Below are 57671 nucleotides of genomic sequence, written 5' to 3' on the forward strand. Positions count from 1 at the left end.
CCGGCCGCCGACTTCCCGGGCCAAGACCCACCCTTTTCGACGGAGCGCTTCAACGTCGCCTTCGGCGTCGCGGCCCAGACCGTCAGAGAGCTCGGGGGACCGCGGGTGCGAAGGGCCGCTCGTCCGCCGACACCTGGAAGTGTGGGAGGAAGAACAGGTTGAAGAGCGACGCAGGCAGGCCGCGCGGCGCCGTGCCGTGGAGAAGGCATTGGACGGGTTCGATGATGACTACGGCTTTCCCGGAGCGCCGTTTCCTGCCCTGGCGGTGAGCGCATGAGCGTCGAACTGTGCGGCCACTGCGGCCGCCCCGAGGAGGTCATCTGGGTTCTGCGGGCGAGCGGTGCCGACTACCGCCGAGTCTCCTGCCCCAACTGCGTCCCGCACGCCGATGATGAACCGTCCCCCGAGAACGCCCAGGACCCGCTAGTGCTGTGACCGCAAAGGTTCGCCGGGTTGGTGGTCGTGGCGGTTGGATGGGCGGTGACGTCCGTTCCGACCGCTGGAGGTGTGGTGGCTGAGCCTGTGCGGGTGCGCAGACTGACCGGCCAGGAGGGGCAGAAGCTGCAGCAGATCGTGCGCCGGGGTGTGGGGCGTCAACCGCCGCCGCAAAGGCACCGCCAACACTCTTGCCGCGCTGACGTCGATCCGCGCCGCCCGGCCCGGCGGCGCCCCGGTCTACGTGATCCTGGACAACCTGTCGGCCCACAAAGGCGCCGACATCCGTCGCTGGGCGAAGAAGAGTAGGTCGAGCTGTGCTTCACCCCGACCTACGCCTCGTGGGCGAACTCGATCGAGGCGCACTTCGGACCGCTGAGGCAGTTCATCCTGGCCAACTCCAACCACCGCAGTCACCCCATGCAGACCCGGGCCCTGCACGCCTACCTACGCTGGCGCAACGCCAACGCCCGCCACCCTGACGTGCTCGCCGCCCAGCGCTGGGAACGCGCCCGCATCCGCAGCGAGAAGGGTATCTGCTGGGGCGGACGCCCCCTCACCTCCGCCGCCTGAATCGCCCCGGCGCTGCGGTCACAGCGGCAGGCAGCCGGGCCGTCGATCACTTGACATGTGCGGCGATGGTCCGTGCACACTCCATCGCCTCCGCATGTGTGGTGTCCACCTCCAGGTCATAGGTCACGCCCTGATGAACCGCTTCCGCCTGGGACGCGGCCATCCCGATGGTCCGATCACCTCGTGCGACCTCACGGCCTGCGGCCACCGCCGTGTCACACCTGACGCCGACCCACAGCACCCGCAGTTCACCCAGGACTTTCTGCCATCGCTGCTGTGAGGACGCTCCGCCGAGGAAGACTTCATCGACGATGACCCGGGCGCCCGCACGGGCCATCGCGGCGACCCCCTCGATCCATGCCGCTTCCAGCGTTCGGAATTCAGGACCGACGATCACCTCTCCGTCCGGAGCGACCTCGATCCCGCCATCCGACTCCTGCATGGACGCCGGCATCGCCTCGACCAGTGTGTCTATCCCGAGGGCCAGCCATGGATCCGGCAGGACTGCCTGCAGACACCGAACGATCCCGGATTTCCCCGAGCTGGAACCACCGTTGACAACGATCACCTGAGTCATCACCGCGCCACAGTAGAGGCACCAGGGCAAAGCTCGAAACGAATTTCCGTGAACCCTGCACCGCCTGTCACAACCCGGCGAACGTTCCCGGTCAGAGCACTAGACCTCCGCTGATCCAAGCTCAATGAGCCCCGCCCGGTGCGCACCGAGCGGGGCTTCGTCTGTCCGCGGGCATCGGCCCGTCCGGGTGGGCGGTCATCTCTCAGGACCTTGCTGGCGGACAGCTGGTCTCCTTGCCCGGCATGACTTTCCGTCGCCTGTACAGCTCAGTGCTGGGGTTGCTGGCCTGCGGCTGTCGCCGTGGGAGTGTGCTGCGTAGGGTGGCCGGGTGTCAGATGATCGGGAACTGCGGCCCCGGCCGATAGCCGAGTGGCAGGACGCCTTCGAGTTCGTGGAACAGGTGCGGTTGCGGCCCGGGGTGTAGGTTCGTGGCGGCTCCTTGGAGGAGCTGAGCACGATGCTGTTCGGCTACTTCGTCGCCCTTCAGGTCCATGGAGTGGACGAGGAGTTCGCTTTTCATCCCTCCGACGGGCCGTTCGCGTCGTGGCTGCGCCGGACGTATCACTTGCCGATGGCTCTGGGCTGGGCCAGTGCGATCGAGCGGTACCTTCCTGACGATCCGCCGCTGGACACGTTCTTCCGCCTGCTCGACGAGTTCCGCCAGGCCGGCCCAGCAGCCGGAGCCGAACTGCCGTCCTGAGTGCGGGGGCGCCGTTCATGGCAAGGCCGGCGGGACGACATCCTGTGATCTCCGCTTCCAGGAGAATCTTGATGACCTCGGTGGGGTCACCCGAGCGGCCAAGCGTCGGCTCAAGCAGATCCAGTACCGTCCGTACGTGATCGATGGTTGCCTCGCCGGGACCAGTTTGGCCCTCGGGGTAATCATCAGAAGGTGCCGAAGAAGCGATGCCACCAACTGGGCCGCTGGACGTGTGCGGGCAGCTGGCTGGGCCCGTCGTAGTCGCCCTCCAGCAGCTCTTCAGGAAGCACCGCATACCCGAGGTCGACCAAGGCCCGACGGGCCCTGGCGAGGTCGGCGACATCCAACTCGCCCTCAGCCTGGGCGTCCTCTGTGCCGAGGAAGGCTCCGGGATTCTCTGCGCAGACCAGGGCGAGGGACCCGAATTTGCTCACGCAGATCACGATCCGAGTCCCGCACACGGTTGCTTCCGCGGGCACGACGACACGTCCGTACTCGCTGGAGTCCTGGGTGTCCCACTCGGCGACGCAGTGAGCTGTGAAGTCGCGGTCGAGCCGTGCCACCAGGCCGTCGAACAGGGCGGTCGTCTGGCTGCGGTTGTAGTCCCGCGGCCACTCCAGCCACTCCGGGTCATCAAGGTCACGCAGCAACGCCAGCAGACCCGCTTCACTCCTCGTCACTCGTACATCTTGATGCGAGAGCCGCACCTGGATCTACACGGGGTGCGACATGCATACCCGCCTGACCCCATGCCGTCGACAACACCCACTCCAGTTCAGTGGCTTTCGTTCAGCTGGGACGCGGCATAGTGCAGCCCCCATGTGGGCCAGGCTCCCAGCGGCGTAGACAGCTCGATCACATCCGGCGTCCCGTGCCCATCGCCGAGCATGCATGTGGCGGCAGCGAGCCTGATGCGCTGGTTGTTCCTTTTGTGTCGGGTCCGCAACCAGCAAGGAACACGGCTCAATGCTGTCGTTGAGCAGTGCAAGGAAGGAAGGGTTCTGAGAACTTTTCCAATAGTTCTTAGAACTTCTGAAACTGGACCCGTGGGGATGCCCACATCCGTAAGCTAAATACTACAGCTCGCGTCGCGCGGGCTCCGGGAGCAAGGTGCGCGAAGGGCGGTTCTCGCGATCAGCTTTTGCCCGAACGCGAAGAGCCGCTGTTGGGCAACCCAAGGGCTGGCTGGCCCCGGTGTGTCTGAGAATCACACCGGGGCCAGCCTTACCTCCCCAGCCAGGCCGCTGCCAGACTGGCGGCCGAGATGAGCAGGGTCAGGGCCCGGTGGCGGCGCTCGATCCCGTCGAGGGCGCGGCGCAACCACTCCTTCGCGCGTCGATTCATGGCATCACCTTCCAGGGAGACTTGCACTTCACCCCCGGCGTAACCGAACCCGGGGAATCGGCGACTGGAAGGCTGCATGCCTGAAGTGACGCTCGTCAGAGCGTAGCGCCCCCTGATGTCGGCCGTAGAAGCTTTGTCTGCATTGGTCGTTCCGGGGAGCCGCTTGTTCGACGGTGCGACTGTAGGTTTCACGCCAGAGGCGTAGCAGAGGAGTCGCTGGTCCTCGCGCTTCCTCAACGAGGGCGGAAAGACCGAGGGTTGGGTGCCTACCCCTGGCCTGCTTCGCCTATTCGAGGGCGCATCGACGCGAACGCAGATCACTCATGGCCGGATCCGGTCGGAAGTCCAAAAATCCCTTAGAGGGACCTGCGGGAGGCGTGCGAGGCTGACGCGGTCCACACGGACAGGAGTGCCAACCTCGTTGAAAGGTAGGCAAGTTGAAGGTCAACAGCATTGTTGCTGCCGGGGCTTCTGCCCTGGCACTTACCGCGTCGGTGCTCGCCGGCACCGCGCAGGCCAAGTCCTCGGAAGCGACCATCAGCGTCACCCAGGTTCAGGCCCCGCTGCGTGCCGGCGGAGCGGCGCTGACGGCCGGCTGTAACTGGTACAGCCGCACCGACCTGTGCCAGGAGATGAACATCACCGTCACCCTCCTGGTGAACAAGAAGCCGGTCGGTACCGCCAAGTTCACCGCCAAGCACGAGATGCAGCTCCAGGTCAAGAACCGCAAGTGGAAGGAGACCATCGGCATCAGCAAGGCGCAGTTGACGCCCCAGGCCCGCGGCATCCGCATGGGTCTGAACGTCTCCTGCGGCGGCTCCTGCTCCGCCGACAACCACCTCAAGAGCCACACCCTCGGCTCCGCGAAGACCGGCAGCGTCGACTACACCGACAACGTGAAGGCATTCAAGATCCACAACACGGCGAATCGTTTCACCTACACCTTCACCAAGCCTGGCTTCACCCCCGCCACCGTCACCTACACCACGCTCGCCTACCGGTGCGACGACATGTTCGCCAAGAAGCCCGGAAAGACCAAACCTCGCCAGGCCCCCGGCTGCGTCATACCCAAGTTCACCCCTACCCTGACCGATATGGCCAGCCTGCCGAACATCTCCCAGGGCATCCGCACCATCCAGGCCCGCGGCGGCCACTACGGCAAGCCCGGCTCCGGCCACCCGCTCCACATGCTCGACGACAAGAAGAAGGAAGACGCCAACCGCAAGGCCGTGTGCGGCGGCAAGTCCGCTCCGCCCGGATCCGCCGGCCCTTCCTGCGACGAGTACCCCTTCGCCTCCACCCGCGAAGGTGGCACCGCACTGCCCGCCGCCAGCCGCGGTATCACCTGGGTCCCCCTCAGCGAGAATCGCAAGCAGGGCGGCATGCTCAACAGCTTCGAGCTCAAGCAGCGCGTCCTTGACGGCGACGCCTACTGGGTAAGCGTCTGACCGTGCCCACCACGCTGCGCGTCCATGCTTCCTACCACCAGTACAACCTCTTCGAGACCGATGCCGACGACACACCCGACGACGGCACACCCGGAAACGGTCTCGTCCAGGTCAACGCCGACGGCGACTACGTCACAGTGAACACCGGCATTCAGGACGGTTATCTGGACCTCGGCTACGAGGTCTTCGACCAGGAGCCGCCCCTGGACACCACCGGGTGGGACGAGGTCGTGGACATCAGCGCCCGTTTCGCACCCCCGGGCGCGGGCATCACCTCGCCCGACGGCGACGGAGACTACGAGAAGTACCTCCCCGATGGCGAGACCTACGGCATCACCCTCCCCGGCCCGGACGCCGAACCCCACTGGTGGCGGATCCGCATCCACGCTCGGGGACGGGACAACGGCCTCCACAAAGCATTCGTCGACCCGGAGGCCGGCGACGACGTGACCGAGCAGCACCTGCTCCATATCTGGACCGCGCCGCCGGCCGCGGAGGAACGGCACAAGCTGACCGACCAAGTGGGGGAGAAGTTCCGCACAGGCCGGTAGACCGTCGAGGTCGGCCTCGACGCGCATTCCTGACGCCGGGGTCGACCTCGATGCTGGTTGGCCACGTGACCAACGCGTGACCAACAGCGGTCAGGATCACTCCGAAACACCCAGGTCAGGGCAGGTGCGATGAGAGCGCAGGCGGTCCGGTCAGACTGACGTTTACGCAGGTCAGTCCCCCTGATCCCTTCGGGTGCGCCTTGCCGGCGTGAAAACATGGCTGCGGCGCCTGCCCGCCGATGCCGGTAGCTCGTTGGGACGTTGAGCCCGTAGGTCAGTCTGGTGCCGGGGCCGCAGAGGGGCCACGCACTGTTGCCATCGAGCACGCCGGTCAGATTCTCGCTCCCCCCGCGGCCCCCTGGGCAGGCGTCGGCCCGTACGGATCGATACCGGGGAGTGGCGCATGGCGGACACCGACGACAGCGGTGGCGTCGAGGAGATCGAGCAGGCCGAGGAGCTCGTGGCCCGTGTCGCGGCGATCGATATCGCCAAGGCGTCGGGCATGGTCTGTGTGCGGGTGCCGCATGAGGACAAGCCCGGCAAGCGCGTGCAGCGGGTCTTCAACACCGTCGCGACCAGCGGCGCGATCCTGGACCTGGCCGACCACCTGATCTGCCAGGGCGTCACCCGGGTGGTGATGGAGGCGACGTCGACCTATTGGAAGCCGTACTTCTTCCTGCTGGAGTCGCGTGGTCTGGAGTGCTGGCTGGTCAACGCCCGTGACGTCAAGAACGTCCCGGGCCGGCCCAAGACCGACCGCCTGGACGCGGTCTGGCTGGCCAAGCTCACCGAACGCGGCATGCTCCGGCCCTCGTTCGTGCCCCCGAAGCCGGTCCGTGAACTGCGCGATCTGACCCGGGCCCGGGCGGTCATGACGCACGAGCGCACCCGCCACAAGCAGCGCACCGAGAAACTCCTCGAGGACGCCCAGATCAAGCTGTCCACCGTGATCGCCGACATCTTCGGCGTCTCCGGACGCGCGATGCTGGAGGCACTGATCGCGGGCGAGCGCAGCCCCAAGGCCCTGGCGGACCTGGCCCACGGCACGATCAAGGCCAGCCACAGCACCCTGGCCGAGGCCCTGACCGGCCGGTTCGAAGAGCACCACGCATTCATGTGCCGGATGCTGCTGGACACCGTCGACCACCTCACCGTGCAGATCGACAAGCTCACCGCCCGGATCACCCTGCGTCTGACCGAACTGTCCACCACCGAGGACGACGAAGGCCCCGGACAGGGCACCCTGATGCCGATCACCGACACCGAGCGCCTCGACGAGATCCCCGGCGTCGGCCCCGGCACCGCGCAGGTCATCCTCGCCGAGATCGGCCTGGACATGTCGGTCTTCCCCACCGCCGGCCATCTCGTGTCCTGGGCGAAACTCTCCCCACGCACCCTGCAGTCCGGAAACAGGAACACCTCCGGCCCCACCGGCAGGGGCAACCCCTGGCTCCGCGGCGCCCTCGGCGAAGCAGCGATCTCCGCCGCACGGACCGACACTTTCCTCGGCGCCCGCTACCGCAGGATCACCAAACACCGTGGCCACATGAAAGCCCTGGTCGCCGTCGCCCGCTCCATCCTGGTGTCCGTCTGGCACCTCATGAACGACCCGACCGCCCGTTACCGAGACCTCGGCGCCGACTTCCACACCCGCAACCTCGACCCGGGCCGCAAAAGCCGAGACCTCGTCCGCCAGCTCAAGGCCCTCGGCCACGACGTCACCCTCACCCCGGCAGCCGCCTGACAACACTCGACGCTCTCAGCACACGCCACCGGGGGCTACTTCGCCATGCCCACCTGACCGCTGAGTTTTCCGGTCAGGACGCTAGAAGGCTGGTGCCCGAGTGGAGAGTTCAAGTCCCCCCTCGGACACCGCGGAAGAGCCCCGGCTCAGCTGGGGCTCTTCGCTTTTCCCCATCCCTTGCCCGTCAGCCACCGTGCGGCCCGTCCTGCCCTTCCGTGCAGACCGCGTGGAGGGTGAGGTTCGCCGGTGCGGACTGGCCGAGTACGCCGCGCCAGTGTTCCTTGCGGACGGCGACGATCCAGCCGGTGCCGTTCTCGTTGGGGTGGCTCTCCAGGACGTCCGTGGCCTGCGGGCCGAACTGTCTGCCGGCGCCGGGGCTGACGGTGAACCCGCCGCCGTAGGCCCACTCCGCGGACGGGCAACGCAGCAGATGCGGCTTGCCGTCGGCGCCGCCCTCGATGACGGGGCCGGTGATGGTGTGCGGCGGCCGGCCGGTGTGGAGGGGTGCTGCCGAGCCGCCGCCGCTCGTGGCGGCGATGAGGGCGATCCCGGCGACGACGGACATCACGAGTCCGGTCCTGCTGAACATGCGGTTCTCCTGTCGGTCGGGCGAAAGGCCCGGTCATTCCAGCACCGGCGGCCGAGCCCCTTCAGGAGCGACACGCAGCGTAACGACGTATCGACAAATAATCATGCTATTACCGGCATGCCTACCCGTATATGACTACGGTAAGTGCTCTACTCGGTGACTCACCGCTGTCGTTCCTCCGTCCCTGTCCGGCCCCTCAGCGGCCCCGACGGACCACTTCCGAGGAGTCAGTCCCATGACGCGCAAAAGACCCAGGTCGACATTGGCCGTCGGCGCCGCCGGGGTGATCGCTTTGTCGACCCTTACCCTTCTGACCGCACCTCCCGCGGCCACATCCGCCCCGATGGCCCAACGTCCGGGGCTGCACATCACCGAGGCGCGGGTGAGGGCCGCGGTGCTGCCCGCCGAGGTGGCGGCCTTCGGCCGGGCCGGCGCCGAGGCCCTGGCCGGACGGCGGCTCGCGGCGGCCGCCCTCGCCGACGACGACTATCCGCAGTCCACCCGGACCACCAGCTACGAGGCCCTCAAGAGCTCGCAGGCCGACGAGAACGCGCAGTACCAGGCCGCACAGTCGGGGAAGTTCACCGAGTACTTCCCCTCCCCCGACTTCGGCGACCATGTCGCACTCCTGCCCACCGGCGAAGTGCTCCTGTTCTCCTTCGAGATGTTCGAGAGCAACCCGACGAAGGAGCCCGCGCCCACCCAGCAGATCGGCGCGAAGAACACCGGCCGCGCCTACGTCTGGAACCCGGCCCTGGGGTACGGCGCCGACGCCTTCACGGCCGTCCCGACACCCGCCGTCGACATGGACGACGGCACGGGCATCAAACGGGCCGCGCCCATCTTCTGCGCCGGTCACGCCTACCTCCCCAACGGCATGGTCGCCGTCTTCGGCGGCAACCTCGGCCGCGGGGTCAACGGGGCCGGTGCCAAGTTCGCCTTCGTCTTCGACCCGTGGAAGAAGGAGTGGCACCGGCAGCGGGACATGACGACCGGCCGCTGGTACCCGTCCGTGGTCACCGGGGCGGACGGCCGTCAGCTCATCATGTCCGGCCAGGACGAACGCGGTTGGAACGATCCGGCCAAGGCGACCAGCATCGAGCGCTTCCCCGCCCGGGACGCCACGGTGAGCTACGACAAGTCCCAGGCGCCCGACCAGGCAGCGCTGGACAAGTGGAAGTTCGTGCAGGCACCGTACAAACGGGACTACCCGCATCTGTTCTCGATGCGGGACGGCAAGGTGTACGGTCTCGGCCGGAACGCCGAGCAGCAGTGGAAGTTCGACCCGGAGACCGAGTCCCGCACCACCCTCGCGGACCGGCCCGACGGGGGCCTGCGCAACTACGGTTCCGCGGTCCCCCTCCCCAACGGCGCCAACGGCCCGGACACGGCGCTCATCCTCGGCGGCGACCCGCACAGCGGAAAGACCTACAAGTTCTCCAGCACGACCGGCCAGTGGACCGACGGCCCGGCCAGGAGCCGCGGCCGCACCCAGGACGACACCGTCATCCTGCCCAACGGCAATCTGCTCACCGTCAACGGCGCCATGGACATCCGGGACTACGGCGGCGGCGACCACAACCCCAACGTGCCCGACGAGTGGCTGCCGCTGCGCCACACGGAGACGCTGGACGCGAGCGGCAAGTGGACCGTCGGCCCGGCCCAGCGGCTGCCGCGCGGCTACCACTCCAATGCCGTCCTCCTGCCCGACGGCCGGATCATGGTCACCGGTGACGAGCTCCAGCAGATGGCCAACAACCCGGCCATCCGCTCGGGGATGAACGGGAGCATCGAGATCTACGAGCCCCCGTACCTGAACCAGGGCGCCCGGCCGAGTCTGAGCAGCGCGCCCAACTCCCCGGTCGCCTACGGCTCGTCCTTCAAGGTCACCACCGACACCCCGACCCAGGCGAAGCGGGCCGTCCTCATGGCCCCCATCTCCTCCACGCACTCCGTGGACACCACCCAGCGGCGCCTGGAGCTGCCGATCGTCCAGAACGTGGCGGGCCAGCTCACGCTCCGGACCCCGGCCTCCGCCAACGAGGCCCCTCCCGGCTACTACATGCTCTTCCTGCTCAACGACGCGGGCGTGCCCAGCATCGCCAAGTGGGTCCAGCTGAGGCCGAACGCCTGAGCCCCCGAGCGCTCTTCGACCGCCCCGGGCACGCGACCGCGCCGGACGACGACCGCACGGTCCCGTGGCCCGGGGCTTCCCCCTTCACCGTCGTCCCCGACGGCTTCACCGCCATCCCCGACAGCGAACGAACGGATCCCCCATGGCCACCGACCTCTCCCTGCGCCAGGACCCCGAGATCCAGGGCGACATCATCGCCGGCTTCAAGAAGGACCATGTCCGGCTCCTGCTCCTCCAGTTCGGCGGCGTCGACGGCGCCCGGGCCTGGGTGGGCGGACTCGCCCCGCAGATCGCCACGACCCGGCGGGTCGCCGAGTTCAACGCGAAGTACAGCGCCGCGCTCAACAGCACCGGCGACAATCCCCGGTCGCTCAAGGCCACCTGGCTCGGGCTCAGCTTCACCTACGAGGGACTCCAGTTCCTCACCACCGACGAGAAACTGCTGACCGAGGAGGCCCGGACCGGCGACACCCTGGACGCGTTCATCCAGGGGCCGGACGGCCGGCTGGTCCCCGACGGCCCGAGCCGGGCGACCGCGCTCGGCGACACCGACGACAGCGCCCCCCAGCACTGGGAGTTCGGCGGCGGTTTCAACCCCGGCGTCCACGCCGTCCTCACCGTCGCCGCCGACGACGTGGCCGACCTGGACGCCGAGGTCGCGCGGCAGTTGGGCGAGGCCAAGCAGAACGACCTGACCCACCTCTACACCCAGGAGGGCGAACACCTCCACGGCGACGCCGAGGGCAAGGAGCACTTCGGCTTCGTCGACGGCACCAGCCAGCCCGCCGTCGAGGGCTTCGACGAACCCGAGCCCGGCACTCCCTTCGCCAAGGGCAAACCCGGCACCCGTATGATCCCCGCCGGCGAATTCGTCATCGGACTCCCGGGCGCCCCGAAGCACGACCCGGAGACCGCGGCCACCGCCAGGATGCCGGCCTGGATGGGCAAGGGCTCCTTCCAGGTGATCCGCCGCCTCGAACAGGACGTCCCCGGCTGGTGGTCCCAGATCGACACCCAGCTCCGGCGGCTCAAGGACCTCAAGGCCGTCGACAAGGACATGACCCGGCACGGGCTCGCCGCCCGCGTCGTCGGCCGCTGGCGCGACGGCACCCCCGTCGCCCTGAGCAACGCCGTGGACCGGCCCCAAGCGGGAGTGGGCGCGCGCAACGACTTCGGCTTCAAGGACGACCCCGACGGGCTGAAGACGCCGCTCTTCTCCCACCTCCGCAAGACCAACCCCCGCGACGGACTCATCGACCACGACGAGAAGACCGGCAGACCCGAGCTCGTCGGCGAGGAGTTCATGGACATCCGCCGGATCATGCGGCGCGGCATCCCCTACGGGCTGCCCTTCGACCCGATGAGCGCCAACCCCGACTGCGGGCCCGACGGCAAACGCGGTCTCACCTTCGTCTGCTACCAGGCGGACCTGGTCGGCCAGTTCGAGTTCATCCAGGTCCGCTGGATCAACGACTCCAACTTCCCGAAGGGGCGCGATCCCCACGAGCCCGGCCCCGACCCCATGGTCAGCGGCGAGCTCAAGGAGGTGAGCGACGGCAGGGTCAGCTACGAGTGCACCGCGCCGTCCGGCGAACGCCAGACCGTCCCCCTCGACTTCAAGCCCTTCGTCCACACCCGCGGCGCCCTCTACACCTTCGTCCCCGCCATCAGCACTCTCAAGCGCCTCGCGCTGGGCGACCCCAACGCCAAGCTCCCCGAGGAGATCCAGCAGGGGCAGAAGATCCCCGAACCCCTCCCGGGACAGAGCCTGCCGGTGGACGCCGTCCTTCCGGTTCCCGGGACGACGGACCGCTTCTGGACGTTCCAGCAGGGCGTCATCCGCCTCATCAAGATCGGCAAGGGCGAGCGGGCCCAGCTCTCCAGCGGTGACGTCGACGACGACACCGGGCTGGTCACGCAGACCGTGGGGAAGTACTCGGCCTGGCCCGCCCTGCAGGGCGTCGTCCAACTGGACACCATCCTCCCCGTCCCCGACGAACAGCCGGCCGGTGACGGCACGTACGGCTACTGGGTCTTCCACACCAACAACGGAAAGCAGGTCTTCCGGCGGATCGCCCTCGCGGGCGCCGAGCCGTGGACCAGCCGGGCGGTCGGCGACGACCAGGAGATGAGCCGGTGGCGCTCGATCGACCCGGGCGCCCATGTGGACGCCTTCCTGCCCGTCCCCGACATGCAGCCCGCCGGTGACGGCCGGTACGGCTACTGGGTCTTCTTCACCACCCAGGTCGGCCAGCGCTACCGGCTGATCTCCCTCAAGCGCAGCGGGCAGTACCTGCCCGACAAGGCGGAGCGGTACTGGGACCCCAGCCTGATCGGCAACTGGGGCCGGGCGCTGGAGGGCGTCACCCGGGTCGACGCCTTCCTCGCCGTGCCCACCAAGGAGAACTCCGCGGGCAAGCAGTGGTTCTGGGCCTTCCACGACGCGGAGAAGTACCGGGTCATGACCGTCAAGCGCGACGGCAACCACGACGGCGACCGCATCACGGACGACGCACCGACCGCCGTCTGGTCCCGCAAGCAGTAGGCGCCCGAGCAGTAAGCACCCGCTCCCCCGCACAACGAACGGATCACCATGGCCAACGACCTCGCCCTGCGCGAGAACACCGAGATCCAGGGCGACATCATCGCCGGCTTCAAGAAGGACCACGTCCAGCTCCTGCTCCTCCAGTTCGGCAGCGTCTCCGGCGCCCGGACCTGGGTGGAGAAGATGGCCCCGCAGATCGCGACCACGCAGCAGGTCGCCAGGTTCAACGCGCAGTACAGCGCGGCGAAGAACGCCTCCGGCGGTGACAATCCGCAATCGCTCAAGGCCACCTGGCTCGGCCTCGGCTTCACCTACGAAGGACTGCAGTTCCTCACCACCGACGAGAAGCTGCTGACCAAGGAGGCCAAACCGGCCGACACCATCAGCGCGTTCATCGAGGGGCCGGACGGCCAGTCGTCGGACGGCGGGAGCAGGGCGGTCAAACTGGGCGACACCGACGACAGCGCCCCCCATCACTGGGACTTCGGCGGCAGGTTCAACCCCGGCGTCCACGCCGTCCTCACCGTCGCCGCCGACGACCCCGACGACCTCAAGGCCACCGTCGAGAGACAGACGCGCGACGCCCGGCAGAACGACCTGACCCTCCTCTACACCCAGGAGGGCGAACACCTGCAGGGCGACGCCGAGGGCAAGGAGCACTTCGGCTTCGTCGACGGCACCAGCCAGCCCGCCGTCGCCGGCTTCGACGAACCCGAACCCGGCAACCCGCACTACGCCAAGGGCAAACCCGGCACCCGCCTCATCCCCGCCGGCGAATTCGTCGTCGGGAGGGAACTCACCGACTTCCACAGGAAGGTGGTGAAGAGCGCGGCCGAGGACTACATCCCGGCGTGGATGCACGAGGGCTCCTTCCAGGTCATCCGCCGCCTCGAACAGGATGTCCCCGGCTGGTGGTCCCAGGTCCGCACCCAGCTCAGACGTCTCAAAGACCTCAAGGCCGTCGACAAGGACCGGGGTCAGGACTGGTTCGCCGCCCGCCTCGTGGGCCGCTGGCGCGACGGCACCCCCGTCGCCCTCAGCGAGAACATGCCCTGCACCAAGAAGGGCGTGGCACCCAGCAACGACTTCGGCTTCAAGGACGACCCCGACGGGCTGAGGACCCCGCTCTTCTCCCATCTCCGCAATACCAACCCCCGCGACGGGCTCATCGAGGACCACCTGGTCGAAGCGGGGCTCGCCAAGTGCAGTCCGCTGGAGGAGGAGATCGTCGACGCCGCCCGGATCATCCGGCGGGGCATCCCCTACGGGCTGCCCTTCGACCCGATGAGCGCCGACGACCGCAAGGGCCCCGACGGCCTCCGCGGGCTGGTCTTCGTCTGCTACCAGTCCGACCTGGCCGGCCAGTTCGAGTTCATGCAGCGGGACTGGATCAACAAGTCGGACTTCCCGCCCGACCGCCCCCACTGGCCCGGCCCGGACACCATGGTCAGCGGCCAGCTCACCGGCCTGGGCGACGGGAAGCACGATGTGGACGGCCGGCACGAGGGCGACGGCAGGATCAGCTACGAGTGCACCGCGCCGTCCGGCGACCGCCAGACGGTCTCGCTCGACTTCAAGCCCTTCGTCCGCACCCGCGGCGCCCTCTACACCTTCGTTCCCTCCATCACCACCCTCAGACGCCTCGCGCTGGGCGACCCCACCATCAAGCTCCCCGGCGAACAGCAAACGCCGGCGGACCAGCAGACCCAACTGCCGCCGAAGCCGCTCCCGATGGACGCGATCGTGCCGGTGCCGGGCACGAAGGACCGCTTCTGGACCTTCCAGCAGGGCGTCATCCGCCTGGTGAAGATCGGCGCCGCCGAACGCAGCGCGCTGACCGTCGACGACGACGCGGACACCGGGATCGTCCTGGAGACCGTCGGCCCGCTGTCCACCTGGCCGGCCCTGAAGGGCATCGCCCAGCTCGACACGGTCCTGCCGGTCCCCGACGAGCAGCGCACCGGGGGGAAGAGCGCGTACTGGGTCTTCCACACCCTCAACGGCACGCAGTACTACCGCTTCGTCACCATCGCCGACAGCCCCCCGTACACCAGCGCCATGACGGGCGCCGACCAGATGATGATGCTCAAGTGGGCGGGCTCGCTCAGCGTCGTCAACCGCGTGGACGCCTTCATGCCCGTCCCCGACCAACAGCCCGGTCCCGACGGCAAGTACCGCTACTGGGCGTTCGTCACCACCCCGGGGGTGAACGGACAGCGTTACCGCAAGATCACCATCGCGCCCGTCGGCCAGGACCACGCCGACGGCCAGGAGGGCGACGGCAACAGGCTGCTCACCGACTGGGGATCCCTCCCGGGCGTCACCGGGGTCGATGCCGTCCAGGCCGTTCCCGGCAAGGAGAACGTCGCGGGCAACCAGTGGTTCTGGGTCTTCCACGAGGACCAGTACCGGACCATCGCCGTCAAGCGCGCCGCCACCTACAACAGCGTGCAGATCGAGGACGACCGGCCGACCGGCCCCTGGTCCCGGAACGCCTAGGGGGTGCTCGCCGCCGTGGTGGCGGATTCCGGCCCTGCCGTCCGGCGTCCCGGACGCCTAGGGTCGCTCCGCCACCACCGGGCGGGACGAGGAGCAGCCATGGCCGGGGAGTTGCCGATCGGCGTCGTCGAGGGCCCCGGCGTCGATCCGTACCAGGCGAAGGTGGAGTCCACCTACGCCGATCCGCCGGAGGCGTGGCGGACCGTCCTCGGGGACAGCCTGCTGTTCCAGTTCGGGCTGTACGACGACCGGCCGGGGGCCGGCAACTCCCTTCAGGACGTGGGCGTACGGTACTTCGAGCGGCAGCTGGAGCTGGCCGGGCCGTGCTCCCCGGGGCGGATACTGGACCTCGGCTGCGGGTGGGGGTACGAGACCCGGCTGCTGGCCGAGCGCTTCCCCGGCTGCCCGCGCATCGACGCGATCAACGTCAGCGACGCCCAACTCGCCCACTGCGCCGCATATCTGGCCCGCCGCGGCCTGGCCGCGCGCGTCCGTCTCCACCGGTGCAACGCGCGGGACATCGGGCTGCTGCCCGAGCCCGGCGTACCGTACGATCTGGTGCTCGTGCGCGGCGTGATCACCCACTTCCCGCACGGCCTCTACGAGGCGTCGATGCGCGCCCTGGCCCAGCGGGTCGCCGACGGCGGGACTCTCGTCATCTCCGACACCCTGTACGCGACGGCCGCCTACCGGCCGGACATCCCGGACGCGGTGGACCGGATCGCGTGCGGCCATCGCAAGACGCCCGAGTACTTCACCGGCGTGCTGGAGGACAGCGGCTTCGCCGTCGAGGATGTGCGGGTGCTGCCGTCCAACGCCGAGGTGACCCGCTGGTTCCTGGACGTGCGGGCCAATATCGGGAGGGCCTTCCCGGGCGGGGCGACCGGACCTCTGGAGGAGCTGCGGGTGGCGGCCGAGAACCTCCCGCGCTCCCTGGCCCGCAACGACGTATCGGTGTACAGCATCATCGCCCGACGACGCGTACCGTGAGGTGGTCCCATGGCGATCCTGCACGTGCCCGCGCCGGCCGGAGGGACACCCCCGGCCATCCACCCGGACTGGCGGCGGCTGGAGGGGAGCGTCCTGGCCTTTCTGGACCGGTGGGAGCTGTATCCCGACGCCGTCCAGCGCGAGCGCCTGGTCCATATCGGTCTCGGCCGGCTGGCGGCCCTGCTGTTCCCGGCCGGTTCCTACGAACTCCTGCGGATCGGCGCCGACTTCGACGCCTGGGCCTTCGCCTTCGACGACGAGTACTGCGACGAGGGGCCGTTGAGCGCCCGGCCGGACGCGTTCATCGGAACCGTGGCCCGTATGCAGCGGGCGCTGGAGTCCCCCGAGGCGCCCTTCGCCCGGGAGGACCGCTACACCTGCGCACTGGTCGATCTGCGCGCCAGGCTCGCGGCCTTGGCACCGCCCTCGCACGTCGGGCGCTTCGTGGACGGGGTGCGGACCTACCTCATGGCCGAGATATGGAAGGCGGTGGACCTGCGGCCCTCGCTGGAGGACGCGGTCGCCATGCGGCTCTTCGGCGGAGGAGGCTGGGCGATCCCCGTCCTGGCCCATGTCGTCGCCGGGACGCCCCTGGACCAGGACGCGTTCGAGGACCGGCGGTTGCGCGCGCTGGCGGAGATGGCGGCGGGCCTGGCGACCTGGGACTGCGAGATCCCGTCGTTCGGCAAGGAGCGGGAGCGCTCCCCCGCCCGGGAGCACAACCTCGTCGAGGTGATCGCCCGCGAGCGGCGGTGTTCCCCCCAGGAGGCCGCCTCGCGGCTCGTCGGGATGCGCAACCGGACGCTGGGCCTGTTCCTCCGGCTGCGGGCGGCGGTCCTGGCCGATGCCCCGCCCGCCGTCGCCGCCTACGTCGAGGGGCTCGCCCACTACTGCCGGGGTGCCCTGGAGTGGGGGCTCCACAACGACCGGTACGCCTTCGCGGACGGCCTCGGCGGAGAAGCCCTGTTCACCGCCGACCCCGTCGACGACGGGATCCCGGAGGAGTCGCCCGTCCCCCTGGACATCCCCTCCATCGCCTGGTGGTGGCGCTACGACCCCGCCCGCTGACGCCCCTCCTCCGCCGCCTTGTCCAGCTGGAACGCCTCGTTGCCGAGGCCGATCCGGGCATGCACCCCGGGCCGTACGGACTTGAGCACCAGGCCCAGGACGAGTCCGGCCACCAGCGCCAGCAGGACGATGCCGGGCAGCGCCCAGCGCAACGGCGAATCCGGGCCGGAGCCGACGAGCGCGTCGAAGTCCCGGACCGTGATCACGGCGATCACCGTCAGGGCCAGCCCGGCGACGGCGGAGGCGGCCAGCCGCCACGCCTGGGCGCGGGCGGCGCCGCGGCGGACGAAGAAGACGACGACGCCGGCGGAGGCGGCGATCATCAGGACGGTGACGCCCAACGCGCAGACGTTTCCGAGCCAGTTGGAGAGCCGCAGGACGGGGGCGGTGGGGTCGCCGTTCGGCTTGTCGTCGGTGGCGGCGAAGACGGTGACGACGGCCAGGGCGACGCCGCTCTGCAGCAGCGAACCATGGGCAGGGGCGCCGCTGGTGCGGGAGGTGCGGCCGACGGCGGCGGGCAGCAGGCCCTCGCGGCCCATGGCGAAGGCGTAGCGGGCCACCACGTTGTGGAAGCTGAGCAGGGCGGCGAACATGCCGGTCACGTAGAAGAGGTGCATCACGTCGGTGAATCCGGCGCCGAGCCGGTCCTCGGTGAGGCCGAAGAGGAGGTTCGGCCCTTCCTGGAGGGAGAGTTCGTGGATGCGCGAGGGGCCGGCGGCCACGGTCAGGGCCCAGGCGCTGATCGCGAAGAAGACGGCGATGAAGCCGACGGCGAGGTAGGTGACGCGGGCGACGACGACGCCGGGGCGGCTGGTCTCCTCGGAGTAGACGGCGGCCTGTTCGAAGCCGACGAAGGAGGCGATGGTGCCGCAGAAGGCGGTGCCGAGTCCGGGGCCGGAGAGGGTGTCGGGGTGGAAGGCGCGCGGGGAGAGGCCCTCGGCGCCGGGCGAGCCGAGCCCGGCGACGTCGAAGACGAGGACCATGACGACCTCGACGAGCAGCAGGACGCCCAGCACCTTGACGTTGAGGTCGATCTTCAGCCAGCCGAGCACGCCGACGGCCACGACGGCGGCGAGGGCGGGGATCCACCAGGCGACGGTCAGGTGCAGGTGCCGTTGCAGCAGCCCGGAGAGCTCGAAGCCGAACAGGCCGTAGATGCAGCACTGCATGGCGCTGTAGGAGACCAGGGCGACGACGGACGAGGCGGCGCCGGCCGTGCCGCCGAGGCCGCGGGCGATGTACGCGGTGAAGGCGCCGGCGTTGTGGACGTGGCGGCTCATCTCGGCGTAGCCGAAGCTGAACAGCAGCAGGACCAGGCCGAGGGTCACATACAGCAGGGGCGCGCCGACGACGCCGAGGACGCCGAAGGTGACGGGCATGCCGCCGGTGGTCACCATCAGCGGGGCGCTGGCGGCGACGACGGACATCAGGAGCCCGGGTAGGCCGATGCGGTCGGCGCGCAGGCGTCGTTCCTGTCCCTTGAAGGTGTGTATCTCGGCGGGTGTCGTACGGCCCGTTGGCATGGGTGGTTCGTCCTTCGTCGTGTGGGGGGGTGTGGGGTCAGCGCGAGCCGAGGGCCGTGCGGCGGGCGGCGCGGAGGGCCTTCCCCGGGTCGCGGTCGGGATAGGACCAGGGGGCCCGGGTGACGTGCGGGCCGATCCTGATGAGCAGGGCGGCGGCCTCGGCCAGCCGGCCCTCGTTCAGCTTGGCGTGGGCGAGGTAGTTGAGGTCGACCTTGTGCCGGGGGTGGGCACCGGAGGTGTCGTCGATGTCCCATTCCAGCCACCAGTCGAAGGCGGCCCTGAGCACCTGGCGGGCCCGGCGGCCGGCCCAGTGGCCGGAGGCGGCGGGGTCGCGGGGCAGGACCCCGGCGCGGGCCAGGGCGCGGTAGCGCTCGGCGTGCGCGACGACGGGCAGGAGGGCCAGCGGGGAGTCGGCGGGGGCCTGTTCGGCGGCCCAGGCGGCGAAGTCGTAGACCTCGTGCAGGGGGTCGTCGTGGTCGGCCTTGTGCCGGGCGAGGCTGGCGGCCATCAGGTGGTGGGCGTGGTGGTGCTCGGCGTGGCGGGCGCGGATCTGGCCGAAGTGGCGGGCGGGTTCGTCGTCGGTGGCGCCGGAGTGGGCGAGGAGCAGCAGGGCCAGCCAGGGGGTGGGGTCGAGGGGGGCCATGCGGGCGGCGGCCGCGCACAGGGCGCGGGCCCGTTCGGGGTCCTCCCGGCGGCGGGCGGCCTGCTGGGCGGTGGCACAGGCCAGCAGGGCGGCGGCGTCGGCACTGTCGGGTTCGGCGAGCTGCCACTCGCGGCTCCAGGCGATCCCCGCGGTGACCTGGCCGAGGACGAGGAGGCGGTGGCCGCGGCGGTCCCAGTCGTCGCCGGTGTCGGCGAGGAGTCTGCGGGCCTCGGCCCAGCGGCCGCGGGCCAGCTCGTCGCGCACGGTGACCAGCTCGGCGTCGTCCAGCGCGGGGTCGAAGGCCGGTCCGCCCCCGAGCCGGGAGCGGCCCAGGGGACGTGGAGGGGTCATGGGCGGGCGTCCTCCACGGTCCTCCACGGCACAGATGTTGATCTGTTGATCACGGACAGCAAAGCGTTAGTCACAGGTTTACGTCAAGGGTGGTGGCGGGAACACGCAGGGCCGCCCGGGCAGGTCTGGATGAACGTCCGAAAGGGGGGTACTCGTTCCGCACAACGCCCATGAGGCGGCTATCGTTCTCGGGTCAAGTCCCCGACCTCCGGCCGGTCTTGAGGTGCGCGACGTTATGGTCTTCGCCTTCGCTCTGAGCGCGGCCCTCTGTCTGGGCTTCGGGTTCGTCCTCCAGCAGAACGCGGCGCAGCGGGCGCCCATGAGCGACTTCCTCTCCTTCCGGCTGCTGCTCGACCTGGTGCGGATGCCGCGCTGGCTGGCGGGACTGGGCCTGATGGTGTGCGGCATGGCACTGGGCGCGGTGGCGCTGGGCGGCGGCGAGATCTCGCTGGTGGAGCCGCTGCTCGCGACGAACCTGCTGTTCGCGATGGCCCTCTCCCGCTGGCAGACCAAGCAGCCGCTGGGCCTGTCGGGCTGGGGCGGGCTGTGGCTGCTGGCCGGCGGCGTGACCGCCTTCATCGTCGCGGGGCGCCCGCAGGGCGGGCACTCGGTGACCGACCCGCTGCGGCACTGGCTGATCGTCGGCCTGATGATCGGCGGCGCGCTGGTGCTGGCGGCGGTCTCCAAACGGCTGCGGATGAGCGCGGAGGCGGCGACGCTGGCCGTGGCGGCGGGGCTGCTGTACGGCGTCCAGGATGCCCTGACCCGGGTCAGCGGGGAGCGTTACACGCACGGCGGGCTGGCCACGCTGGTCGTCAGCTGGCAGCCGTACGCGGTGCTGGCGCTGGGCGTCACCGGGCTGGTGCTGGTGCAGAGCGCCTTCGAGACGGCGCCGCTGCGGATGTCCCTGCCCGCGCTGACCGCGGCCCAGCCGCTGGCGGGGATCGTCTGCGGGGTGGGATTCCTCGGCGACCGGCTGCGGACCTCGCCCGGTGCGCTGGCCTGGCAGGCGGCGGGGCTGGCGGCGATCGTGGTCGGGATCGTGCTGATCGGGCGGCATCCGGCGATGCCGTCCGGGATGACGGAGGCGCAGGTGCGGGATCTGCAGCCGCGGTGATGTGCTGGCCCCATGACCACTGATGCGCAGGGCCTTTCGGCCGAGGAGATCCTCGACGTCGTCGACGAGCACGACCGCGTGGTGGGGCAGGCGCCCCGGGGCGAGATCTACGCCCGGCGGCTGCCGCACCGCTGCACGTTCGTGCAGGTGCGGGACGCGGAGGGGCGGATCTTCGTCCACCGGCGGACGGCCCGGAAGCTGATCTTCCCGTCGCGGTACGACATGTTTGTGGGCGGGGTGCTCGGGGCGGGCGAGACGTACGACGCGGCGGCGCTGCGGGAGGCGGAGGAGGAGCTGGGGGTGCGGGGGCTTCCGGCGCCCGTGCCGTTGTTCCGGTTCCTCTTCGAGTCGGAGGAGTACGGGGCGTGGTGGTCGGGGGTGTACGAGGTGCGGTGTTCTCTGCCGGTGCGGCCGCAGGCAGAGGAAGTCGCGTGGTACGACTTCCTCTCCGAGGAGGAGCTGGAGGCACGGCTTCCGGGGTGGGAGTGGGTGCCGGACGGGTTGGAGGCGTGGCGGAGGTTGCGGGCTTGGCGCCGTGACGGGTGATTTTGCCCCTGGCCCGCCCTTTCACCGTTTCTCGCCGCGCTCCGCGCGGGGCAACGCGGCTGCGCCGCGTTCGTCCTCAAGCGCCGGACGGGCTGTTCAGCCCGTCCGGCGCTTGAGGACACCCACGCGGAGCGCAAAGAAACGGTGAAAGGGCGGGCCAGGGGCAAAATCACCCCGCCGTACCCCTACGGCACAAGCACCAACTTCCCCCGCGTATGCCCCTCCGCACTACGCCGCTGCGCATCCGCCGCCCGCTCCAGCGGGAACACCTCCGCCACCTCCACGCTCAGCCGCCCCCGCTCCGCCAGGTGGGTCAGCGCCGCCAGGTCGGCCGCGTCCGGGCGGACCCACAGGAGGCGGCCGCCCAGTTCCGTCACCGACGGGTCCGCGATCGAGACCAGGCGGGCGTCCGGCACCGTGATGTGCGAGGACGTCTGGATCACGCCGCCGCCGACCAGGTCGAGCACCACGCTCGCGCCCTCGGGGGCGAGGGCCCGGAAGCGGTCGACGAGCCCGTCCCCGTACACGAGGGGTTCGGCACCCAGCGCCCGCAGGTACGCGTGGTTGCGCTCGCTCGCCGTCCCGATCACCCGCGCACCGGCGTTGCGCGCGAGCTGCACCGCCATCGACCCGACCCCGCCCGCCGCGCCGTGCACGAGCACCGTGTCCCGGTGGGAGACCCGGGCCGCCCGGAGCGCCTGGTAGGCGGTGAGGCCGGCCAGCGGAAGGCCCGCGGCCTGCTCGAAGGTCAGATTGCCGGGCTTGCGGGCCAGCGTGCGCACGGGCGCGGCCACGAACTCGGCGTACGTCCCCCGGGAGAGGAAGTCCTCCCGGACGTAGCCGATGACCTCGTCGCCGACCGCGAACTCGGGCGTGTCCGCGCCGAGCCGCTCGACGGTCCCGGCGACGTCCCAGCCGGGGACGACCGGGAAGACCGGGGCGATCGCCCCGTCCAGATAGCCCGCCTGGGCCTTCCAGTCCACCGGGTTGACTGCCGCCGCCCGGACCCTGACCAGCACGGAGTCCGGACCGACCGGGGGCTCGGGGACCTCTCCGTACTCCAGGGCCTCGGGCCCGCCGTAGGCGCGGTAGCTGACAGCCTTCATAGTCGTGCTCCTCGGTCTCGTGTTCAGCGCGTTGCGCCTGCGGTTTCAGCGTCCGACGCCGGGGCGGAGCCCGCCACCGCAGCGGGGTGCGGGGCGTGCGTTCCGCGCAGTCCCCGCCAGGCGACCAGCGAGACCAGCAGGAACGCGGTGCCGGCGATCACAAAGGTCAGGGTGAACTGGCTCTCGGCGGGCAGCGCGGGCGCGCCCGGCGGCAGGTGCTCGACGGTCTTGGAGGCGAGCACGGTGGTGATCATCGCGCTGCCGATGGCACTGCCGGTGGAGCGGGAGATGGAGTTGATGCCGTTGGCGATGCCCGTCTGCTGCGGCGGCACGCTGGTGACGATCACTGCGGGCATGGCCGCGTAGCCGAAGCTGATGCCGGCGCCGACGAACATCCCGGCGGCGATCACGGAGAACGCGTGCTCGTGGTCGAGGGCGATCCAGACGAAGCCGGCGGTGCCGATCAGCGAGGCGAGCAGCAGCACCGGGCGCGGGCCGTGGTGGCGCACCAGCTTGCCGCCGACGGGCGCGGCCAGCAGCGAGACGATCGTGCTGGGCAGCAGGAACTCCACGGAGGCGCGCAGCACGGTCGCGTCGAAGCCGTAGCCCGCGACCTTCGACGGCATCTGCACCAGGTAGGAGACGCCGATGAAGAGGGCGAACGAGCCGAAGCCGACGAGCAGTCCGGCGAGGTTGGCGAAGAGCACCGGCCGGTGGACGAACATCCGCATGTCGACGAGCGGTTCGCGCACCCGGCGCTCGACCAGGACCCAGACGACGGCCATCAGCACGGCGCCGGCGAAGCAGCCGGTCGTCCGGGCGGAGGCCCAGCCCCACTCGTGGCCCTGGGTGATCGGCAGCAGGAGCAGCACCAGGGTCGCGGCCAGGCTCAGCGCGCCGAGGACGTCGGTGCGGCCGCCGGTGGTCTCGCGGGTGGCGGGGACGAGGGCGGCGACGGCCACCAGGGCGAGCGCGGCCAGGCCGGTGGCCAGCCAGAAGGCGCTGCGGTAGTCGGGGTCGTCGCCCGAGGTGAGCAGGCCGGTGGCGACCAGCGCCAGGCCGCTGCCGAAGGCGAGGGTGCCGCTGACCATGGCCATGGCGCCGGGCAGCCGGGCCGGGCGGATCTCCTCGCGGAGGACGGAGAGCGCCAGCGGGAAGATCGCGGTGGCGGCGCCCTGGAGCACCCGGCCGACGATCAGCCAGAGCAGGGAGTGGGTCACGGCGGCCAGGACGGATCCGGCGACCATGACGACGAGGACGGCGACGAGGGTCTTCTTCTTGCCGTGCTGGTCGCCGAAGCGGCCGAGCAGCGGGGTGAAGACGGCGGCGGAGAGCAGGGTCGCGGTGGTGACCCAGCTGACGTTCGCCGAGGAGGTCTCCAGGTCGTTCTGGATGAGGCCGAGGATCGGCACGACCAGGGTCTGCATCATCGAGACGACCATCGCCGCGAGGCTCAGGGCGAAGACGATCAGGGTCTCGTTTCTCGGCGGGGCCGAGGAGCTCATGGGGGGTTCCTTCGATTGCTTCACGACATTGATGCTTGAAGTCATCAAGCAACCGGGCAAACCTAGACCCGATACTTGAGGTAGTCAAGCTAATGATTGAGAGCCTCAACCGCCTGCGTAGACTGGGCCGCATGACCGCCCCGACCTCCCCGACCAAGGCCCAGCTCCTGGAGCTGGTGGCGGCCCTCGGCACCGCCCAGTGGCAGGACTTCTCCGCCTCGGCGGCCCGGCACGGCCTCACCGGCGTCCAGGCCAAGCTGCTCGCCCACCTCAAGGGCCCGATGCCGATGCGCGGCCTCGCCACGATGCTGGTGTGCGACGCCTCCAACGTCACCGGCATCGTGGACCGGCTGGAGGCCCGGGGCCTAGTGCGCCGCGAGCCCGACCCGTCCGACCGCCGGGTGAAGAACGTGGTCGCCACGGACGAGGGGCACGAGACCATCCGCCGGGTCAGGGCCGAGATGCAGGCCACGCACACCGCCCTGGACGCGCTCGACGCGGAGGAGCGGACCGCGCTCTACGGGCTGCTGGAGCGGCTGCGGGACGGGCTGCGCCCGGGCGCCTGAGCCGCCGGGCGCCCCGCCCTCCCCCGTATTCTGACGACTCGTCCGAATCGAGGAGAGGCGCAGATGGCGAGCAGCACCCGTACGTCCCCGACCGCAGAGGCCGCGTCCGACGCGCCCGGCGCGTCCGGTCCCTCGGCGGTCCCCGAGCCCTACACCGTGCCGCTCGCACCCGGGGTGAACGCCTACGTCCAGCCGGACGGCGGCTGGTGCCTGAACAACGCCGGGTTCGTCACCGACGGGGACCGCACCCTGCTGATCGACACCGCGCCGACCGTGCGGCGCGCGGAGCTGCTGCGCGACGCGGTCGCGGCGAGCGGGGCGCCGGTGCCGTCCCTCGTCGTCAACACGCACCACCACGGTGACCACACATACGGCAACGGCGTCTTCGCCGCCGACGGTGCGACCATCATCGGCCACGCCGGCTGCCGCGAGCAGACACTGGCCGTCGGCCACCAACTCCACGCGATCTGGCCGTGGGTGGAGTACGGGGACGTGCACATCACCCCCGCGACACTCACCTACACCGACTCCCTCACGCTGCACATCGGCGACACCGAGGTACGGCTCTTCCACCCCGGGCCCGCGCACACGGTGGGCGACACGGTGGTGTGGCTGCCGGAGCAGCGCATCGTCTTCACCGGGGACCTGATCTTCAACGGGGGCACCCCGTTCATCCCGTTCGGCTCCCTGGACGGGTCGCTGCGGGCGCTGGAGCTGCTGCGGGAGCTGGACGCGGAGGTGGTGGTGCCGGGGCACGGGCAGGTCACGGACCCCGGGGTCTTCGACACGGTCGAGCGCTACCTGCGCTTCGTGGAGGGACTGGCGGCGGCCGGGCGCGCGGCGGGGCGCTCCCCGCTGGAGGTGGCGCGGGAGGCGGACCTCGGCGGGTTCGCGGAACTGAAGGAGAGCGAGCGGCTGGTGGGGAATCTGCATCGGGCGTATGCGGATGCGGAGGGTGTGCCGCTGGATCTGCCGGCGGTGCTGCGGGACATGGCGGAGATGAACGGGGGCAGGCCGCTGGCCTGCCACGCGTAGGTGTTTTGCCCCCGGCCCGCCCTTTCACCGTTTCTTTGCGCTCCGCGCGGGTGTCCTCAAGCGCCGGACGGGCTGGTTTCCGCGCCCGGGCGCGAAATTCAGCCCGTCCGGCGTTTGAGGACGAACGCGGCGCAGCCGCGTTGCCCCGCGCGGCAGCGCGCAAGAAACGGTGAAATGGGGGTGCCCCCTCTGGGGGAGGGACCGGGGCAAACCCCCTACGGCCGCAACGCCCGCAGCAGCAAATCCGCCAGATGATCCGCCACTTGACGCGACGTCAAAGCCCCCTCCGGCCGGTACCAACTACTCAAGTGGTGCAACGAACCGAAGTGGTAGTCCACCACCAGATCCGCCGGAGTCGCCCCGCTGAACACCCCTTCCCGCTGCCCCTCCTCGATCAGCGCGCGGAACCGTTCGTGATAGCGCCGCCGTTCGGCCCGCACCTGGCGGTACTTCTCCGGTCCGAGCTGGTGCATGGACCGGAAGAAGATCTTCGTGTCGTCGAGGTTGTCGATCGTCGTCACCGCGACGTCCACCGCCGCGGCGCGCAGCCGTTCCTCCACCGGCGCGGAGGACGCCGCGACCGCGTCGAGCCGTTCCTGCTGCACCCGCAGCACCCGCGCGTAGATCTCATGCAACAGGTCGTCCTTCGACCCGAAGTAGTGGTAGAGCGCCCCCTTCGTGACCCCGGCCGCCTCGACGATCTCCTGGACGGAGGTCCGGTCGTACCCCTGGTCCGCGAAGAGCCGGGTCGCCGCGGCCAGCAACCGCTGCGGCACCGGCCGGTCGCCGGGACAGGGCCTCGCTCTCCTCGTCGGCTCCACTGAAGCCCACCCCTCCTCAACTGCGGTGCCGCGCAGGGCACGCGGCCTCCCCCGGGGGATCTTGCCACCCGGGCGTCCGGACCGGCCCGGCGGTATCCGCACGCCTGCCCGTCGCACGGAATCCCACCCCGCGGTCCCCTGGACAGACCCTCTTGACAGCAGGACCATGCGCTGCACACCGGAGGGGTAGGGGACGCCATGGCGGGCATGAGTGTGCGGCCGTACTGGGAACTGACCTTCGACAAGAACGGGCGCGCCGACCGGCGCGAACTGGACGCCCTGCTCCGGGGCGCCGCCGACGAACACCTCACCGACCTCGTCGTCTTCGCACACGGCTGGAACAACACCCGCTCGACGGCGACCGGCCTCTACAACGCCTTCTTCGCCACCTTCCCGCCCCAACAGGGCCTCGGATACTGCGGGATCATCTGGCCGTCCATGCGGTTCACGGACGAGGACGTGCCCGACTGGCTCCCGCTGGCGCCCGAGCCGGACCGCCCTGGGCTGCCGCCCGGCACCCGGGAGGCCCTGGCGCTCGCCTTCCCCGGCCGGGACGCCGTCCTCGGCCGGCTCGCGGAACTGGCCGAACGGCAGCCGGCGGACCGGGCCCGGCTGGAGGAGTTCACCGGCCTGGTGCGCACCCTGGTCAGCCCCCGCCCCCGGGAGGCCGACCGCACGGGGGCGGAGGACGGGGCCTGGGTCCGGGACACCGACTCGGAGCCCACGGTCCCGGTGATGTTCACCCAGAGCGCCGTGGAGGTCTGCGACGCGTTCGCCACCGCGCTGGAGTCCCTGGCCCCGCCGGCCCCCGGCCTGTTCGGCGGCGTGCTCAAGCGGGTGTGGCGCGGCGCGCTGGAGCTGCTGCGCCAGGGCACGTACTGGGAGATGAAGCGCCGGGCCGGCGTCGTGGGCCGCGCGGGCCTGGGCCCGGCCCTGGGCGAACTGGCCGCCGGAACAAGCAACTTGAGGGTGCACCTCGCGGGGCACAGCTTCGGCGCCCGGCTGGTCTCCTTCGCGCCCGGCGGACTCCCCGACGGCGTCCGCGTCCAGTCGCTCACCCTGCTCCAAGGCGCCTTCTCGCACTACGCGTTCACCCCCGGCCTCCCGTTCGCCCCCGGCCGCTCCGGCGTGCTGCACGACGCGCCGGGGCGAGTGGCCGGCACCGTGGCCTGCTGCTGGTCCCGGCACGACATGGCCCTCGGCACGCTCTACCCGCTCGCCTCCCGGCTGTCGGGGGACTCGGAATCCCTGCTGGGGCTGGACGAGTCCCGCTGGGGCGCCATGGGCCACGACGGCATGCGGGCCGTTCCCGACTGCACCGCGCTCACCCTGGCCGACGCCCTGGCGGGCGCCCTCCCGGCGTCCGGCTGCGCGAACGTCGACGCGAGCGAGGTCGTCCGGCGCGGCGGTCCGCCCGCGGGCGCCCACAGCGACATCTGCCACGCGGAGCTCGCACGTGTCGTACTGATGGCCGGACGGGGCATGCGTTAGGGGGTGTCTGACGGATCAGTGCGGGCCCTGCGGCGTCTGGTGCGGTGCATCGCAAGGCGGAGCATCACCCGCGTACCGGGCGTACTCGGGTGATGCGACAACGCGGCGAGGTGCCGTGCCAGGCGTCGCAGGGCCTGTGCTGATCCGTCAGACACCCCCTAGCCCCGGAGGGATCCGATTCGCCCCGCGATACGTCCCTTCCGTGTTTGGCCGTCGTTTCGTCGTCCGAGTCCGCACCGCCGGAGGTGGGATGCAGTGGCAGGTTTCAGAGCTCTCGCACGAGAGGCACGCAATCCGGGAAACACCATCGCTCTGCGACGGACGTCCCTGCGCAAGTGCCTCGAACGCTTCGCCCCGTACGGACACCGGGCCACCTGGCACCATCTGTGCGCCCAGGCCGGCTTCGCCCCCGACGACCGCTCCCCCGACCCGGCACGGCTGGTCCGGGCCCTGGCGGAGCTGGAGGAGGCCCGCGAGGTCTGGCTCGCCTACGAGGCCGAGTTCGCCGGCCGGCGCCGGCGGGAGAAGCACGACGGGATCCGCCAGCCCGGCGCGGTGGACGAGTGGCACCGCAACACCTGGGGCGGCTGTGACATCGTGCCCTGTGCGACTCCCTCCCTCGCGCCGCGGGCCCGGCTCGCGGACGTGCTGCGCCGGGTGATCACGGCCATGGAGTCGGCGCCCGGGGACCACTGCCCCGTCTGCGCCCAGGACCGCATCGAATGGCACACCGACCTGGAGCGCTACCCGCTGGAAGGACCGGTCTGCGCCGATTGCGGCATCGTCGTGCCGGTCGCCGTCCTGACCCCGGCCGCGCTGTCCGCGGCCCGGCGGTACGCGTTCGAGCCGCGCTACGCGGCGGTGTGAGAGGGCGGTCCCGCGGCGGCCGCGCGCCGCGGGACCGCCATCAGCTGCGGTGCCCCACCATCCGCAGCGCCAGCCCCGCGTACAGGTCGCCGACCTCCTCCGGGCCGCGCTTGCCGTCCTCGCGGAACCAGCGGGCGACGTCCACGCACAGCGAGAGCAGCGCGAGGCAGGTGCCCGGCACGTCGGGGACGTCGAACTCGCCCGCGGCGACGCCGTCCTCGACGATGGCGCGCACCGCCGCGTCCGTCTCCCGCCGCATGCCGACGATCTCCGCGTGGTGCTCCTCGGCCAGCGCCCCCAGTTCGTACTGCACGACGCGGGCGGTGGTGTGGTGCTCCGCGTGCCAGCGCACGAAGGCGCGCACCGCGTCGGCGAGGCGCTCGGCCGCGCTGCCGCCGCCGTCGCGGGACCGGGCGAGGATGTCGAGGGCGAGCCGGTGGCCCACGCCGCTGATGCGGTAGAGGAGTTCTTCCTTGGTGCGGTAGTGGATGTAGAGGGCGGCGGGGCTCATCCCGGCCCGGCCGGCGATGTCCCGTGTGGTGGTGGCGTGATAGCCGCGCTCGGCGAACGCCTGGACGGCGGCCGTCAGCAGCCTCCGGGCCGCGTCGGGGGTGACGTCCGCCCACTCCTCGGCATCCGCGTCCATCCGTGCCCTCCCCTTCCGGCCCCGGCGGGCCCCGTCGGCAGGACGCACACCTTACCCGCTGTCTGAGCAAGCGCTTAGGGGGTGTCCGCGCCGCCGCACGCGGGCATGCTCGCCCCATGGTCAGGGGACGGATGCGGGAGCTGGGCGGGCTGCCCGTGGCGGCGACGGCGCTGACGGCCACGGTGGCGGTGTACATCCTGCTGGTCGTCTTCGGCAACGTGACGGACTTCGACACCAACCGGGACTTCGTCCGCCATGTCCTCGCGATGGACACGACGTTCAAGGACGACGGCCTGATGTGGCGGGCCGTGACCTCCCGGCCCCTCCAGGACACGGCCTACGTCCTCATCATCGCCTGGGAGGCGGCGACGGCCGCCGTCCTGCTCATGGCGACGGCGCGCTGGGTGCGCGCGCTGCGCCACGGCGGGTACGAACGGGCGCGCAGGACCGCCACTTTGGGGCTGGTGATGTTCCTGTTGCTGTTCGGGCTGGGGTTTATCGCCATCGGGGGCGAGTGGTTCGCGATGTGGCAGTCCGCGCGGTGGAACGGACTGGCCGCCGCCGAGCGGAACTTCGTGGTGGCCGGGCTGGTGCTGGTGGTGATCCATCTGCCGGGCCGGTGGTCCGCCGACCGCCTCTGAGAGCCGCCCCCGCCGCCGCCCCGGCCCGCCCTCCCGCGCACACCCGCACCAGGGGCGTCGCCCGGCCATCCGCGCCTGATCCATTGACGCGCCCCGCATCCGAATCCTACGGTCGTCCATAGGATTCCTCCGGCAGTGGGAGCACACGATGACCGGCACGGACAACGAACAGGCGCGGAAGATCGCGGAGGGGCTGGCCTACCAGCCCGGCTTCGGCAACGAACACAGCAGCGAGGCCGTCCCCGGGGCCCTGCCGCAGGGGCGCAACTCGCCCCAGCGCGCGCCCCTCGGGCTCTACGCGGAGCAGCTGAGCGGCAGCGCCTTCACCGAACCGCGGAGCGCCAACCGCCGGTCGTGGCTCTATCGCATCCGGCCGTCGGCCGCCCACCCGCCGTTCTCCCGCATCGACAACGGCGGACTGAGCGGCGCGCCCTTCACCGGGACCGTGCCCGACCCCAACCGGCTGCGCTGGAACCCGCTCCCCGAGCCCCCCGAGGGCACCGACTTCCTGGCCGGGCTGTGGACGCTGGGCGGCAACGGCGACGCCACCCGACGCACCGGCATGGCGATCCACCTCTACGCCGCCAACTCCTCCATGACCGACCGGGTGTTCAGCGACGCGGACGGCGAGCTGCTGATCGTGCCCGAGCGCGGCGGGCTGCTGCTGCGCACCGAGTTCGGCCTGCTGCGCGCCGAGCCGGGGCATGTGGCGCTGATCCCGCGCGGGGTCCGCTTCCGCGTCGAGCTCCTCACGGAATCCACTGGCGGGCAGAGCCCGACATCCGCCCGCGGCTACGTCTGCGAGAACTACGGCCGGCCGTTCACCCTGCCCGACCTCGGCCCCATCGGCGCCAACGGCCTTGCCAACGCACGGGACTTCCTCGCGCCGGTGGCCGCGTACGAGGACGTCGACGGCCCGGTGCGGGTGGTCAACAAGTTCTGCGGCAACCTGTGGGCCGCGACCTACGACCACTCGCCGCTGGACGTCGTCGCCTGGCACGGCAACCACGTCCCGTACGTCTACGACCTGCGCCGCTTCAACGTCATCGGGACGATCAGCTACGACCACCCGGACCCGTCGATCTTCACGGTGCTCACCTCGCCGTCCGACACCCCGGGGCTGGCCGGCGTGGACTTCGTGGTCTTCGCCCCGCGCTGGCTGGTGGGCGAGGACACCTTCCGGCCGCCGTACTTCCACCGCAACGTGATGAGCGAGTACATGGGCCTGATCGAGGGCGCCTACGACGCCAAGGCGGAGGGCTTCGTGCCGGGCGGCGGCTCGCTGCACAACATGATGTCCGCGCACGGGCCGGACCGGGCGACGTTCGACAAGGCCAGCGCCGCGGAGCTGAAACCGCAGAAGATCGACGACGGGCTGGCGTTCATGTTCGAGACCCGCTGGCCGGTGACCCTGACCGAGCGGGCCGCGGGCGCCGGACACCTCCAGACGGGCTACGACGACGTGTGGCAGGGTCTGGAACGGCACTACCGCCCCTGACACACCCGCCCGTACGGCCCGTACCGCCGCCCGCAGAGCCGGAGTTCCCGTGACCGTCTTCGCCCCCGACTCCCTCGCGCTCAACCGCAAGCTGCCGCTGTGGTATCAGGTGTCACAGTCGTTGCGCGCCTCCATACTCGGGCGCCGTCCCGAGGACCCGCTGCGGCTGCCCACCGAGGACGCGCTCGCCGCGCACTACGGAGTGAGCGTGCTGACGATGCGGCAGGCGCTCAAGGAGCTGGAGACGGAGGGGCTCATCAGCCGGCACCGGCGGCGCGGGACGTTCATCGAGCCGAGCGCCCGCCGGGGCTCCCCCGTGCGGCTGCTGGGCTCGGTGGACACGATCGTCGCCCAGCAGTCCGGGGAGCGCACCACGGTGCTGGGGCACGGCCCGGCGCCCGTCCCCGGCGATCTGGCCGAGCACTTCCCCGGGCTGTCCGAGGCCGTCGCCTTCCGTCGGCTGCGCCGGGACGGCGAGACGGACGAGCCGGTGAACTGGGCGGAGAATCTGGTGCACCCCGAACTGGCGGGCCGGATCGACCTGGACGACCTGGCGCGCTGGCCGATGACCAAGGTGCTGCGCGATGCGCTCGGGGTCCGCATCAGCCGCATCACGGACACCGTGGAGGCGCGGCTCGCGGACCCGGAGACCGCCGGGCTGCTCCGGGTGCCGCTGCTCAGCCCGATCCTGCACTACACGGGGGTCACCTACGACGAGGGCGGCCGCGTCGTGGACGTCGCGCGGATCCACTACCGCGGTGACCGCTTCTCCTTCACCGTCACCGTGGATGCGCACTGACGCGGCCGGCGCGGGCGGGAGGCCGTGGGACGGGTCGGGCGGCCGGCCGGCGGCGCGGGAACGGGCCGGGGAGCGGGGGTGCCTGGCGCGGGAACCGACGGAGCGTCAGGGGCGGCTGCCGAACAGCGAACGGCGCAGCCGTCGCAGAGGGGCGAACAGGGACACCCGCGCCGTCCGGCTCGGTCCGGCCGCCGGCGCGTGCTCACGCGCCGTCAGTTCCCGCATCAGCAGGGCCGCGCCCTCGACCTCGCGCTGGGGCAGGGCGGGACCACCCAGCACCGCGAGATGGCGGTCGAGGCGTGCGCTGGACGCACCGCTCCCACAATTGATGGCAGGCACACGCGGCCTGCTGCGCATTATCTGGTCCATGAGACTCCCCACCCGTACGAGGCACCCGGCCAAGGCAGGGTAACCCTATCGCCCCATCGCGTCACCCGCGCATCCGCGAACGGATTCACCACCCCGTCAAGGGGGTTGACGCCCCTGGCGTGAACCTGACGCGTTCCGGTCTCCCCAAGGGCTTCCGGAACGCTCCCGACCGGGCGGAAATCACCCTCTGTTGCGGTACATTCACCCCCAATTGCTCTCCCGGGGGAGGGATGCGCGATGACCAGGGGTGCGCGATGACCGGGGACTCCGGGGATTCCGGCGGGCGCCTGCTCGCGGGCCGTTACCGGCTGGAGGACGAGCTGGGGCGCGGCGGGATGGGCGTCGTGCGGCGGGCCCGGGACGAGGTCCTGGGCCGCGCGGTGGCCGTCAAGGAGGTCCGGGCGCCCGCCGGACTCCCGGCCGACGAGGTGCGCCGGCTGTACGAGCGGCTGGAGCGCGAGGGGCGCGCCGCGGCCCGGATCGCCCACCGCAACGTCGTGACCGTGTACGACGTGGTCCTCGAGGGCGGACGGCCGTGGATCGTCATGGAGCTGGTGCCCGGTCTGTCGCTCGCGGAGGTCCTGGACGCCGAGGGGCCGATGGCACCGGCGCGGGCCGCGCGGATCGGCGCGGAGGTACTCGCCGCGCTCCGGGCGGCGCACGCCGTGGGCGTGCTGCACCGGGATGTGAAACCGGCCAACATTCTGCTCGGCAACGACGGGCGTGTCGTCCTCGGCGACTTCGGCATCGCGCTGATCGCGGGGGACTCCGCGCTCACGGTCACCGGGCAGCTGATGGGCTCGCCCGAATTCCTGGCCCCGGAACGGGCGCTGGGGCACCCGCCCGGCCCCGCCTCCGACCTCTGGTCGCTCGGGGTCACGCTGTACGCGGCGGTGGAGGGCCACTCCCCGTTCCGCCGGGACACCCCGCTGACCACCGTACGGGCCGCCGTGGACGAGGAGTTGCCGCCGCCCCTGCGGGCGGGCCCGCTCGCCCCGGTGCTGGAGGGGCTGCTGCGCAAGGACCCGGAGCGGCGGCTGCCCGCCGGGGAGGCGGAGCGGCTGCTGCGCACCGTCGCCGCCGGCGGGACGCCGCGCGCGGCACCGTCCGGGGCGTCCGCCCCGACCGTCGTCGTGCCGCCGCCCGGGCCGCCCGGACCGGACGGACCGGGTGGCCCCCACGGGCCCGGGGATCCGACCGGTCCGTACGGCTCGTACAGCGCCGGCAACCCGGCAGGCCCGTACGGGCCCGGCGATGCGGCCGGTTCGTACGGCCCGGGCGGGCGGGCGGCGCCCGTCGGCCCCGGCAGTCCCGGCGGCCACGCCCCGGACGCGGCAGCCCATGCGCGGCGGGCGCGCCGGACGCGGAACGGCCTGATAGCCGCCCTCGTCGTGGCCGCGCTCGTGGTGGGCGGCCTGGTGTGGGCCCTGGTGGGCCGGGACGGCGGGGGGAGCGGGAGCGGGGGCGGAGGACAGGGCGGCAGCGCCGGTCCGGCCCCGGGCGCGCCCGCCCCGTCGTCGTCCTCCGCCCCCGCTCCGTCCCGCTCCCCCTCCCCGTCCCGCTCCCCCTCCCCCTCCTCTCCTTCTTCTTCCTCCTCTTCTCCCTCTTCTTCCTCCTCCTCTTCTTCCGCCTCTCCCGGTGCCCCCGGCTCCGTGGTCGGGGTCGCCGTCACCGCCGACCGCGACCGCTACTCCGGCCCCTGCCCGGCCCCCGAGCAGCGCGCGCCCGCCTTCCACGCGCTGCTCACCGTGGACCGCGTCCCGGCACGGGTGGTCTACCGGTGGATCACCGGCAGCGGGCGGGTGGCGGACGGCGGTTGGCACACGGCCGTGCTCGACGGTTCGACGACGGTGAGCGTGCCGCACGCCGAGACCGCCCACCGGGCCGGGGACCCGGAGCGGGACTGGATCGCCGTCGAGGTCTCCTCGCCGCGCAAGGTGACGTCGGCGCATGTACCGTTCACGGTCGTCTGCCGGCCGGAGTCGTCGTCCGCGTCACCGAGCGGTGGCCCGACGGGCCGCTGAGGTGAGCACCGGCAGATAGCCGCCGGACTGGCCGCCGGCGGTGGGGTGGTACGACTCGTCGACGGGGAACGCCACGCTGCGCAGCCAGGGGCTGCCGGAGCACAGTTCGTGGCCCTTGAAGGTGGTGTTGACGTCGCCGTAGGCGAAGCCATGGCCCTTCGCCCGGCCGGCGATGACGGAGTCGAGCAGGTCGGCGGCCTTGTTGATGGCCGTCCGCTTGGTCTCGCTCAGGCCCGCGCAGTCGGTGGCGGCCGGCTTGTAGAAGCGGGGGTAGCCGAGGACCACGACGCGTGCGTGGGGGGCCTTGGAGTCGATGGCGTCGTAGACCGCGTCGAGTTTTGCGGGGAGTTGGCCGCGGATGAAGGCGCTCGCCTTGTCGATCCGGTCGAGACAGGTGCGGTCGTCGTTGAACACGCAGGTGGTCATGGTGTCGGAGAAACCGGCGTCGTTGCCGCCGATGCTGACGCTCACCAGGCCCGTCGACGCGGTGAGCGGGGCGAGCTGTTTGCCGAGGACGTCACCGGTGCGCGCGCCCGAGCAGGCGGTGAAGGCGAACGACGCGGGGGCGTGCGCGGCGGCCCAGAGGGCCGGGTACGCCTTGGAGCTGCGCTTGCAGTCGCCGCCCTGGTATGAACCGGCGCCCACGCCCGAGGAGTAGGAGTCGCCCAGTGCCACGTAGGCCGGCCCGGCCGGTCTGGGCGCCGAGTGCGCCGTACCGGTTCCGGCGAGGGCGATGAGGAGGGTGAGGGCCACGGCCGATGCGGCACCCGTGGTGCGGTGCGAGTTCATGGAGCCTCCCTAGCAGGGTTCTCTGCCACCTCCGTGGTAGCAACGACCCGGAGTTGTTGGAAGTGTCCATGTCAAAAGTCATGTCGTTCCCTTGCCCTGATGGCCATTTGGTGAAGTCCGGCCCCGCCCCGCCTTCACGCCCGCGTCAACACCGGCACTCGAACGGGGGTGTCGCGGCTCGCCCATGCGGCGGCCGGAACCCTTTGTACGGCGGTGAACTGACGGTATGACAGGTTCGCCTGATGTTCATCCGACGGAAAGCTTCCGGTTGTGCCCGAAGGCATCGGCCAAAGGCCGTTCGCACGCCCTTCACATCTTGACGGCCTTCGCCCATTGCGCGACATTGAAGCCCGGCATCCGGCGCTTCGGGGGGCTAAGTCGCCAATGCAGAGCTTCAGCGATCCCGTCGGACTCGACGGCAGCAATCCGGGTGGCAGCAGGCCGGGCACCAGCGGGCCGGGCGGCCACGATCCGGGCGAATTCGGAATCGACACCATCGACGATCACCTGGCGGCCGACGACCCGTCGGGCGGCACCGGTCCGCCCGGCCGCCCGGGGAGAAGGCCACCGGCCGCGGACTCGCTCCCGGTGGTCGCGGGAGCGGCGGTCGCGATGGCGGGGGTGGGGGCGGCGCTGGCGCTCGCGGACATCGGCTCGCCGCTGCGGGCCCCGTTCACCCTCTTCTTCCTGCTCACCGCGCCCGCCTGCGGGATCGCGGCCGCGCTGCGCGGGCTCGACCCGCTGAGCCGGGCCGTGGTCGCGGGCGGCGGGGCGCTGGCGGTCGACCTGCTGACCGCCCAGACCATGCTCGCGCTGCACAGCTGGTCGGTGCGCGGCGGCGTCGTCGCCGTCGGGGCCGTCAGCCTGCTGTTCTTCCTGCTCGCCCATGGGTGGCGCCACCGGGGCCGCTCCGCAAGAAGCCGGACGTCCTGAGGTGGACATCAGCGTTCGCCGCCCCGGAGAGCTGACCGCCGCGGACCGGGCGGCGTGGTCGGCCATGCAGGCCCGGGCGGTGGAGAGCGGCTCACCGCAGCTCGCGAATCCTTTCCTCGCACCGGAGTTCACGCTCGCGGTGGGGCGCTGCCGCCGCGGGACCCGGATAGCCGTGGTACGGGAGGAGGGCGCGCCCGCGGCCTTCTTCCCCTACCAGCGCACCCCCCTGGGGGTGGGCCGGGCGGTCGGGCTGGGCGTCTCGGACGCCCAGGGCCTGGTGCACCGGCCCGGCTTCCAGTGGGACGCCAGGGAGCTGCTGCACGCGTGCGGGCTCTCGCTGTGGGAGTTCGACCACCTCGTGGAGGGCCAGAAGCCCTTCGAGGTGGGCGCCTCCGGCTCGTTCGCCTCTCCCGTGATCGACGTGGAGCAGGGCTTCGACTCCTATCTGGCGGCGCTGCGCAAGCAGTCGCCGAAGTTCACCCGCACCACGCTCGCCAAGGAGCGCCGGCTCGGCCGCGACGTCGGCGACGTGCGGTATGTGCACGACGAGCGCGATCCGGCGGTGCTGGGCCGGCTGATCGCCTGGAAGTCGGCGCAGTACCGAAGAACAGGGCGCAGCGACCGTTTCGCCCGCCCCTGGATATCCCACCTCGTCGAGCAGCTGTTCCACACCCGGGCCGCGGCGTTCGGCGGTCTGCTGTCCGTGCTCTACGCGGGCGGGCGGCCGGTGGCGGCGCACTTCGGGCTGCGGTCGCCGACGGTGCTGGCGTGCTGGTTCCCGGCGTACGACCCGGAGTTCGCGAAGTACTCCCCCGGCCTGGTGCTGCATGTGCGCATGGCGGAGGGGGCGGCCGCGGCGGGGCTGGCGTACCTGGACCTCGGGCGGGGCGGGAAGGCGTACAAGGACTCCCTGAAGACACGTGAACTCAGCGTGTCCGAAGGCTGGGTGACGCGTCGTCATCCCGTCGCGCTGGGGCATCTGGCGCGGCGTGCGCCGGTGCGCGCGCTGCGCAACGCCGTGCTCGCACGCCCCCAGTACTTCGAACCCGCCGACCGGCTCCTCAAACAGGTGGGCAGGCTCCGACGGGGCACGTGAGAGGGGTGTGCACGCGGGCGGCCGGGGCGCTTCGCAACGGCCCGCTCCGGCGTGTGCGTTCGCACAGCGGACAGCGCTTCAGGAACAAAGGACACCAAAGGAGGAGGGTCCGCCTCACCTCTTGCCATACAGTCTCAAGCTTCAATACCGTCGTACATCTACCCGCATCGGTCCATCAGTTCCTGCGGCTCCGGGGAGGGGCTCCAGTCGCCGCGCGATGGATCCGGGGCGGGGCGCGGCAGGGGGTGCCGCGCCCGGCCGGCGCAGCCGGTCCGGGTCGCGTGCCGCGCGGCCTGTGCTACTCGCCAACTCGCCCTGTGGGCACGGCGGTTCCGCCGCCGTACGGACAGGACGAGACCCCCTTTTCGAACCGGACACATCACGGGACCGCTCGGGGGCGGGCGGTCCACCGGACGAGAGGGAAACAGAGACTCATGAGCTCGTTCCTGCGCCCGGCGGCCGGTCAGGCTTCTGACCAGGCCCCGGGATCCGAAGGCCGGGGCGATTCCGGCCAGCCTCTCGAACCACCCGCCCAATACCGGCCGGTGACCGCGCAGTTCGCCATAGCGCCACCGGTCAGCGTGGTCATCCCGGCGATGAACGAGGCGGAGAACCTGCCGTACGTCTTCAAGACCCTGCCCTCCTGGATCCACGAAGTGGTCCTGGTGGACGGCAACTCCACCGACGACACGGTCGAGGTGGCCCGGGAGCTGTGGCCCTCGGTCAAGGTCGTCGAGCAGCGGGGCAAGGGCAAGGGCGACGCCCTGATCACCGGGTTCGCCGCCTGCTCCGGCGAGATCATCGTCATGGTGGACGCCGACGGCTCCGCCGACGGCAACGAGATCGTCAGCTATGTGTCCGCCCTCGTCGGCGGTGCGGACTTCGCCAAGGGCTCCCGCTTCGCCAACGGCGGCGGCACGGACGACATGACGCCCGTCCGCAAGCTGGGCAACCGCGTCCTGTGCTCGCTCGTCAACCAGAAGTTCGGGGCCCGCTACACCGATCTGTGCTACGGATACAACGCCTTCTGGAAGCGCGTCCTGGACGACATCGCCCTGGACTGCGCCGGCTTCGAGGTGGAGACCCTGATGAACATCAGAGTCGTCAAGGCCGGCCTGAAGGTGCAGGAGATCCCCAGCCACGAGTTCGTGCGCATCCACGGGACCAGCAATCTGCGCGCCGTGCGCGACGGGCTGCGGGTCCTCAAGGTGATCCTGCACGAGCGCGGCTCCCGGCGCCGCAAGCGGCCCGGGCGCCCGGCCCTGGCGATCGCCCCGGCCGCGAGCCGCGGGGAAGTCTCTTGAACACTGCGGAAACGGAGCGGGCCACCACCCCGGACGTCTCGGTGGTGATCTGCGTCTACACCGAGGACCGCTGGGGCGACATCCTCGCCGCGGTGGCCTCGGTGGCCGCGCAGTCCCACCCCGCGCTGGAGACGCTGGTGGTGGTGGACCACAACCCGGCGCTGCTGCGCCGGCTCGCCGAGCACTACGGGCACGACGGCGGGGGTACCGACGGCGGCGTCCGGGTGCTGGCCAACGCCGGTCCGCGCGGCCTGTCCGCCGGGCGCAACACCGGCGTCGCCGCCTCCTCGGGGGAGGTGATCGCCTTCCTCGACGACGACGCCGTGGCCGAGCGCGACTGGCTGCGGCACTTCGCGGCGTGCTACGCCGACCCCCGGGTGATGGCCGTGGGCGGCCGGACGGAGCCGGTGTGGGCCTCGCGGAGCCGGCCGGACTGGTTCCCCGAGGAGTTCGACTGGGTGGTGGGCTGCACCTACCGCGGTCTGCCGCCCGGCCGGGTGCAGGTGCGCAACGTCCTCGGCGGGAACGCCTCGTTCCGCAGATCGGGGCTGCTCGCCGTCGGGGGGTTCGCCAGCGGCATCGGGCGCGACGGGCACCGGCTGCCGCTGGGCTGCGAGGAGACCGAGCTGTGCATCCGGCTGCGCCGGGCCGTGCCCGGCGCGGTGCTGCTCATCGACGACCGCTCCGTGATCCACCACCGGGTGCCGCCCGAGCGGGAGCGCTTCGGCTACTTCCGCACGCGGGCGTACGCCGAGGGCCTGTCGAAGGCCCTGGTGGCGCACAGCGTGGGCACGCGCGACGGGCTGGCCAGCGAGCGCCGCTACACCACCCGCGTCCTCCCCGCCGGGGTGGCGCGCGGGCTGCGCGACGCGCTGCTCGGCCGCCCCGGCGGCGCGGCCCGGGCCGGGGCGATCGTGGCCGGTCTGGCCGTGACGACCGGCGGCTACGCGGTCGGCCTGGCCCGCGCGCGGCGCGGGGCCGGCCGGTTCGCGGTGGCGGCCGTACCGGACGCCGCGCCGGGCCCGCCGGGCGTCGCCGCCGACGGCACGAACACCGGCGGTACGAACACCGACGGCACAGGCTCCGGCGAGGAGGCGGTCGCGTGACGGCCGCCACCGGCCCGGTGCCGATCCTGATGTACCACTCCGTCGCGCACGCGCCCTCCCGCGCCGCCCATGGACTCTCCGTCCGGCCGGACGCGTTCGCCGGGCAGATGGCGGTGCTGGACGCGGCCGGTTTCGTCCCGCTGACCACCCGGGAGCTGGCCGCCGCCTGGCGCGACGGCCGGCCGCTGCCGCCGAAACCGGTGCTGATCACCTTCGACGACGGCTACGAGGGCGTGCACCGGCACGCCCTCCCCGTGCTGGCCGCCCGGGGCTTCCCGTCGACCATCTTCGTCTCCACCGGCTGGCTCCGCGGGGAGCACGAGACCGGCGGCGCCCCGGACCTCATGCTCACCTGGGACCAGCTGCGCGACCTCACCGAGGCCGGCGCCGAGGCCGGCGGGCACAGCCACACACATCCGCAACTCGACCAACTCGCCGACGACGCGCTGGCGTTCGAGATCGAACGGTGCCGGGACGTCCTCACCGGGGAGCTCGGCCGGCCGCCGGTCTCCTTCGCCTACCCCTACGGCTACTCCAGCCGCCGGGTGCGGCGGGCGGTGCGGGAGGCCGGCTTCGGGATCTCGCTCGCGGTGGGCAACGGCCTGGCGGCGCGCGCCCAGGGCCCGTACGCCCTGCGGCGGGTGACCGTGCGCCGCACCACGTCGTTGACCGACTTCGAGCGGATGGTGCACGGCCGGGCGGTCGGCCGGCTGTTCGCGGCGGACCGGGCCCTCACCAAGGGGTACGCGGTCGTCCGCCGGGGCAGGCAGCTGGCGAGAACGGCAAGCTTCAGAAAGGCCCGAGAGACGCGTGGCTGACACGTCCACACAGGACACCTCCGAACCGGGGCTGTCCGCACGGACCGAGGAGCGGACGGTGGAACCGGCGGCCCGCAGGCTCCGGCTGCCGGGGCGGGGCAAGGGCGGCGGGGGCGACGGGAGCCCGCTGTTCCGCAACGCCTTCGCGCTGATGCTCAACACCGGCATCAGCGCGGTCCTCGGAGTGGGTTTCTGGCTCGTCGCCGCCCGCTACTACAGCGAGGAGTCGGTGGGCCGGGGCTCGGCGGCCATAGCCGCCATGAAGCTGCTCGCCGGGCTCACCGCGGTCACCCTCACCGGGGCGCTGGCCCGCTTCATCCCGCTCGCCGGCCGGACCACCGGCCGGCTGGTGCTGCGCACCTATGCGGGCAGTTCGGTGATCGTCGCCGCCGCGGCGGGCGTCTTCCTGCTCAGCCTGGGCTGGTGGGGCCCGTCCTACCAGGTGCTGGGCGGACTCTCCCACGGCCTCGGCTTCACCGCCGCGGTGATCGCCTGGTCGGTGCTCACCCTCCAGGACGGGGTGCTGACCGGGCTCCGCAGCGCGGTGTGGGTGCCGGTGGGCAACACCGTCTTCTCCGCCGTGAAACTGGCCCTGCTGATCGCCCTGGCGGCGGTGCTGCCGGCGTCCGGGGTGTTCGTCTCCTGGGTGGTGTCGATCGGCGCGTCCGTCCTGCCGCTGGGCTGGCTGGTGTTCCGGAAGCTGGTGCCCGCGCACGTCCGGGCCACGGAGCGGACCGCGCGCCCGGCCGGCGCCCGGGAGATCGGCCGCTTCCTGGCCGGCGACTACACCGGCTCCCTCTTCTCCCTGGCCGTGGTCTATCTGGTGCCGGTGCTGGTGGCCGCCCAGATCAGCTCCTCCGAGAACGCGTACTTCTACATCGCGTCCACCATCGGCGGCACGGTCAACCTGCTCGCGATCAACATGGGCGCCTCGCTGACCGTCGAGGGCTCGCACGACCCGGAGCGGCTGGCGGAGAACTGCCGGGCCGCGCTGCGCCGGATGGCCAAGATCATGGTGCCGGTGTGCGGGGGCCTGTTCCTCCTCGCGCCGTACATCCTCGCGGTCTTCGGGCCCGGCTACACCGAGGCGACGCCGCTGCTGCGGTGGTTCGCCGTCGGGGCGGCGCTGCGCGTGGTGATGGAGACGTACTTCGCGGTGCTGCGGGCGCAGAGCCGGACGGCCGGACTCGCCTATCTCCAGGGGCTGTTGTGCCTGCTGGTGCTGGGGCTGACCCTGCTGCTCCTGCCGCGCATGGGGCTCACGGGTGCGGGGGTGGCGGAGATCTCCAGCCTCACCGTGATCGCCTCGATCGCCGCCGTGAAGCTCCGGGGCGTCCTGCGGGCGGCGTCCGCCCCTCCCGCGGGCGCCGCCGACGCAACGGCGCCCGACGGCGACCTGGCGGACCTGCCGGCCCACGGCGAACGGCGCGAGGGGCGGGAGGCCGCACAGCGGGAGGCCGTGCAGCGTGAGGCCCCGCAGCCCACGCCCGGATACGGCACGCGCTGGGCGCTGCGCGCCGCGCTCGACGCGGACACACTGCCGCTGGGCGTACGGTTGGACTTCGACCACCTGGAGCGGCGGCCGGACGTCCGGCCCTCGCCGGACACCCTGGTGCTGCGCGCGGAGACCCCGGCGGCGGCACCGGTGGAGGACGCGGCACCTGTCCGCCGCCCGCCCGCCTGGTGGCGTCCCGAGACCGCGATCGCGCTGCTCCTCCTGTCCGGACTGGCCCTCTACTGGGCGCCGTTGAAGGCCCTCGGCGAGGTCAACCTGGACGGGATGGGCGGGCTCGGCCTGGTCTCCGTCCTGCCCACCGCGACCCTGGTGGGCACCGCCGTGCTGGTCGCGGCGTTCGCCGCCGCGCTCGTCCCCGCCCGGCCGCGCACCTGGCTGCTGGCCGCCGTGCTGCTGGCGACGGTGGTCTCCCTGCACGCGCTGCCCGCCGTGCTGGAGGACCGCCCGCGCTTCGCCACGGCCTGGCAGCACCTGGGCTTCCTCGACTACATCGACCGGACCGGCACCGCGGCGCCCGACCTGGACGCCCGCTGGAGCTGGCCCGGCTTCTTCGCGCTCGCCGCGCTCGCGGCGCGGGCGTGCGGCGCGCAGGACCTCACCGAGCTCCTGCGCTGGTGGCCGCTGGCCGTCCAACTGGCCTGCCTGGCCCCGCTGGCCCTGCTGCTGCGCGCGGTCCGCGCCGGGTGGCGGGCCAAGTGGACGGCGCTGTGGTTCTTCGCCCTCTGCGGCTGGGTCGGCCAGGACTACTTCTCCCCCCAGGCCCTCAACTACCTCTTCTACCTCCTCTTCGTGGCCGTGCTGCTGGTCTGGTTCCGCTGGCCCGGCCAGCTGTCGGGGAAGCGCGTACCGGGCGAACGCCGCGTCGAACCCGCCGACCGCGCCCGGCTGACGGCCCTCCTCGCCCTGCTGATCGCCCTCTTCGCCGCCTCCGTCGCCTCCCACCAGCTGACCCCGTTCGTCATGCTGGGCGTCCTCACCGTCCTCGTCCTGGCACGCCGCTCGACGCTGCGCGGACTCCCGCTCCTGTGCGGGGTGATGCTGGCGGTCTGGATCGGCTTCCTGGCCGAGCCGTACTGGTCCGGTCACTTCAACGAGCTGTTCGGCGGCCTGGGTTCGCTCGGCGGCAACGTCTCCTCCTCCGTCTCCGGGCGCATCGAGGGCGGCAACCCCGTCCACAAGTTCGTCCTCTACGTCCGCGTCGCACTCGCCGGCGGGGTGCTCGCCTTCGCCGCCCTGGGCTGGTGGCGCCGCCGCCGCGCGGGCGTCTCGGACGTCTCCCTGACGGTCCTGACCTGCGTCCCCTTCCTCGCCTTCGGTATGCAGTCGTACGGCGGCGAAGTCGCCCTGCGCGTCTTCCTGTTCGCCGTCCCCGGAGCCTGCGTCCTCGCCGCCCTGGCCCTCTTCCCCGGCGCGGCACGCCGCGCCCGCTCCCTCGCCGGCCCCCTGGCCGCCCTGGCCGCCGGGCTGTTGCTGATCTTCGGCTTCCTCGTGGCCCGCTGGGGCAACGAGGACTTCGAGCGGGTGCGGGCGGGGGAGGTCGCGGCGATGGACTACGTCTACGCCCACGACCGTCCGACGGTACGCCTGTTGTGGATGAGCAGCGACCCGGTGAACAACGTCACGCCCGCGCTGCCCTGGGGTGCCCGCGACATGGAGCGGGTCCTGTACGAGCCGACGCTCGCCCCCCGGAACCCGGGCCCGTCCGGCGTCCCCGACCTCGTCAAGGCCCTGCGCAAGGCCGGCCCGAACTCGTACCTCGTCGTCAACCGGGGCCAGTCCGCCAACCTGGAACTCAGCGCGGGCTACGCGACGGACTGGGACGGCCGCATGCGCTCCTCGCTGAACGCGAGCCCGGAGCTGCGGCGGGTGCTGGTGAACGACGACGCGGTGCTGTACGAGCTGCGCTCGAAGCCCTCGGGCACCGCCCCGGCCCCCCGCCCGGGCCCGCCCGGCCCCCGGGTGACCTGGAACCCGGTCTCGGTGGTCGGCGGCCTGGCGGCCGTGCTGCTGCTGGCCCTGCTGACGGTGCGGGAGCTGACGCGGGTGGGGATGCGGACGGGGGTGCGCCAACTGCGCTGGATGCAGGGGTCATTCTGGTTCTCAATGCCGCTGCTGGCGGTGCTCGGAGCGGTGCTGGTGTGGAGGCTGGCGACGATGTCCTAGCCCCTCGGGGGAGGGGCCAGGACATCCTCACTGCATCAACCAGCGGACCTCGTACGCCCCGAGCTCCATCCCCCGGCCGTCCACCTTCGCGCTCACCCCGTGATCGGTCGTGTTGACCACCAGCGTCGTACGGCCCGACGTCAGGGCCTGGGCCTCGCCCTCGACCACCGGGCGCCGCGTCTCCGCCCCCGGCGGGAACGCCTTCCCGAAGCGGGACAGCAGCTCCATCATCGGCAGCCCCGTCCCTCCCCCGCTCAGCTCCGTGCTGCTCCACAGGCACCCGGGGCAGGCGCCCGTGTCCCCCTCCGGGTTCCAGTAGAAGGCAGCCGCCACCCCCGCCCGGGCCATCTGCATCATCGCCGTCGCCTGCACGGCGACCCGGCGTTGTTCGGTCCAGCCGGCGCGGTTGTCCTGGGCGTCGGCGGGTTCGACGTACCACTCGGCCCACCACACCGGGAGACCGGTCGCGTTCTTCAGCCACGCCGTGACGTCGGCGAACTTCTGTGTGGCGCGGAACTCGTCGGGGAGGAGCAGGCTGCCGTCCCGGGTGTAGCTGGAGCCGTCGACGACGACGAAGTCGGCGCCCGCCTTGTGCCGGTTCCAGTAGGTGAGCGCGTCGAGGGCGCGCTGGTCGACCACGCCCCAAGGGCCCTGCAGGGTCGACGCGTTGGACGCGGAACCGGGTGAGTTGCTGTCCATGACGACGTACGGTCCGCCGATGAGGATGTCGTCGCGCTGTCTGCGGAGCTCCTCGTAGACGAGGTTGTAGAGCGCGGTGTACCCCTCGTAGTCCCACCGCTTGCGCGAGTCGTCGTAGAAGCCCTTGAGTTCGTTCCAGACGATGAAGTGGTGGACGTCGGGGTAGCGCTTGGCGACGACCCCGGCGAGCCGGGCGAAGTCCTTGTAGTGGGACGGCAGCGGGGCCTTCTCCAGGGACTTCTGGGACCAGTCGGTCTGCGGCCCGCCGCCCTTCATCCAGTCGGGGGCGCAGCACAGCGTGAGAACCGGGGTGGCGCCGGTGCCGCGCATCAGCGCGACGCGGCGGTCGAGGTCGGTGAAGTTGTAACTGCCGGGTCTGGGCTCGGGGTTGTCCGCACCCCAGCCCATGACGGCCTGGTTCTGCGGCATGGGGTCGGCGGAGAGCAGCCCGGCGGCCGTGCGCCGGGCGCCGTCCTCGCCGCGGTCGGCACTGTATTTGGTGTGGGTGAAACCCCAGCCCACCGCGGCCCGCTGGTCGTGCGCGGCCCCGCCGCGGGACCGCCCGCCGCCGTGCCCGACGGTGAACAGCAGGCCCAGCGCGCACGCGAGGACCGCGAGCAGCGCCGTCAAGCGCCACCGCCCCCGTTTCGACAACCACGGCCCCCCGGCATGACGTCCCATCACGGCAAGGGTATCGGCGGGACGTACGGTTTGGACGGCTTCCGCCCGAACTTACATGTCGTAGACGGCGCGTACCGCTTCCTCCGCCGCCGCGAGCGCGGCCGCGCGGTCGAGGCCGAGCCGCCGGGCCCGCTCGGCGTAGGAGCGGGCGGCCGTGGCGGCCTCGCGTTCGGCGGTGTCCCCGGCGGCGGCGACGAAGGTGCCGTTGCGGCCGCGGGTCTCGATCACCCCGTCGGTCTCCAGCGCCCGGTACGCCTTGGCCACGGTGTTGGCGGCGAGGCCGAGCTGTTCGGCGAAGCCGCGGACCGTCGGCAGCCGGTAGCCGACGGGGAGCTCTCCGGAGCGGGCCTGATCGGCGATGCTGGCGCGGATCTGCTCGTAGGGCGGTTCGGGCGCGTCCTGGTCGACGGTCACGTGCAGGGCCACGGTTCGGTCACTCCTGGCTGACGGGGCGGTGTGCGGCCCCCATTGTGCGTCAGCCGGGCGCGCCCGGGCGGCAGCCCGCTCCGGCGGGCCGTTCCACGGTGTCGGGGGCGGGCCGCCAGGGGTACGGGTCCGGCCGCCGCCCACCCGTCGGAACGGCGGGGCCACGACGGGGAGTCCGGGTCCGGCGGCCTCCGCGGCGCTGCCCGGTGCGTACGCCCGTGGGGCGGACCTGCCGCCCCACGGGCCCCGCCGTCACAGCTTCAGCTCGGTCCCGCCGTCGCGCAGCCAGGAGTCCAGGCCGAGGACGAATTCCGTGGCGCCGCGGTAGCGGTCGCCGGAGTCCGGGGAGAGGGCGGTGGCGAGGGAGCGCTCGTCCAGGAGTTCGCGGACCGGGGCGTTCTTGTCGGCGGTCAGCTGGTGGAGTTCGGTGCGGAGGGCCTCGGCGTAGCGGGGGTCCTGGGTGGAGGGATAGGGGCTCTTGACGCGGTCGGCGACGATGTCGGGGAGGACGTCGCGGGTGGCGGCGCGCAGCAGGGACTTCTCGCGGCCGTCGAAGGTCTTCATCGCCCAGGGGGTGTTGAAGACGTAGGAGACGAGGCGGTGGTCGCAGAAGGGGACGCGGACCTCCAGGCCGTTGGCCATGCTGGCCCGGTCCTTGCGGTCGAGGAGGATCTGCACGAAGCGGGTGAGGTGGAGGTAGCTGACCTCGCGCATGCGCGCCTGGTGGCCGGTCTCGCCGGGCAGGCGGGGGACCTCGGCGAGGGCCTCGCGGTAGCGGGCGTCGGTGTAGCCGGGGAGGTCGAGGGCGTCGAGGACGTCCTTGCCGAGGAGGGAGGCGTGGCCGTTGCTCCGGTCGCCGCCGAAGGTGTTGGCCACTCCCGCGGCGATCCAGGGGAAGGTGTCGGCGTTGACGGAGGCCGGGTCGTGGAACCACTTGTAGCCGCCGAAGACCTCGTCCGCGGACTCCCCGGAGAGCGCGACCGTGGACTGCTCGCGGATGGCCTTGAAGAGGAGGTAGAGGGAGGTGTCCCCGTCGCCGAAGCCGAGGGGCATGTCGCGGGCGGTCAGGACGGCCCGGCGGTGGCCGCGGTCCATCAGGGTGGCGGTGTCGAGGACGATGTCGCGGTGGTCGGAGCGCACGTGCTCGGCGAGGGCGTGGGCGTACGGCCCGTCGGGGGTGGAACGCAGGTCGTCCGGGACGAAGTTCTCGGTCTGGCCGGTGAAGTCCACGGAGAAGGAGCGCACCGGGCCGTGCCCGGCCTCGCCGAGGCCCTTGGCGGCGAGGGCGGTGATGGCGGAGGAGTCCAGGCCGCCGGAGAGCAGGGTGCACAGCGGCACGTCGGCGATGAGCTGGCGGGCGACGATGTCGTCGAGGAGCTCGCGGACGTGCGCGACGGTGGTGGCGGTGTCGTCGGTGTGCTCGTGCGACTCCAGCGCCCAGTAGCGGCGGACGGCGGGGGAGGCGCCGCGGCGGAAGCGGACGGTGTGGCCGGGGCGGACCTCGTGCAGGCCCTTGTAGACCGCGTGGCCGGGCGTCTTGACGAAGGCGAGGACCTCGGCGAGGCCCTCGGCGTCGACGACGGAGCGCACGCCGGGGTGGGCGAGCAGGGCCTTCTGCTCGGACCCGAAGACGACGCCGTCCGGGGTGGGGGCGTAGTAGAGCGGCTTGATGCCCATCCGGTCGCGGACGAGGAGGAGTTCCTCGGTGCGGGCGTCCCAGACGGCGAACGCGTACATGCCGTTGAGGCGTTCGGCGAAGGACTCGCCCCACTCCAGGTAGGCGTGCAGCACGACCTCGGTGTCGCTGCTGGTGCGGAACGTGTGCCCGCGGGAGGCGAGTTCGGAGCGCAGTTCGCGGTAGTTGTAGACCTCGCCGCTGTAGGTGATGACGGCCTGGGTGCGGCCGTCGCGCTGGACGAGCATGGGCTGCCGGCCGCCCACGATGTCGATGACGGCCAGGCGGCGGTGGCCGAGGGCGGCGTGGGTGTCCACCCAGGCGCCCTCGGCGTCCGGGCCGCGCAGCGCCATGGTCCGCGTCATCGCCTCCAGTGCGGGGCGCGCGGTGGGGTCGGCGGTGAGGTCTCGGTCATAGGCGATCCAGCCGGTGATTCCGCACATGGTGGCGGTGTTCCCCTTTCGACAGTGCGCCCGGGGCGGACCCGGGGCATGGCTCAGCCCCCGTCGTCGATCACGGGCCGCCGTCCCGCGGCGGTCCGTCGGGGCGACGCTACGCCCGTATAGATGCATGTACCAACCATGACTGGTAAAAACCTCTGAGAACCGGCCAGTCGGCTCCTCTTGCCGGTTCGGCGCTCATCCCGCCGCGCCGCTCAGGTAGTTCAGGTAGTTCGGGCCGTTCACATAGTGCTTGGCGACGTCGGGGACGTCGGGACGCCGGCCCTTGAGCAGCGTCCCCGCGGTCACCATCGCCTGGACGGGGAGCAGTCCGGCCTCCAGGACGCGGGTGCGCAGCACGGCGGCGGGACCCGGTGGGAGGCGGTCCACGGCCCCGGCGAGCCGGTCGCGCAGGAGCCGCAGCCGGGCCCCGCCGTCGGGTCCGTCCGCGAGCACCCCCGCGCACTGGTGCAGGGTGACGGCGGCGAAGAGGTCGGCGACCGGCCCGTCGTGCCCGGCGAGGACGCGGCGGTCGGCGAAGCCGAGGAGGTCCGCGGCCTGGCCGCCGAGCCGGGCGGCCAGGCGCACCGCGTTGACCCGCGGGCCGCCGTGGTCCTTGTACAGCAGCCTCAGCCGGGTGCGGCCGCCGGGCGCGTCGAGCACCACCGAGACGTTCTGCTGGTGCGACTCCAGGGCCACGCCATAGGAGAAGAGGGTGGTGTGCCAGTCCAGGAGCAGGGTGAAGTAGGCGTCGAGGAAGGCGTGGTGGGACCCCCCGTAGTAGCGGTCGGCGAGGGCGTCGGCGACCCGGACGCCGTCGGGCGTACGGGCGGGCAGCGCGGCGAGGGGGACGATGTGCGCCTCGGCGAGCCCGTCCGGGAGGCGGCGGACCAGGGCGGCGAGGAGACCGTGCCCGGCGTCGAGGTGGGTGCGCTCGTCGGCGAGCAGGACGGACCGGGCCAGGCGTGGCTCGCGCGCGAGGATCTCCTCCAGCAGGCCCTGGGCCACGGCGCCGTCCCCCAGCGCGCTGGGCACGAGGGCGCGCCCGTCGGCCAGCGGCAGTTTGAGGTGGGTGGCGGGGTCGTCGGCCAGGGCGACGGTACGGGTCGAGAGCGTCGGGAACACGTCCGGCCAGGGTTTGACGGCGAGTTGGGCCGCGTCCTCCAGACCGAGGGTGCGCAGCGCCCGGGCGAGGGGCTCCCCCGCGGTCCGCGGGTGCACCGGCAGCGCGGTGTGGGTGCCCGACAGCTCGGGCAGGCCGAGCCGGTCGGGCGTGGGCCACCAGGCCGGCAGGTCCACGGGGCGGCCGCGTACGGCGGCGTGCGGCAGCACGAGCCAGCGCAGCCCGTAGCAGGGGTGGAACTCGGGGGCGTGGTCGAGCAGTTCGCCGGGTGCGAGGCCGGAGCGGGCGTGGCCGGCCGGGTGGACGGGGTGGGGGCGGAGGGCGGCGAGGGTGTCGAAGGCGAGGGCGCCGCGCGGCCCCTTCCAGTCGGCGGCGCCGGATCCATGGCCGGCGGCGAGCCGTTCGGCGACGTCCCCGCGCATCCGCTCGTGCAGCCGGAGGGCGGCCAGTTCGTCGGCGCACTCGGCGGCGAACGCGTCGAAGCCGGGCCGCTCCTGCGGTCCCGCGGCGGCGCGCAGCACCGCCAGGGCGGGCGCGAGCCGGGTGACGATGGCACCGCCCGTCTCCAACAGCGGTCGACGGACGCGGACTTCGCGCCGGACGCCGTCGCCGGCGACCGGGAGACAGACGGTCCGGCCCCCGGCGCGCAGGGCCAGCCAGTCACCGTCGGGGCGGCGGTGCGAGTGGGCGGTGCTGCGCAGCCGGTAGGCGTCCTCGCGCAGGAGGGTGTCGAGCACCCGGGTGAGGAGTTCGCGCTCGGCGGCGTCGGGGAGTTCGTGGGGACGCACGCCGTGGTGCGCGGGCCGGACGGGGCCGGGGTCGCTCATGAGATCTCCCTTTCGGGCCGGGACGGCGGTCCCCGGCCATAAAGGAGAGACTAAGTTAGGCAAGCCTAACCATGTCAATTGATCTGTCCGTCACGGCACTTACGCCCCGTTATGCCCCGTCGCCCACCGCACCCGGAAATCCCTTTGCGCACCGCCTCGCCGGGTGGCACGGTCCAGCCATGACAGACATCACCGTGCGCCTCCTGCCCCCGGAGGACTGGCGCCTGTACCGGTCGGTCCGGCTGGCGGCCCTGGCCGACGCGCCGTACGCCTTCTGCTCGACCTGGAGCGGGGAGAGCGCGTTCCCCGAGGAGAAGTGGCAGGAGCGGCTGGCCGGCCGCAACACCTTCCTCGCCGAGGACGACGGGCGGCCCTGCGGCCTGGTCTCCGTGCTGCCCGGGGGGCCGCGCACCGCCGAGCTCGTCTCGATGTGGGTGGCCCCCGGCGCCCGGGGCCGGGGCGCGGCGGACCTCCTCGTCGGCGCCGCCCTCGCCTGGGCGGCCGGCCGGGATCTGACCGGGCTGCGGCTGTGGGTCACCGAGGGCAACGACCCGGCGGAACGGCTGTACGAGCGGCACGGGTTCCGGCGGACGGGGAAGGTGCAGTCGGTCCGGGAGGGCGAGGACTCCCGGGAGTTCGAGATGGCGCGGGAGACGGCGGCCGCGCCGCCGGGGAAGGGCCGGGCATCCCGCTAGAGCCCGGCCCGGACCTCAGCCGGTGACCACCGACGCGCAGCCCGACGGCGTGGCGTGCGCGGGGTCGAGCGCGTTGGCGACCTCGTGGAAGGCGACGCGGTCCACCGTGCCGATCGCCAGGTGTTCGGAGAGGTCGGCGCCGCAGCGCTCCTGGAGCAGGACGTTGCGGACGTTCGGACCCGAGAGGAAGGCCGTGCGCCACGGCGTGACGACCTCGTCGTACCGGGTCGCGACGACCGTGTAGCGGACGCCCGGGACCGTATCGGGGCGGGAGCCGAGCTTCTCGAGGAAGTCGGAGCCGAGCGCCTGGTCGGTGAGGCCGGGGGTGACCCCGTGGATGGCCTCGCGGGCGCCGGGGACCTTGTCCATCAGCTTCGTCAGGCCGGAGAGGGTCGTGCCGTGGCTGGAGGGGGCGAGGCCGGTGAGCGAGTTGACCTTGGGCCCGCCGCCGAGGAAGTTGAGGTAGTAGCGCGGCATCATGCCGCCCTGGGAGTGGCCGACCAGGTCCACCTTGTCCGCGCCGGTCGCCGCGCGGACCCGGTCCACGTACGCGGAGAGCTGCCCGGCCGACTTGGCGACCGGCCCGAGGCCGTTGAAGACCGGCGGCACGCCCGGCAGTTGGCCGTAGTCGAGGGAGAAGACGCAGTAGCCCCGGGCCACCAGATAGGGCGCCAGGAAGAGCCAGTTGTCCACGGAGTTGCCGAGGGTGCCGTGGACGAGGACGACGGGGCGGGGGTGGGCGGACGACGGCTTGCAGGAGTAGTCGTTCCAGCCGCTGCCGACCGTCCGTCCGGCGGCCGGTGCGGTGGCCGCCGGTGCGGTGGCGCCCGCCGCCAGGATCAGGGCCAGGGCGGGGAGGATCGTACACAGGACACGGAGGAATCGGCGTACGCGGACGGCTTTCCTCGCTCCGGGCACGGATCTGGGCAGGGATCTGGGCACAGCGGTACCTCGCAGGTGAGGGGGGTGGACGTACGGCGCCGGTACGGCGGTCGTGCGGCTCTCACGTACTGAACCGTCGGTAACCTACGTGCGAGTAGGTTGCGGGGTTATTACCCGCGCGTCAATAAGTGCGGCACGCATTCCTGCGGACACCTTCGGCCAACCCCTCCACCTGCCCGGCACGTTCAGCCGGTGACCGCCGAAGCACACGTCGTCGGCGTCGCGTTGGCCGGGTCGAGCGCGTTGGCCACCTCGTGGAAGGCGATGCGGTCGACCGTGCCGATGGTGAGATGCTCGGAGAGGTCCACCTTGCACAGGTCCTGGATCAGGACGTTGCGGACGTTCGGCCCCGACAGGAACTGGGTGCGGTACGGCGTGACCACCGCGTCGTACCGGGTCACGATGGTGGTGTAACGGACGCCGGGCACCGTGTCGGGGACGGAGTTGAGGCGCTTGATGAACTCCGAGCCGACGAGCTGGTCCTCGGAGCCCGCCGACACGGTACCGAGGATCCTGCGTCCGCCGGGGATGGCGTCCAGCAGGCGCTGGAGCCCCGAGAGGGTCGTGCCGTGGTTGCTGGGGGCGAGGCCGACGAGCTTGTCAACCTTGCCCGCCCCGTCCAGGAAGTTGAGGTAGTAGCGGGGCATGGCGCCGCCGCCCTGGGAGTGCCCGACGAGGTCCACCTTGCCCGTCCCGGTCGCCGCGCGGACCTTGTCCACGAACGCCGAGAGCTCCTCGGCGGACTTGGCGATCGGGCCGAGGCCGTGGACGAACGGCACGCCGGGCAGCTTGCCGTAGTCGAAGGAGAAGACGCAGTAGCCGCGCCTGGTCAGATAGGGGGCCATGAAGGCCCAGTTCTGGGCGGCGTTCTCGTAGGTGCCGTGGATGAGGACGACGGGGCGGGGGTGGGCGGACGACGGCTTGCAGGAGTAGTCGTTCCAGCCGCTGCTGACCGTCCGCTCCCCGGCCGGGGCGGCCGGGGCCACTGCGGCCGCCGGGGCGACGGCACCGGCCGCCAGGACCAGGGCCAGGGCGGCGGGGAGAGTGCGCAGCGAACGCGTCAGGCGGAATATTCTTCGCATTCCGGGCATGGAAGTACCTCGTGGGTGGGGGCGGTTGGCCGTTGGTTTTTTTTTGGGGGGGGGGTGATTGGGGGGGGTGAAGATGGCGACGCACTGAGGGTGTGCGACGTCGGCGCGACGGCCGGAAGGGCCGCGCGCCGAAAGAGCGTCAACTTACCTGCGAGTAGGTTGACGGGGAGGTCATGAGTTCGTCAAGGAGTTGGCGCTCTTCTGTGCACTGCCGCCCTCTTCTGGGCCGCGCCACCATCACGCCCCCTCCCTGGCCGATTTCCGCCCTTCAACTCCCACCGCGGACCAAACATCGACCTTTCACGCGAACGCACGGATCGTGCCACTCACCGTTCACACCCGCCCCCACCGCTCGCCCTCCGCCACTCGAACGGGCCCGGCCCGCCTGCACCGGCCCGCCGCGCCCCGCAGGCTCGGGGCATGAGCTCATTCGCCCGGGAAGTGCGCACCGCGGTGACCGGCCACGCCGCCCTCCTGGTCACCGGCGTACTGCTGCTCCAGCTCGCCTTCATCACGTCCTATGTCGGCGCCTTCCACCACCCGGAGCCGGCGGACATCCGGCTGGGCGTGGTCGCGCCGCAGCAGAGCCGGGCGGCCCTGGTGGAGCGGCTCGGCGCCCTGCCGGGCCGGCCCCTGGACCCGAGCACCGAGGACGACGCCGAGCGGGCCGCGCACCGGATCCGCACGCGGGAGCTCGACGCGGCGCTGGTCGTCGATCCGCGCGGCACCACCGACACCCTGCTGGTGGCGGGCGGAGCCGGCGCCTCGCTGGCCCAGGCGGCGGAGGCCGTCGTCGGCCGGGCCGAGGCGGGACGGCACCGGACCGTACGGGTCGACGACATCGCCCCCGCGGCCGCCGGGGACGCCCGCGGGCTGACCTCGTTCTACCTGGTGGTGGGCTGGTGCGTGGGCGGCTACCTGTGCGCCGCGATCATCGCCATCAGCGCGGGCGCCCGGCCCGCGAACCCCCGCCGGGCGGTGATCCGGCTGGGCGCGCTCGCGGTCTACGCGGCCGTCGCGGGCCTGCTCGGCGCGGTGGTCACCGGACCGGTCCTGGACGCGCTGCCCGCCGGCATCGCCCCGCTGTGGGGGCTGGGCACCCTGGTCGTCCTCGCCGTCGCGACGCTCACCCTCGCCCTCCAGGGACTGGCCGGCATCGTCGGCATCGGGCTGGCGATCGCGCTCGTCGTCGTGCTGGGCAATCCGAGCGCGGGCGGCGCCTACCCCTACCCCCTGCTGCCGCCCTTCTGGCGGGCGATCGGCCCGGCTCTCCCGCCCGGGGCGGGCACCTGGTCCGCCCGCTCCCTGGCCTACTTCGACGGGAACGCCCTGACCGGGCCGCTGCTGGTGCTGTCCGCCTGGGCGGCGGGCGGGGCACTGGTGGCACTGGGGTGCGCGGTGTTCCGCGAGCGCAAGAGGCCGAAGAGCCCCATGAGTTGACCTGAACCGGCATACCAGGTGGTCGGGATGGCAGCTCTTCGGTCATTGCTGCGCCTCCCCCGGGCCGTCCGGAATCCCGCCCCGGCCCCCCGGAGCCCCTCTTTTCGGCCGAGCCTCCCCCACTACCCGACCGGGCCCGCTCGATGCCTGATCCTTCGATTTTCCGAGCGTTAATCCTGTGTTTCACAGGCATGAACACAGCACAGTCAACGATGGCAAGGCATTACCGCAGGTCAATGCTCCTGAAACACCAATTCGCCCCTTCCCTCCCAGACCGGGCGCCCGTCGCGCCCCGGATCGCATACGGAACCCCGAGGGGCGACCCGAGGGGCACTCACTTCCAGCCACTACCCACTGTTTTCACATGGCGACTGGAAGTGATCGATCCACGTGCATTCGTGCACGGGTTGGGCCAGACTGCCGGTCGTCATCAAGAACCCACGAACAAGGGAGTGTTCGGAATGCGGTACATCACTGGGGGGATCGCCCTGGGGTCAGCGTTGATCCTGGGCAGCCTGGTGGGCGCCGGGACGAGTGCGACCGCGGCCCCCGCGCCCGCGCCCGCTGCCCAGCAGAGTCTGTACGCGCCCTCAGCGCTCGTACTGACCGTCGCCCAGGGCGACAGCTCCACCAACTCCGGCGTCCAGCGCGCCGTGACCCTCACCTGTATGCCGAAGGCGAGCGGCACCCACCCCGACGCCCGCGGGGCCTGCAACGAACTCCGCTCCGTGGGCGGCAAGTTCGAGGACATCACCAAGGTGAAGGCCGGCACGGCCTGCACCAAGGAGTGGAACCCCTACGTCGTCACCGCGGAGGGCGTCTACGAAGGCCAGCGCGTCAAGTACGAGCACGTCTTCGGCAACACGTGCGAGCTGAAGGCGGGCAAGGGCATCGTCTTCGAGTTCTGACGGACCGGGTCGTGGACCCGAAGCGGCCCCCGGACACCGTGGAGGTGTGTCCGGGGGCCGCAGCCTATGTGCTCCCAACGCTCTCGCGGGAGCTCGCGTCGCGTCAGCCGATGGACGCGCCCAGCGCCCGCAGCGCCCGGGGCACCGGCTGGTAGTAAGTCTTCCCGCCCGTACGGCAGTTGCCCGTACCCCCCGAGGTGATGCCCAGTGCGGTGTCACGGTCGAAGAGCGGCCCGCCGCTGTCCCCCGGCTCGGCGCAGATGTCCGTCTCGATCAGCCCGTCCACCCGGCCCTCCTGGTAGTTGACCGTGGCGTTGACGCCCGTCACCGTGCCACCGTGCACACCGGTGGTGGAGCCGCTGCGCTGGACCCGCTCGCCGGGGTGCGCCTCGCCGGCGCGGGTGATGGTCCGGGAGCCGCCGCCGTGGAGATCGACCGCGCTCGGGCGGACGGAACTGTCGGTGTACCGGGCGAGGGCGTAGTCCTGGCCGGGGAAGACCGATGTCTCGGTGACCGCGACCCGCGGACCGCCCCTGGTCCCCGACCACTCGGGGGTCACGTTCCCGCAGTGGCCTGCGGTCAGGAAGGCCGGCCGGCCGCCCCGGCTGACGTTGAAACCGAGCGAACAGCGGGCCGCGCCGCCCCACATGGCGTCGCCGCCGGCGGCGAACCGGGTGAGGCGCGCGGCCGTTCTCCGCACCACCACCGTGTCCCCCAGGCTGTCGGCGACCTCGGTGAGCCGTGCCAGCCGCGCCCCCGTGACGGTGGGATCGGCGGTGACCACGACCCGGTCGGCTCTGGGGTCCGTCACCCAGGCCGTGCCCGGGATCGCGGCACGGGCGTCGAGCGTCTGCCGGGCGGCGGCGAGGCGGGCGGCGGGCGACTGCGCCGCGGCGGCGGCCGGTGCCACGGGGGCCGTCACGGCGGCGAGGGCGGCGAACGCGGTGGCCGCGGCGGCGGCCGGCAGCACACGGAAGGACAACCGGAAGGTCTTCAAACTCGGCACCTCCAGTGGGGGGTTGGCCCCGACCGCGGACGGCCGGCCGGGCCCGGAGGACGGACCCGGCACCGGCGCGTACTCCTGTGGGAGGGTCGCGTCCATGCCAAGCCGTGAGTTCCGAGTGTTCCTGTCCGGGGAGGGAGTGCACAAGGGCGACTTCCGGTCGCGCGCATGGGCATGCGGGCGCTTCGCTTCGCGCTTTGCGCCTATCAGGGGGGCGGGGGTGGGGAGTTGTGCCGCCCCGGTCCCTCCCCCAGAGGGGGCACCCCCATTTCACCGTTTCTTCCGGGGCTCCGCCCCGGGCCCGGCACCGCGCTGCCGCGCGGTGGGCGGGGCTTCGCCCCCTGCGCCCCTGCTTCCGGGGCTTCGCCCCTGGCCCCCTTTTTCGGGGCTCCGCCCCGGGCCCCGTTTGTCGCGGCTTCGCCGCTCGTCCTCAAGCTCCCCGGAGGGGGCAACCCCCAGACGGGCTGGAGTGCGCGCCCGCGTCTGAAAACCTCACGCCGGAAATCCCCACGTGGGAAATCCGGCCCGGGCGCACAACCAGCCCGTCCGGCGTTTGAGGACAGCGCCCGGAGGGCGCTTCGGGGGCCAGGGGCGCAGCCCCGGTCGGGGCCTAGCGGGCGTAACCGGGCAGGGGCCCAGGGGCGCAGCCCCGGTCAGGGCCCGACGGGCGCAACCGAGCGGGGTCCAGGGGGCGAAGCCCCCGGTCAACGCGGCGCAGCCGCGTTACGGGCCCGGGGCGCAGCCCCGGAAGAAACGGTGAAAGGGCGGGACCGGGGCACAACACCTCACCCCACCGACCCACCCGCCTCCGGCCTCTCCCGCCCCGGCGCCTCCGCCCGCTCCAGGAAGCGCAACAGCTCCACCGGGAACGGCAGCACCAACGTCGAGTTCTTCTCCGCCGCGACGGCGACGATCGTCTGGAGCAGCCGCAGCTGCAGAGCGGACGGCTGCTCCGACATCGTCGCCGCCGCCTCCGCCAGCTTCTTCGACGCCAGCAGCTCCGCATCCGCGTTGATCACCCGCGCCCGCCGCTCCCGCTCCGCCTCCGCCTGCCGCGACATCGACCGCTTCATCGTCTCCGGCAACGAGACGTCCTTGATCTCGACGCGGTCGATCTGGACGCCCCAGCCGATGGCCGGGCTGTCGAGCATCAGCTCCAGGCCCTGGTTGAGCTTCTCCCGGTTGGACAGCAGGTCGTCCAGATCGCTCTTGCCGATGATCGAACGCAGCGACGTCTGGGCCATCTGCGAG

The 57671-nt window shown here is 71.9% G+C and carries 48 protein-coding genes and 1 pseudogene (1 of these 49 cut by a window edge); 30 read left to right on the top strand and 19 right to left on the bottom strand.

The features are described 5' to 3' along the window. The first annotated feature begins 273 nt into the window (after positions 1–273). Together AB8735_RS09285 and AB8735_RS09290 are read left to right on the top strand one after the other, a co-directional pair. Entirely contained in the window at positions 274–435 is a 162-nt protein-coding gene (locus AB8735_RS09285; protein WP_372406589.1) for a hypothetical protein, read from the top strand. Positions 436–583: 148 nt separating this feature from the next. Next, a pseudogene (locus tag AB8735_RS09290) lies at positions 584–1008 on the top strand (transposase); the annotation flags it as partial. Positions 1009–1054: 46 nt separating this feature from the next. Here the strand turns inward: AB8735_RS09290 and cpt are convergent. Then, positions 1055–1585 (bottom strand): chloramphenicol phosphotransferase CPT, encoded by a 531-nt coding sequence (cpt, locus tag AB8735_RS09295; RefSeq protein ID WP_372411802.1) that lies wholly within the window; start codon positions 1583–1585, stop codon positions 1055–1057. 457 nt (positions 1586–2042) lie between these two features. Here cpt and AB8735_RS09300 point away from each other — a divergent pair, with 457 nt between their 5' ends. Then, entirely contained in the window at positions 2043–2285 is a 243-nt protein-coding gene (locus tag AB8735_RS09300; RefSeq protein ID WP_372406590.1) for a hypothetical protein, read from the top strand. Positions 2286–2470: 185 nt separating this feature from the next. On the opposite strand, the gene AB8735_RS09305 is transcribed toward AB8735_RS09300, so the two are convergent. Next, positions 2471–2965, bottom strand: a complete 495-nt coding sequence (locus AB8735_RS09305; protein WP_372406591.1) for a hypothetical protein — start codon at positions 2963–2965, stop codon at positions 2471–2473. Positions 2966–4066: 1101 nt separating this feature from the next. Here AB8735_RS09305 and AB8735_RS09310 point away from each other — a divergent pair. The 3 genes from AB8735_RS09310 to AB8735_RS09320 all read left to right on the top strand — a co-directional run bounded on the left by AB8735_RS09310 (position 4067) and on the right by AB8735_RS09320 (position 7372). Then, positions 4067–5077 carry a NucA/NucB deoxyribonuclease domain-containing protein gene (locus AB8735_RS09310; RefSeq protein ID WP_372406593.1) on the top strand — a complete coding sequence of 337 codons (1011 nt, stop codon included), beginning with the start codon at positions 4067–4069 and terminating at the stop codon, positions 5075–5077. 2 nt (positions 5078–5079) lie between these two features. Further along, positions 5080–5628, top strand: coding sequence for a hypothetical protein (locus AB8735_RS09315; protein ID WP_372406594.1), 549 nt, complete (start codon positions 5080–5082; stop codon positions 5626–5628). A 403-nt stretch (positions 5629–6031) separates the two neighbouring features. Next, a complete protein-coding gene (locus tag AB8735_RS09320; protein ID WP_372406596.1) occupies positions 6032–7372 on the top strand; it encodes an IS110 family transposase in 1341 nt (446 codons plus the stop codon). A 184-nt stretch (positions 7373–7556) separates the two neighbouring features. Here the strand turns inward: AB8735_RS09320 and AB8735_RS09325 are convergent, their stop codons facing one another. Beyond that, entirely contained in the window at positions 7557–7961 is a 405-nt protein-coding gene (locus AB8735_RS09325; protein ID WP_344032020.1) for a hypothetical protein, read from the bottom strand. 343 nt (positions 7962–8304) lie between these two features. Between AB8735_RS09325 and AB8735_RS09330 the strand changes: the two genes are divergently transcribed. The 5 genes from AB8735_RS09330 to AB8735_RS09350 all read left to right on the top strand — a co-directional run bounded on the left by AB8735_RS09330 (position 8305) and on the right by AB8735_RS09350 (position 17197). Beyond that, positions 8305–10095 (top strand): galactose oxidase-like domain-containing protein, encoded by a 1791-nt coding sequence (locus AB8735_RS09330; RefSeq protein WP_372406597.1) that lies wholly within the window; start codon positions 8305–8307, stop codon positions 10093–10095. 142 nt (positions 10096–10237) lie between these two features. Beyond that, complete coding sequence (locus tag AB8735_RS09335; RefSeq protein ID WP_372406599.1) at positions 10238–12640, top strand: Dyp-type peroxidase; 2403 nt, start codon at positions 10238–10240, stop codon at positions 12638–12640. A 48-nt stretch (positions 12641–12688) separates the two neighbouring features. Then, complete coding sequence (locus tag AB8735_RS09340) at positions 12689–15139, top strand: Dyp-type peroxidase (RefSeq protein WP_372406601.1); 2451 nt, start codon at positions 12689–12691, stop codon at positions 15137–15139. A 99-nt stretch (positions 15140–15238) separates the two neighbouring features. Beyond that, positions 15239–16129: a cyclopropane-fatty-acyl-phospholipid synthase family protein gene (locus AB8735_RS09345; protein ID WP_372406603.1), complete on the top strand. Its 891-nt coding sequence runs from the start codon at positions 15239–15241 to the stop codon at positions 16127–16129. A gap of 9 nt (positions 16130–16138) precedes the next feature. After that, positions 16139–17197: a hypothetical protein gene (locus AB8735_RS09350; RefSeq protein WP_372406605.1), complete on the top strand. Its 1059-nt coding sequence runs from the start codon at positions 16139–16141 to the stop codon at positions 17195–17197. Here the strand turns inward: AB8735_RS09350 and AB8735_RS09355 are convergent. Together AB8735_RS09355 and AB8735_RS09360 are read right to left on the bottom strand one after the other, a co-directional pair. After that, positions 17179–18720 (bottom strand): APC family permease, encoded by a 1542-nt coding sequence (locus tag AB8735_RS09355; RefSeq protein ID WP_372406606.1) that lies wholly within the window; start codon positions 18718–18720, stop codon positions 17179–17181. The two genes, AB8735_RS09350 and AB8735_RS09355, sit on opposite strands and share 19 nt — an antisense overlap. A gap of 37 nt (positions 18721–18757) precedes the next feature. Beyond that, positions 18758–19714, bottom strand: coding sequence for a hypothetical protein (locus AB8735_RS09360; RefSeq protein ID WP_372406608.1), 957 nt, complete (start codon positions 19712–19714; stop codon positions 18758–18760). A gap of 235 nt (positions 19715–19949) precedes the next feature. On the opposite strand from AB8735_RS09360, the gene AB8735_RS09365 reads away from it, so the two are divergent. Both AB8735_RS09365 and AB8735_RS09370 read left to right on the top strand, forming a co-directional pair. Then, on the top strand, positions 19950–20831 hold the full coding sequence (locus AB8735_RS09365) for a DMT family transporter (protein WP_372411803.1): 882 nt from the start codon (positions 19950–19952) through the stop codon (positions 20829–20831). A 12-nt stretch (positions 20832–20843) separates the two neighbouring features. Then, positions 20844–21377 carry an NUDIX domain-containing protein gene (locus AB8735_RS09370; RefSeq protein ID WP_372406609.1) on the top strand — a complete coding sequence of 178 codons (534 nt, stop codon included), beginning with the start codon at positions 20844–20846 and terminating at the stop codon, positions 21375–21377. 185 nt (positions 21378–21562) lie between these two features. Here the strand turns inward: AB8735_RS09370 and AB8735_RS09375 are convergent, their stop codons facing one another. Both AB8735_RS09375 and AB8735_RS09380 read right to left on the bottom strand, forming a co-directional pair. Then, a complete protein-coding gene (locus tag AB8735_RS09375) occupies positions 21563–22483 on the bottom strand; it encodes an NADP-dependent oxidoreductase (protein ID WP_372406611.1) in 921 nt (306 codons plus the stop codon). Positions 22484–22506: 23 nt separating this feature from the next. After that, complete coding sequence (locus tag AB8735_RS09380; RefSeq protein WP_372406613.1) at positions 22507–23988, bottom strand: MFS transporter; 1482 nt, start codon at positions 23986–23988, stop codon at positions 22507–22509. Positions 23989–24119: 131 nt separating this feature from the next. Between AB8735_RS09380 and AB8735_RS09385 the strand changes: the two genes are divergently transcribed. Next, a complete protein-coding gene (locus AB8735_RS09385; protein ID WP_344023916.1) occupies positions 24120–24554 on the top strand; it encodes a MarR family transcriptional regulator in 435 nt (144 codons plus the stop codon). Positions 24555–24617: 63 nt separating this feature from the next. After that, positions 24618–25589: an MBL fold metallo-hydrolase gene (locus tag AB8735_RS09390; RefSeq protein ID WP_372406614.1), complete on the top strand. Its 972-nt coding sequence runs from the start codon at positions 24618–24620 to the stop codon at positions 25587–25589. Positions 25590–25804: 215 nt separating this feature from the next. On the opposite strand, the gene AB8735_RS09395 is transcribed toward AB8735_RS09390, so the two are convergent. Then, positions 25805–26410 (bottom strand): TetR/AcrR family transcriptional regulator, encoded by a 606-nt coding sequence (locus tag AB8735_RS09395; RefSeq protein ID WP_344023912.1) that lies wholly within the window; start codon positions 26408–26410, stop codon positions 25805–25807. Positions 26411–26608: 198 nt separating this feature from the next. On the opposite strand from AB8735_RS09395, the gene AB8735_RS09400 reads away from it, so the two are divergent. Both AB8735_RS09400 and AB8735_RS09405 read left to right on the top strand, forming a co-directional pair. Then, positions 26609–27901, top strand: coding sequence for a serine-threonine protein kinase (locus AB8735_RS09400; RefSeq protein WP_372406615.1), 1293 nt, complete (start codon positions 26609–26611; stop codon positions 27899–27901). A gap of 255 nt (positions 27902–28156) precedes the next feature. After that, positions 28157–28768, top strand: a complete 612-nt coding sequence (locus AB8735_RS09405) for a hypothetical protein (RefSeq protein WP_344023908.1) — start codon at positions 28157–28159, stop codon at positions 28766–28768. A gap of 40 nt (positions 28769–28808) precedes the next feature. Here AB8735_RS09405 and AB8735_RS09410 read toward each other — a convergent pair whose 3' ends face one another. Continuing rightward, a complete protein-coding gene (locus AB8735_RS09410; protein WP_344023906.1) occupies positions 28809–29414 on the bottom strand; it encodes a TetR/AcrR family transcriptional regulator in 606 nt (201 codons plus the stop codon). Between the two features lie 116 nt (positions 29415–29530). Between AB8735_RS09410 and AB8735_RS09415 the strand changes: the two genes are divergently transcribed. From AB8735_RS09415 to AB8735_RS09425, 3 genes are all read left to right on the top strand, one after another. Next, entirely contained in the window at positions 29531–30055 is a 525-nt protein-coding gene (locus tag AB8735_RS09415; RefSeq protein ID WP_372406616.1) for a DUF2165 domain-containing protein, read from the top strand. 148 nt (positions 30056–30203) lie between these two features. Further along, complete coding sequence (gene hmgA, locus AB8735_RS09420) at positions 30204–31553, top strand: homogentisate 1,2-dioxygenase (RefSeq protein ID WP_372406617.1); 1350 nt, start codon at positions 30204–30206, stop codon at positions 31551–31553. Positions 31554–31602: 49 nt separating this feature from the next. Then, on the top strand, positions 31603–32352 hold the full coding sequence (locus AB8735_RS09425) for a GntR family transcriptional regulator (protein ID WP_344023900.1): 750 nt from the start codon (positions 31603–31605) through the stop codon (positions 32350–32352). A gap of 105 nt (positions 32353–32457) precedes the next feature. Here AB8735_RS09425 and AB8735_RS09430 read toward each other — a convergent pair whose 3' ends face one another. After that, a complete protein-coding gene (locus AB8735_RS09430; protein WP_372406618.1) occupies positions 32458–32721 on the bottom strand; it encodes a hypothetical protein in 264 nt (87 codons plus the stop codon). A gap of 230 nt (positions 32722–32951) precedes the next feature. Here AB8735_RS09430 and AB8735_RS09435 point away from each other — a divergent pair, with 230 nt between their 5' ends. Next, complete coding sequence (locus tag AB8735_RS09435; RefSeq protein ID WP_372406619.1) at positions 32952–34745, top strand: serine/threonine-protein kinase; 1794 nt, start codon at positions 32952–32954, stop codon at positions 34743–34745. Here AB8735_RS09435 and AB8735_RS09440 read toward each other — a convergent pair. Further along, a complete protein-coding gene (locus AB8735_RS09440; protein ID WP_372406621.1) occupies positions 34716–35534 on the bottom strand; it encodes an SGNH/GDSL hydrolase family protein in 819 nt (272 codons plus the stop codon). The genes AB8735_RS09435 and AB8735_RS09440 overlap by 30 nt on opposite strands. 384 nt (positions 35535–35918) lie before the next feature. Here AB8735_RS09440 and AB8735_RS09445 point away from each other — a divergent pair, with 384 nt between their 5' ends. The 6 genes from AB8735_RS09445 (at position 35919) to AB8735_RS09470 (ending at position 44470) form a co-directional block, all read left to right on the top strand. Further along, positions 35919–36467 carry a hypothetical protein gene (locus AB8735_RS09445; protein WP_372406623.1) on the top strand — a complete coding sequence of 183 codons (549 nt, stop codon included), beginning with the start codon at positions 35919–35921 and terminating at the stop codon, positions 36465–36467. A gap of 1 nt (position 36468) precedes the next feature. Continuing rightward, positions 36469–37563 (top strand): GNAT family N-acetyltransferase, encoded by a 1095-nt coding sequence (locus AB8735_RS09450; protein WP_344023889.1) that lies wholly within the window; start codon positions 36469–36471, stop codon positions 37561–37563. Between the two features lie 434 nt (positions 37564–37997). Further along, positions 37998–38867 carry a glycosyltransferase family 2 protein gene (locus AB8735_RS09455; protein WP_344023887.1) on the top strand — a complete coding sequence of 290 codons (870 nt, stop codon included), beginning with the start codon at positions 37998–38000 and terminating at the stop codon, positions 38865–38867. Beyond that, the gene (locus AB8735_RS09460) at positions 38864–39973 is read left to right on the top strand and encodes a glycosyltransferase family 2 protein (protein ID WP_372406624.1); all 1110 of its coding nucleotides are present in this window, start codon (positions 38864–38866) and stop codon (positions 39971–39973) included. Before AB8735_RS09455 ends, AB8735_RS09460 begins: the two co-directional genes overlap by 4 nt. Before the next feature lie 29 nt (positions 39974–40002). Beyond that, complete coding sequence (locus AB8735_RS09465) at positions 40003–40791, top strand: polysaccharide deacetylase family protein (protein ID WP_372411804.1); 789 nt, start codon at positions 40003–40005, stop codon at positions 40789–40791. Beyond that, complete coding sequence (locus AB8735_RS09470) at positions 40784–44470, top strand: lipopolysaccharide biosynthesis protein (protein WP_372406625.1); 3687 nt, start codon at positions 40784–40786, stop codon at positions 44468–44470. Before AB8735_RS09465 ends, AB8735_RS09470 begins: the two co-directional genes overlap by 8 nt. Before the next feature lie 27 nt (positions 44471–44497). Here AB8735_RS09470 and AB8735_RS09475 read toward each other — a convergent pair whose 3' ends face one another. From AB8735_RS09475 to AB8735_RS09490, 4 genes are all read right to left on the bottom strand, one after another. Further along, positions 44498–45850, bottom strand: coding sequence for a xylan 1,4-beta-xylosidase (locus AB8735_RS09475; protein ID WP_344023881.1), 1353 nt, complete (start codon positions 45848–45850; stop codon positions 44498–44500). Positions 45851–45901: 51 nt separating this feature from the next. After that, complete coding sequence (locus AB8735_RS09480) at positions 45902–46276, bottom strand: GntR family transcriptional regulator (protein WP_344023879.1); 375 nt, start codon at positions 46274–46276, stop codon at positions 45902–45904. 252 nt (positions 46277–46528) lie between these two features. Next, a complete protein-coding gene (gene asnB, locus AB8735_RS09485; RefSeq protein ID WP_344023877.1) occupies positions 46529–48394 on the bottom strand; it encodes an asparagine synthase (glutamine-hydrolyzing) in 1866 nt (621 codons plus the stop codon). Positions 48395–48589: 195 nt separating this feature from the next. Further along, the gene (locus AB8735_RS09490; RefSeq protein WP_372406627.1) at positions 48590–50341 is read right to left on the bottom strand and encodes an IucA/IucC family protein; all 1752 of its coding nucleotides are present in this window, start codon (positions 50339–50341) and stop codon (positions 48590–48592) included. A 179-nt stretch (positions 50342–50520) separates the two neighbouring features. On the opposite strand from AB8735_RS09490, the gene AB8735_RS09495 reads away from it, so the two are divergent. Continuing rightward, entirely contained in the window at positions 50521–51036 is a 516-nt protein-coding gene (locus AB8735_RS09495) for a GNAT family N-acetyltransferase (protein ID WP_372406628.1), read from the top strand. Positions 51037–51051: 15 nt separating this feature from the next. Here the strand turns inward: AB8735_RS09495 and AB8735_RS09500 are convergent, their stop codons facing one another. Both AB8735_RS09500 and AB8735_RS09505 read right to left on the bottom strand, forming a co-directional pair. After that, positions 51052–51978 (bottom strand): esterase/lipase family protein, encoded by a 927-nt coding sequence (locus tag AB8735_RS09500; RefSeq protein WP_372406630.1) that lies wholly within the window; start codon positions 51976–51978, stop codon positions 51052–51054. A gap of 185 nt (positions 51979–52163) precedes the next feature. Then, positions 52164–53060, bottom strand: coding sequence for an esterase/lipase family protein (locus AB8735_RS09505; RefSeq protein WP_372406631.1), 897 nt, complete (start codon positions 53058–53060; stop codon positions 52164–52166). A gap of 429 nt (positions 53061–53489) precedes the next feature. Here AB8735_RS09505 and AB8735_RS09510 point away from each other — a divergent pair, with 429 nt between their 5' ends. Both AB8735_RS09510 and AB8735_RS09515 read left to right on the top strand, forming a co-directional pair. Beyond that, entirely contained in the window at positions 53490–54509 is a 1020-nt protein-coding gene (locus tag AB8735_RS09510; RefSeq protein WP_372406633.1) for a DUF3533 domain-containing protein, read from the top strand. A gap of 461 nt (positions 54510–54970) precedes the next feature. Next, positions 54971–55417, top strand: coding sequence for a subtilase-type protease inhibitor (locus tag AB8735_RS09515; RefSeq protein WP_344023868.1), 447 nt, complete (start codon positions 54971–54973; stop codon positions 55415–55417). Between the two features lie 103 nt (positions 55418–55520). Here AB8735_RS09515 and AB8735_RS09520 read toward each other — a convergent pair whose 3' ends face one another. Both AB8735_RS09520 and AB8735_RS09525 read right to left on the bottom strand, forming a co-directional pair. Then, entirely contained in the window at positions 55521–56423 is a 903-nt protein-coding gene (locus tag AB8735_RS09520; RefSeq protein WP_344023938.1) for a S1 family peptidase, read from the bottom strand. Positions 56424–57205: 782 nt separating this feature from the next. Next, positions 57206–57671, bottom strand: the 3' portion of a protein-coding gene (locus AB8735_RS09525; RefSeq protein WP_344023936.1) for a slipin family protein. Its footprint extends 335 nt past the window's final position; the window shows 466 of its 801 coding nt (coding positions 336–801); its start codon lies off the right edge, out of view; it ends in the stop codon at positions 57206–57208.

The sequence above is a fragment of the Streptomyces luteireticuli genome (genome assembly GCF_041519305.1).
GTDB lineage: Bacteria > Actinomycetota > Actinomycetes > Streptomycetales > Streptomycetaceae > Streptomyces > Streptomyces luteireticuli.

What these genes read in the sequence shown, in the direction of transcription:
- AB8735_RS09285 (WP_372406589.1), top strand. Translation starts at nt 274, where the DNA reads ATGAGCGTCGAACTGTGCGGCCACTGCGGCCGCCCCGAGGAGGTCATC.
- cpt (WP_372411802.1), bottom strand. Translation starts at nt 1,585, where the DNA reads ATGACTCAGGTGATCGTTGTCAACGGTGGTTCCAGCTCGGGGAAATCC.
- AB8735_RS09300 (WP_372406590.1), top strand. Translation starts at nt 2,043, where the DNA reads ATGCTGTTCGGCTACTTCGTCGCCCTTCAGGTCCATGGAGTGGACGAG.
- AB8735_RS09320 (WP_372406596.1), top strand. Translation starts at nt 6,032, where the DNA reads ATGGCGGACACCGACGACAGCGGTGGCGTCGAGGAGATCGAGCAGGCC.
- AB8735_RS09325 (WP_344032020.1), bottom strand. Translation starts at nt 7,961, where the DNA reads ATGTTCAGCAGGACCGGACTCGTGATGTCCGTCGTCGCCGGGATCGCC.
- AB8735_RS09330 (WP_372406597.1), top strand. Translation starts at nt 8,305, where the DNA reads ATGGCCCAACGTCCGGGGCTGCACATCACCGAGGCGCGGGTGAGGGCC.
- AB8735_RS09335 (WP_372406599.1), top strand. Translation starts at nt 10,238, where the DNA reads ATGGCCACCGACCTCTCCCTGCGCCAGGACCCCGAGATCCAGGGCGAC.
- AB8735_RS09340 (WP_372406601.1), top strand. Translation starts at nt 12,689, where the DNA reads ATGGCCAACGACCTCGCCCTGCGCGAGAACACCGAGATCCAGGGCGAC.
- AB8735_RS09345 (WP_372406603.1), top strand. Translation starts at nt 15,239, where the DNA reads ATGGCCGGGGAGTTGCCGATCGGCGTCGTCGAGGGCCCCGGCGTCGAT.
- AB8735_RS09350 (WP_372406605.1), top strand. Translation starts at nt 16,139, where the DNA reads ATGGCGATCCTGCACGTGCCCGCGCCGGCCGGAGGGACACCCCCGGCC.
- AB8735_RS09355 (WP_372406606.1), bottom strand. Translation starts at nt 18,720, where the DNA reads ATGCCAACGGGCCGTACGACACCCGCCGAGATACACACCTTCAAGGGA.
- AB8735_RS09360 (WP_372406608.1), bottom strand. Translation starts at nt 19,714, where the DNA reads ATGACCCCTCCACGTCCCCTGGGCCGCTCCCGGCTCGGGGGCGGACCG.
- AB8735_RS09365 (WP_372411803.1), top strand. Translation starts at nt 19,950, where the DNA reads ATGGTCTTCGCCTTCGCTCTGAGCGCGGCCCTCTGTCTGGGCTTCGGG.
- AB8735_RS09370 (WP_372406609.1), top strand. Translation starts at nt 20,844, where the DNA reads ATGACCACTGATGCGCAGGGCCTTTCGGCCGAGGAGATCCTCGACGTC.
- AB8735_RS09375 (WP_372406611.1), bottom strand. Translation starts at nt 22,483, where the DNA reads ATGAAGGCTGTCAGCTACCGCGCCTACGGCGGGCCCGAGGCCCTGGAG.
- AB8735_RS09380 (WP_372406613.1), bottom strand. Translation starts at nt 23,988, where the DNA reads ATGAGCTCCTCGGCCCCGCCGAGAAACGAGACCCTGATCGTCTTCGCC.
- AB8735_RS09385 (WP_344023916.1), top strand. Translation starts at nt 24,120, where the DNA reads ATGACCGCCCCGACCTCCCCGACCAAGGCCCAGCTCCTGGAGCTGGTG.
- AB8735_RS09390 (WP_372406614.1), top strand. Translation starts at nt 24,618, where the DNA reads ATGGCGAGCAGCACCCGTACGTCCCCGACCGCAGAGGCCGCGTCCGAC.
- AB8735_RS09400 (WP_372406615.1), top strand. Translation starts at nt 26,609, where the DNA reads ATGGCGGGCATGAGTGTGCGGCCGTACTGGGAACTGACCTTCGACAAG.
- AB8735_RS09410 (WP_344023906.1), bottom strand. Translation starts at nt 29,414, where the DNA reads ATGGACGCGGATGCCGAGGAGTGGGCGGACGTCACCCCCGACGCGGCC.
- AB8735_RS09415 (WP_372406616.1), top strand. Translation starts at nt 29,531, where the DNA reads ATGGTCAGGGGACGGATGCGGGAGCTGGGCGGGCTGCCCGTGGCGGCG.
- hmgA (WP_372406617.1), top strand. Translation starts at nt 30,204, where the DNA reads ATGACCGGCACGGACAACGAACAGGCGCGGAAGATCGCGGAGGGGCTG.
- AB8735_RS09430 (WP_372406618.1), bottom strand. Translation starts at nt 32,721, where the DNA reads ATGGACCAGATAATGCGCAGCAGGCCGCGTGTGCCTGCCATCAATTGT.
- AB8735_RS09435 (WP_372406619.1), top strand. Translation starts at nt 32,952, where the DNA reads ATGCGCGATGACCAGGGGTGCGCGATGACCGGGGACTCCGGGGATTCC.
- AB8735_RS09440 (WP_372406621.1), bottom strand. Translation starts at nt 35,534, where the DNA reads ATGAACTCGCACCGCACCACGGGTGCCGCATCGGCCGTGGCCCTCACC.
- AB8735_RS09445 (WP_372406623.1), top strand. Translation starts at nt 35,919, where the DNA reads ATGCAGAGCTTCAGCGATCCCGTCGGACTCGACGGCAGCAATCCGGGT.
- AB8735_RS09455 (WP_344023887.1), top strand. Translation starts at nt 37,998, where the DNA reads ATGAGCTCGTTCCTGCGCCCGGCGGCCGGTCAGGCTTCTGACCAGGCC.
- AB8735_RS09465 (WP_372411804.1), top strand. Translation starts at nt 40,003, where the DNA reads ATGTACCACTCCGTCGCGCACGCGCCCTCCCGCGCCGCCCATGGACTC.
- AB8735_RS09475 (WP_344023881.1), bottom strand. Translation starts at nt 45,850, where the DNA reads ATGGGACGTCATGCCGGGGGGCCGTGGTTGTCGAAACGGGGGCGGTGG.
- asnB (WP_344023877.1), bottom strand. Translation starts at nt 48,394, where the DNA reads ATGTGCGGAATCACCGGCTGGATCGCCTATGACCGAGACCTCACCGCC.
- AB8735_RS09490 (WP_372406627.1), bottom strand. Translation starts at nt 50,341, where the DNA reads ATGAGCGACCCCGGCCCCGTCCGGCCCGCGCACCACGGCGTGCGTCCC.
- AB8735_RS09495 (WP_372406628.1), top strand. Translation starts at nt 50,521, where the DNA reads ATGACAGACATCACCGTGCGCCTCCTGCCCCCGGAGGACTGGCGCCTG.
- AB8735_RS09505 (WP_372406631.1), bottom strand. Translation starts at nt 53,060, where the DNA reads ATGCGAAGAATATTCCGCCTGACGCGTTCGCTGCGCACTCTCCCCGCC.
- AB8735_RS09510 (WP_372406633.1), top strand. Translation starts at nt 53,490, where the DNA reads ATGAGCTCATTCGCCCGGGAAGTGCGCACCGCGGTGACCGGCCACGCC.
- AB8735_RS09515 (WP_344023868.1), top strand. Translation starts at nt 54,971, where the DNA reads ATGCGGTACATCACTGGGGGGATCGCCCTGGGGTCAGCGTTGATCCTG.